This window comes from Neobacillus niacini, from assembly GCF_000759675.1.
Taxonomy (GTDB): domain Bacteria; phylum Bacillota; class Bacilli; order Bacillales; family Cytobacillaceae; genus Neobacillus; species Neobacillus niacini_A.
The window spans coordinates 224,481-282,151 of record NZ_BAWM01000020.1 but is presented as its reverse complement, the minus strand read 5'-3'; the positions used below and the strand labels follow the sequence as shown (position 1 = coordinate 282,151).

At 35.6% G+C, this 57,671-nt stretch carries 47 protein-coding genes and 1 riboswitch (2 of these 48 cut by a window edge); of the genes, 34 read left to right on the top strand and 13 right to left on the bottom strand.

Annotation, left to right across the window (positions count from 1 at the left end; translation table 11 throughout):
- A protein-coding gene (locus TR08_RS11300) for a 5-bromo-4-chloroindolyl phosphate hydrolysis family protein (protein WP_370576293.1) crosses the window boundary here: on the top strand, positions 1 to 376 show its 3' portion. It extends 131 nt beyond the left edge of the window; 376 of the gene's 507 nt are visible here — the last part of the coding sequence; its start codon lies beyond the left edge, outside the window; its stop codon occupies positions 374 to 376.
- Positions 377 to 521: 145 nt separating this feature from the next.
- A complete protein-coding gene (locus TR08_RS11295; RefSeq protein ID WP_045518294.1) occupies positions 522 to 1,703 on the top strand; it encodes a toxic anion resistance protein in 1,182 nt (393 codons plus the stop codon).
- Positions 1,704 to 1,754: 51 nt separating this feature from the next.
- On the opposite strand, the gene TR08_RS11290 is transcribed toward TR08_RS11295, so the two are convergent.
- Entirely contained in the window at positions 1,755 to 2,594 is an 840-nt protein-coding gene (locus TR08_RS11290; protein ID WP_238579119.1) for a M15 family metallopeptidase, read from the bottom strand.
- Between the two features lie 265 nt (positions 2,595 to 2,859).
- Positions 2,860 to 2,946: riboswitch (cyclic di-GMP riboswitch) on the top strand.
- 591 nt (positions 2,947 to 3,537) lie between these two features.
- The gene (locus TR08_RS11285) at positions 3,538 to 4,590 is read right to left on the bottom strand and encodes a multicopper oxidase domain-containing protein (protein WP_045518292.1); all 1,053 of its coding nucleotides are present in this window, start codon (positions 4,588 to 4,590) and stop codon (positions 3,538 to 3,540) included.
- A 211-nt stretch (positions 4,591 to 4,801) separates the two neighbouring features.
- Between TR08_RS11285 and TR08_RS11280 the strand changes: the two genes are divergently transcribed.
- A complete protein-coding gene (locus TR08_RS11280) occupies positions 4,802 to 5,479 on the top strand; it encodes a copper homeostasis protein CutC (protein WP_045518291.1) in 678 nt (225 codons plus the stop codon).
- Positions 5,480 to 5,518: 39 nt separating this feature from the next.
- Entirely contained in the window at positions 5,519 to 5,662 is a 144-nt protein-coding gene (locus TR08_RS32490) for a hypothetical protein (RefSeq protein WP_193747721.1), read from the top strand.
- A gap of 117 nt (positions 5,663 to 5,779) precedes the next feature.
- On the opposite strand, the gene TR08_RS11275 is transcribed toward TR08_RS32490, so the two are convergent.
- The 6 genes from TR08_RS11275 to TR08_RS32485 all read right to left on the bottom strand — a co-directional run bounded on the left by TR08_RS11275 (position 5,780) and on the right by TR08_RS32485 (position 10,593).
- Complete coding sequence (locus TR08_RS11275; protein WP_045518290.1) at positions 5,780 to 7,621, bottom strand: bifunctional diguanylate cyclase/phosphohydrolase; 1,842 nt, start codon at positions 7,619 to 7,621, stop codon at positions 5,780 to 5,782.
- A gap of 176 nt (positions 7,622 to 7,797) precedes the next feature.
- Positions 7,798 to 8,394 (bottom strand): DUF5317 domain-containing protein, encoded by a 597-nt coding sequence (locus tag TR08_RS11270; RefSeq protein ID WP_045518289.1) that lies wholly within the window; start codon positions 8,392 to 8,394, stop codon positions 7,798 to 7,800.
- Positions 8,395 to 8,629: 235 nt separating this feature from the next.
- Positions 8,630 to 9,259: a PD-(D/E)XK nuclease family protein gene (locus tag TR08_RS11265; RefSeq protein WP_238579118.1), complete on the bottom strand. Its 630-nt coding sequence runs from the start codon at positions 9,257 to 9,259 to the stop codon at positions 8,630 to 8,632.
- A 150-nt stretch (positions 9,260 to 9,409) separates the two neighbouring features.
- A complete protein-coding gene (locus TR08_RS11260; RefSeq protein WP_045518288.1) occupies positions 9,410 to 9,673 on the bottom strand; it encodes a DUF4176 domain-containing protein in 264 nt (87 codons plus the stop codon).
- Between the two features lie 2 nt (positions 9,674 to 9,675).
- The gene (locus TR08_RS11255) at positions 9,676 to 10,362 is read right to left on the bottom strand and encodes a hypothetical protein (RefSeq protein WP_045518287.1); all 687 of its coding nucleotides are present in this window, start codon (positions 10,360 to 10,362) and stop codon (positions 9,676 to 9,678) included.
- 75 nt (positions 10,363 to 10,437) lie between these two features.
- The gene (locus TR08_RS32485) at positions 10,438 to 10,593 is read right to left on the bottom strand and encodes a hypothetical protein (protein ID WP_193747720.1); all 156 of its coding nucleotides are present in this window, start codon (positions 10,591 to 10,593) and stop codon (positions 10,438 to 10,440) included.
- Between the two features lie 493 nt (positions 10,594 to 11,086).
- On the opposite strand from TR08_RS32485, the gene essC reads away from it, so the two are divergent.
- The 12 genes from essC to TR08_RS11190 all read left to right on the top strand — a co-directional run bounded on the left by essC (position 11,087) and on the right by TR08_RS11190 (position 27,634).
- Positions 11,087 to 15,709: a type VII secretion protein EssC gene (gene essC / locus TR08_RS11245; protein WP_045518285.1), complete on the top strand. Its 4,623-nt coding sequence runs from the start codon at positions 11,087 to 11,089 to the stop codon at positions 15,707 to 15,709.
- Entirely contained in the window at positions 15,702 to 15,953 is a 252-nt protein-coding gene (locus tag TR08_RS11240) for a hypothetical protein (protein ID WP_045518284.1), read from the top strand. Before essC ends, TR08_RS11240 begins: the two co-directional genes overlap by 8 nt.
- 14 nt (positions 15,954 to 15,967) lie before the next feature.
- Entirely contained in the window at positions 15,968 to 16,705 is a 738-nt protein-coding gene (locus tag TR08_RS11235; RefSeq protein WP_045518283.1) for a hypothetical protein, read from the top strand.
- Between the two features lie 4 nt (positions 16,706 to 16,709).
- Entirely contained in the window at positions 16,710 to 18,140 is a 1,431-nt protein-coding gene (locus TR08_RS11230; protein ID WP_045518282.1) for an Mbeg1-like protein, read from the top strand.
- Between the two features lie 17 nt (positions 18,141 to 18,157).
- The gene (locus TR08_RS11225; protein ID WP_045518281.1) at positions 18,158 to 18,349 is read left to right on the top strand and encodes a hypothetical protein; all 192 of its coding nucleotides are present in this window, start codon (positions 18,158 to 18,160) and stop codon (positions 18,347 to 18,349) included.
- Positions 18,350 to 18,397: 48 nt separating this feature from the next.
- Positions 18,398 to 18,700, top strand: a complete 303-nt coding sequence (locus TR08_RS11220) for a WXG100 family type VII secretion target (RefSeq protein WP_045518280.1) — start codon at positions 18,398 to 18,400, stop codon at positions 18,698 to 18,700.
- 33 nt (positions 18,701 to 18,733) lie between these two features.
- Complete coding sequence (locus tag TR08_RS11215) at positions 18,734 to 19,036, top strand: pore-forming ESAT-6 family protein (protein WP_052427421.1); 303 nt, start codon at positions 18,734 to 18,736, stop codon at positions 19,034 to 19,036.
- Positions 19,037 to 19,118: 82 nt separating this feature from the next.
- Positions 19,119 to 20,237, top strand: a complete 1,119-nt coding sequence (locus TR08_RS11210) for an FHA domain-containing protein (RefSeq protein ID WP_045518279.1) — start codon at positions 19,119 to 19,121, stop codon at positions 20,235 to 20,237.
- Positions 20,238 to 20,253: 16 nt separating this feature from the next.
- Positions 20,254 to 21,012 (top strand): PP2C family protein-serine/threonine phosphatase, encoded by a 759-nt coding sequence (locus TR08_RS11205; RefSeq protein ID WP_045518278.1) that lies wholly within the window; start codon positions 20,254 to 20,256, stop codon positions 21,010 to 21,012.
- An 18-nt stretch (positions 21,013 to 21,030) separates the two neighbouring features.
- On the top strand, positions 21,031 to 22,983 hold the full coding sequence (locus TR08_RS11200; protein WP_045518277.1) for a protein kinase domain-containing protein: 1,953 nt from the start codon (positions 21,031 to 21,033) through the stop codon (positions 22,981 to 22,983).
- A 1-nt stretch (position 22,984) separates the two neighbouring features.
- On the top strand, positions 22,985 to 23,443 hold the full coding sequence (locus TR08_RS11195) for a hypothetical protein (protein WP_045518276.1): 459 nt from the start codon (positions 22,985 to 22,987) through the stop codon (positions 23,441 to 23,443).
- Between the two features lie 12 nt (positions 23,444 to 23,455).
- A complete protein-coding gene (locus TR08_RS11190) occupies positions 23,456 to 27,634 on the top strand; it encodes an Ig-like domain-containing protein (protein WP_045518275.1) in 4,179 nt (1,392 codons plus the stop codon).
- Between the two features lie 44 nt (positions 27,635 to 27,678).
- Here the strand turns inward: TR08_RS11190 and TR08_RS11185 are convergent, their stop codons facing one another.
- Together TR08_RS11185 and TR08_RS11180 are read right to left on the bottom strand one after the other, a co-directional pair.
- Entirely contained in the window at positions 27,679 to 29,361 is a 1,683-nt protein-coding gene (locus TR08_RS11185) for a hypothetical protein (protein ID WP_045518274.1), read from the bottom strand.
- Between the two features lie 83 nt (positions 29,362 to 29,444).
- A complete protein-coding gene (locus TR08_RS11180) occupies positions 29,445 to 29,747 on the bottom strand; it encodes a DUF4359 domain-containing protein (RefSeq protein WP_045518273.1) in 303 nt (100 codons plus the stop codon).
- 173 nt (positions 29,748 to 29,920) lie between these two features.
- Between TR08_RS11180 and TR08_RS11175 the strand changes: the two genes are divergently transcribed.
- Positions 29,921 to 30,940: a CPBP family intramembrane glutamic endopeptidase gene (locus TR08_RS11175; RefSeq protein WP_193747719.1), complete on the top strand. Its 1,020-nt coding sequence runs from the start codon at positions 29,921 to 29,923 to the stop codon at positions 30,938 to 30,940.
- Positions 30,941 to 31,117: 177 nt separating this feature from the next.
- Here TR08_RS11175 and TR08_RS11170 read toward each other — a convergent pair whose 3' ends face one another.
- Positions 31,118 to 31,588, bottom strand: coding sequence for a hypothetical protein (locus tag TR08_RS11170; protein ID WP_045518271.1), 471 nt, complete (start codon positions 31,586 to 31,588; stop codon positions 31,118 to 31,120).
- Between the two features lie 341 nt (positions 31,589 to 31,929).
- On the opposite strand from TR08_RS11170, the gene wecB reads away from it, so the two are divergent.
- The 10 genes from wecB (at position 31,930) to TR08_RS11120 (ending at position 42,877) form a co-directional block, all read left to right on the top strand.
- On the top strand, positions 31,930 to 33,078 hold the full coding sequence (gene wecB / locus TR08_RS11165; RefSeq protein ID WP_045518269.1) for a non-hydrolyzing UDP-N-acetylglucosamine 2-epimerase: 1,149 nt from the start codon (positions 31,930 to 31,932) through the stop codon (positions 33,076 to 33,078).
- Positions 33,079 to 33,267: 189 nt separating this feature from the next.
- Positions 33,268 to 33,696, top strand: coding sequence for a hypothetical protein (locus tag TR08_RS11160; RefSeq protein ID WP_045518267.1), 429 nt, complete (start codon positions 33,268 to 33,270; stop codon positions 33,694 to 33,696).
- A gap of 549 nt (positions 33,697 to 34,245) precedes the next feature.
- Positions 34,246 to 35,115, top strand: a complete 870-nt coding sequence (galU, locus tag TR08_RS11155; protein ID WP_045518601.1) for a UTP--glucose-1-phosphate uridylyltransferase GalU — start codon at positions 34,246 to 34,248, stop codon at positions 35,113 to 35,115.
- Positions 35,116 to 35,718: 603 nt separating this feature from the next.
- Positions 35,719 to 36,378 carry a sugar transferase gene (locus tag TR08_RS11150; protein ID WP_045518599.1) on the top strand — a complete coding sequence of 220 codons (660 nt, stop codon included), beginning with the start codon at positions 35,719 to 35,721 and terminating at the stop codon, positions 36,376 to 36,378.
- A 26-nt stretch (positions 36,379 to 36,404) separates the two neighbouring features.
- Positions 36,405 to 37,832 carry an O-antigen ligase family protein gene (locus TR08_RS11145; protein ID WP_045518266.1) on the top strand — a complete coding sequence of 476 codons (1,428 nt, stop codon included), beginning with the start codon at positions 36,405 to 36,407 and terminating at the stop codon, positions 37,830 to 37,832.
- The gene (locus TR08_RS11140; protein ID WP_052427420.1) at positions 37,822 to 38,712 is read left to right on the top strand and encodes a glycosyltransferase family 2 protein; all 891 of its coding nucleotides are present in this window, start codon (positions 37,822 to 37,824) and stop codon (positions 38,710 to 38,712) included. The genes TR08_RS11145 and TR08_RS11140 overlap by 11 nt, the downstream gene beginning before the upstream one ends.
- Before the next feature lie 36 nt (positions 38,713 to 38,748).
- On the top strand, positions 38,749 to 39,834 hold the full coding sequence (locus TR08_RS11135; RefSeq protein ID WP_045518264.1) for a glycosyltransferase family 4 protein: 1,086 nt from the start codon (positions 38,749 to 38,751) through the stop codon (positions 39,832 to 39,834).
- 16 nt (positions 39,835 to 39,850) lie between these two features.
- Entirely contained in the window at positions 39,851 to 40,504 is a 654-nt protein-coding gene (locus TR08_RS11130) for an acyltransferase (protein WP_202964966.1), read from the top strand.
- 31 nt (positions 40,505 to 40,535) lie between these two features.
- A complete protein-coding gene (locus tag TR08_RS11125) occupies positions 40,536 to 41,735 on the top strand; it encodes a glycosyltransferase family 4 protein (protein ID WP_045518263.1) in 1,200 nt (399 codons plus the stop codon).
- 14 nt (positions 41,736 to 41,749) lie between these two features.
- Positions 41,750 to 42,877, top strand: a complete 1,128-nt coding sequence (locus TR08_RS11120; protein ID WP_045518262.1) for a DUF1972 domain-containing protein — start codon at positions 41,750 to 41,752, stop codon at positions 42,875 to 42,877.
- Positions 42,878 to 43,453: 576 nt separating this feature from the next.
- Here the strand turns inward: TR08_RS11120 and tagU are convergent.
- Complete coding sequence (tagU, locus tag TR08_RS11115; RefSeq protein WP_045518260.1) at positions 43,454 to 44,386, bottom strand: polyisoprenyl-teichoic acid--peptidoglycan teichoic acid transferase TagU; 933 nt, start codon at positions 44,384 to 44,386, stop codon at positions 43,454 to 43,456.
- 651 nt (positions 44,387 to 45,037) lie between these two features.
- On the opposite strand from tagU, the gene TR08_RS30270 reads away from it, so the two are divergent.
- The 6 genes from TR08_RS30270 to TR08_RS11075 all read left to right on the top strand — a co-directional run bounded on the left by TR08_RS30270 (position 45,038) and on the right by TR08_RS11075 (position 55,546).
- Positions 45,038 to 47,611, top strand: a complete 2,574-nt coding sequence (locus TR08_RS30270; RefSeq protein ID WP_052427419.1) for an SH3 domain-containing protein — start codon at positions 45,038 to 45,040, stop codon at positions 47,609 to 47,611.
- A gap of 198 nt (positions 47,612 to 47,809) precedes the next feature.
- A complete protein-coding gene (locus TR08_RS30265; protein ID WP_052427418.1) occupies positions 47,810 to 50,386 on the top strand; it encodes an N-acetylmuramoyl-L-alanine amidase in 2,577 nt (858 codons plus the stop codon).
- Between the two features lie 294 nt (positions 50,387 to 50,680).
- A complete protein-coding gene (locus TR08_RS11095) occupies positions 50,681 to 51,646 on the top strand; it encodes a glycosyltransferase family 2 protein (protein WP_045518259.1) in 966 nt (321 codons plus the stop codon).
- Between the two features lie 330 nt (positions 51,647 to 51,976).
- Positions 51,977 to 52,903 (top strand): glycosyltransferase, encoded by a 927-nt coding sequence (locus TR08_RS30260; RefSeq protein ID WP_052427417.1) that lies wholly within the window; start codon positions 51,977 to 51,979, stop codon positions 52,901 to 52,903.
- 40 nt (positions 52,904 to 52,943) lie between these two features.
- The gene (locus TR08_RS11080) at positions 52,944 to 54,305 is read left to right on the top strand and encodes a sugar phosphate nucleotidyltransferase (protein ID WP_045518257.1); all 1,362 of its coding nucleotides are present in this window, start codon (positions 52,944 to 52,946) and stop codon (positions 54,303 to 54,305) included.
- 53 nt (positions 54,306 to 54,358) lie between these two features.
- Complete coding sequence (locus TR08_RS11075; protein ID WP_045518255.1) at positions 54,359 to 55,546, top strand: glycosyltransferase family 4 protein; 1,188 nt, start codon at positions 54,359 to 54,361, stop codon at positions 55,544 to 55,546.
- A 59-nt stretch (positions 55,547 to 55,605) separates the two neighbouring features.
- Here TR08_RS11075 and TR08_RS11070 read toward each other — a convergent pair whose 3' ends face one another.
- Positions 55,606 to 57,048: an oligosaccharide flippase family protein gene (locus tag TR08_RS11070; RefSeq protein WP_045518254.1), complete on the bottom strand. Its 1,443-nt coding sequence runs from the start codon at positions 57,046 to 57,048 to the stop codon at positions 55,606 to 55,608.
- 283 nt (positions 57,049 to 57,331) lie between these two features.
- Here TR08_RS11070 and TR08_RS11065 point away from each other — a divergent pair, with 283 nt between their 5' ends.
- Positions 57,332 to 57,671, top strand: partial view of a DUF6056 family protein gene (locus TR08_RS11065; RefSeq protein WP_202964965.1) — the start only. It continues 1,055 nt past the right edge of the window; only the first 340 of its 1,395 coding nucleotides appear in the window; the start codon lies at positions 57,332 to 57,334; the stop codon falls past the right edge of the window.

Genomic DNA, 57,671 nt, shown 5'->3' with positions numbered 1-57,671 from the left:
GGTGATCGTTTACAAGATTACATCCGGGGTCATGACAACCCGCTTTTTGAAAAAACATCAGCTTACAAGAAAAGAATATCGTTATATAAAAAAGAATTTAGATGAAGCGAAACAAAAAATAAACAAACTAAATAAATCGTTATTTTCCATTCGCGATCTTCCTACAATAAAGCAGAGACTTGATGTTCTCCGCATTACAAGGAAAATTCAAAGCATGACACAAACAGAACCGAAGCGCTTTTATAAAGCAGAAAAATTTTATTTTTCCCATCTAGATTCCGTTGTGGAGTTAACCGAGAAATATCGTTTTTTATCGCAGCAGCCTAAGAAAAGTCACGAGATTGATGTCTCTTTATACGAGACTCGTCAAACCTAACGGACTTAACAAAGGCTCTTGAAAAAGATCTCTATGATGTCGTTTCAGACGACTTAGATTCCTTGAATTTTGAAATTGATGTTGCAAAACATTCCATCAAAAAACTTAATGATCCTAAAACTATAGACGAAAGCAGGAGGCTAAAATGAGCGAAAATAACTCACCACAGTTAAATAAAACTGGAAATTTATTAGATGATATCCTAGCCAATCCGTTTGGTGACAACGAGATTGCACCGCAAGCACAGCCGGCACCACAGCTTCAAGAAGCGAAGCCAACAAAGCTGATTGATGTCATCCCAGATGAAAACCGGGCAAAAGCCTATCAGCTTGCAGAACAAATTGACCCAAGAAATCACCAGGCGATGATTACGTACGGTACGCAAGCACAAGGGAAGCTCTTAAGCTTTTCCCATACCATGCTTGAGCATGTCCAGAAAAAGGATATCGGCGAGGTTGGAGAAATAATCAGTGATTTAATGAAGCGACTTGACGAGGTCAATCCGGATGAATTAAAGGATGGGAAGCCATCCTTTTTCGGGCGTATGTTTGGAAAAATATCGAACTCCCTTCAAGAAGTGCTGTCCAAATATCAAAAAACAGGTGCACAAATTGACAGGATTAGTGTGAAACTAGACCGCAGCAAGAACGTGCTGTTATCGGATATTAAATTATTGGAACAGCTTTATGAAACAAATAAAGAATATTTCCATGCTTTAAATGTTTACATTGCCGCAGGAGAAATTAAACTGGAAGAGCTGCACCAAAAAACAATCCCAGAAATGAAAAGGGCAGCAGAGGTAACAAATGACCAAATGAAGTTCCAAGAAGTTAACGATATGATTCAGTTCGCAGACCGATTGGACAAACGGTTATACGATTTGAAATTGAGCCGTGAGATTACCATTCAGAGCGCTCCGCAAATTCGTCTGATTCAAAACACGAACCAAGCGCTTGTCGAAAAAATACAATCGTCCATCATGACGGCAATTCCGCTTTGGAAAAACCAAGTTGCCATAGCACTAACTCTTATTCGTCAGCGCCACGCAGTAGAAGCTCAGAAAAAGGTATCTCAGACCACAAATGAGCTGTTATTGAAAAACGCAGAAATGCTAAAAACGAATACCATTGAGACAGCTAAAGAAAATGAGCGAGGACTCGTTGATATCGAAACCCTTAAGAAGACACAGGAAAACTTAATCACCACTCTGGAAGAAACAATGCGTATTCAAGAAGAAGGGCGCCACAAACGTCGTTTGGCTGAACAAGAACTAGCAAACATGGAAAATGATCTAAGAATAAAACTATTAGAAATCAAAGGTAAATAAAAAAGAGTCAAGTTCCGATAACGGAGCTTGACTCTTTTTGCTATAGAAAAGTTAGTTAGAAACAGGTTCTTCATTATGGTACTCTTCAAGGCTAATTCCTTTGTTCATAATTTCAAGCGCAATTTCTTTCCCGACATAGCGAAGGTGCCAAGGTTCGTATTGATATCCTGTAATGCTTTCTTTTCCCTGTGGATATCTAATAATAAACCCGTATTCTTCTGCATGCTGCTCAAGCCAAATCGCTTCTGGTGTACCTCCAAAACAATTTTCAGCCGCACATTTTCCATCTCCGCCTGTAACATCAATAGAAAGTCCTGTTTCATGTTCACTCGTGCCAGGCAAGGCACTATACGTTCTTGCCTTTTCATATCCATCACGGTTTACATAATAGTTAAACAATGTCGTTTGCGTCGCATGTGATCGATAAGCTGATACCCCTAAAAGGGAAATACCTTGTGCTTTAGCTCCAACAAATAATTGATTAATCGCTGTTGCAGCTTCTTGTCTCATTTTGCGTTTTTCATCCGATGTTCCAGAAATAAAAGGAATATCAGTGTAAACAAGATCATTTGGATTATAACTGTCTGGCAGTTTATTTTGTTTATTAACAAGCACAGGAATGCTCTCTGGATTAAAAACAACCTGGATACTATCATTATTATTTTTTGCTGATGGGGTATCTGCTGGAGGCGTTGAAGCCTCTTGCTCTTGTGGTTTCGAGTTTTCATCAGGTGATTTTACCCCTGGTTGTCCTGTATGTTCGACATTATTCTGCTTTTGATCAGTTGGCTTTGAGTCATTTTTATTGGTATCTGGTAGAACCTCAGAATGTTCCAGCTTGCCTTTGGCATACAGAATTTTTTCTGAACAGCCTGATAATAGTATAGTCATCATGACTATACTCCCGATTATTAAAGAATTTTTTTTCAAAATAAAACACCCTTACTTTTAAAAATAACAAATTTTATAAAATCTATTCTAACAAAATTAGACTTCAATATAGTACATTATGTTACATCTTTCGATATCCAACAATGTATTTTTGACAAAATAGGCTGTGCAGCCTACAGTAAAAAAAGGATAAGGAAACAAAGCAGGACCTAAGACTCTTTTTTATTATATAGTTGTATCATATAGTTCTATTAAACACATAAATCGTACGAAATGGCAAAACTATTGAAAAATGGTGACGCAAAACTAAAGGGGCTAATGTTTTTTAGAACGATGCCAGCCAGTTACCGAACACGATCCTCTGCGATTTATGTAATTAAATTGAGGAGGTTTTTTTGTGTTATTTAAAAATATGTTATTAAGGGGTCAGTACTACTATCATTTATTCCAGTACCGTCATATCGAAATGATGCAGAATGATTGCCTATGCGATGAACTTAAGTGCGAACTAAAGGTGAAGTCGTTGTACCATAATAGTAAAGCAATAGAATTAGGAGCTAGAATATAGAACAAAGTCTGGGGTTACCCAGACTTTTTATTTTGGGGATTAGTTGTGGATATATTTTTAGAAAATGTGAGTAAATAATCAACAGATGTGAATAACTATGTTAATTTTGTGGATAATCATGTGAGGTTTGTGGATAATCAGAAAAAAGAATTTTTATCATCGCTGATTAATGTGGATAACTACTAGCTTTGGAAGTTTAAAATGAAAAAGCATCGGAATTTTTTTTTCGATGCTTTTTATCCAAAGATTAGTATAATATTTTTGAGAAAGGTCTAGCTGCAGCGCCTAGGGGCTCGGGGTCGTTTTATACCTTGTCGCCCCTGGGAAAAAATAACCTGCTTTTTCCTTTGGCAATGCGCTTCCGCTTTTCTTAGTTTAATGAGACATGGTTTTGCCGCCATCGTCGAGTCCGTCTTTTGTTACTTTTAAGATCCCAACGGCACCCTTGGTTGCATGGTTAAACTGATGTGTCACAATGGGATAACTGCCTTCTTTTGTGACGGTGAATTCAACAACAGCTCCGCCGCTTGCTGGAAGCATAACGGTTTGTAAACCTTTCATGAGGTTAAAAGGGTTACCATCGATATAAACGTTGTCAAAGATGGTACCAACCACGTGGAAACTGCTGACTTCATTCGGACCCACATTGTTAATGTAAATCCTGACCTTTTCTCCGACCGTAGCGAGAAGCGGAGTGTCGATTAGGGCACCAACTGTTCCGTTTGTATTTAAATCGCCTTCTTTTAAGGCTTTAGCGGAAAAGACCACATTACTAGGAACACCATTTGTAAAATCCTCTAGGTCGTTGTATTTATACCATTCATTTTGAACGATGACAAATTCACGGTCGACTTCAGAGTCAGTCGGGTAGCCGTTTTTAGGCTTAACAATAATAGTGCCGTGCATTCCGTTAGCGATATGCGCTAAAACGGGCTTTGTTCCACAGTGGTACATGAAAACCCCAGGATTGTTAGCCGGATAGGTAAACCTTCCAGATTCATTTGGCATAATATCTACAAAATCCTTTGATGGGGAGGCGTGTACAGCATGAAAGTCCATGCTGTGAGGAATGGATGGATCCATGTTTGTCAAAGTAAAGTTAATAGTGTCGCCTTCATTTACAACAATTACAGGTCCTGGAGCTTCACCGTTAAATGTCCATGCTTTGTACATATTGCCCTTCGTAATTTCAATATCGGTAATTTGTGCTGTCATTTCAATATTGACTTCGTGTTCACCGACACGTTCTATGTTGAGTGGAATTGGTTTTTGATTGAGATTTTTATGAGGTTCAATTGCTAGTGAGGATGTATTAGCTTTTGCAACTTTTGCAGACTGTTTATCCACGGACATATTGGCAGAATTACAAGCACTTAAAACCAGAACAGAAGTGACAATCACACTTGCAAAATTCAAGAACTTTCCCATTAGATCCTACCCCTTTGATATAAATTGATTACACTTTCATTGTAAATTTTGTAAAAAACACCCTAGTGATTTGCATCACTGATTGTTTCGAATTGTTTGAACACTTTGTGAAATGTTGAGCAATTAATAACATTCATAAGTTATTAAAGTAAAATAAGTAACTAATAGAACCCCTTTGGTATAATTCGTTTATAAGTAGGAGGAATGAATGATGTTAATTGAATTTATTGCCGTTACGGTAGAGGACGCAAAATTAATTGAAAAATCAGGTGCAGACCGAATTGAATTGGTATCGGGTTTAACGGAGGGAGGCATTACGCCGAGCTATGGGTTAATTGAAAAGGTGGTCAAAAGTGTGACAATTCCAGTAAACGTTATGGTTAGACCACATGGGCAATCGTTTTGTTATTCTGAAGATGACATTGAGATTATGAAAAATGATATACGGGTTATTCGAACCTTAGGGGCTAATGGAGTTGTATTAGGTATGCTTGATAAACAAGGGAATGTTGATTTCCGCCAGCTTGAAGAATTATTAACGGATATTGGTTCAATGGAGGTAACTTTTCACCGCGCAATCGACAGTTCGAATAATTTAATCGAAGCAGCCGGAAAATTGGATCGATATAAAGAGATTAAAACCATTTTAACCTCTGGAGGTCATGGTGACTGGCAAACTCGCTTGGAAACCCTAAGGAAAATGAAAGAAATATGTAAGGAAACGGAGATTCTTATTGGCAGCGGGCTGACAAAAGATAATATCCGAGAGGTCGATGAGCAGGTGGGGACGAATTGCTATCACTTCGGCACAGCGATAAGAGAAAATCATAACATTTTAAAATGTGTCTCCCTAGAAAAAGCCTTACAAATCGTTCATACCTTGAAATAATTGGGCATATTAAAAATAACCTAACAAACGGAGGAAACCATGGAAAAAGAGAAAGAGCAAACAAGCGAAGGACTCAATCAAATCTTCGAAATCATCAACGCCAAAGGTGACACAGGAGAACTAAAACAAATCATCGAAAAGGATGAAGCTGGAGATCATTTCAATTTCGAAGAAGAAAAGTAGTTTGCAAATGGTGCCTGTCACCACCCGTGGACACTGTCCACCTCAGGCGGACAGTAACGACATAAAAAGACCTCAACTTTTTTTGTTTGAGGTTTCTTTTTATTTTTACATATTTATTTAGCTATTCACAACTAAAGGCTCATCTTCAAGTATTTCTCCGGTATCATCAAGCTGTTTAATCATGGCAATAAACGGTTCGACGAACTGGGGGTCAAATTGTTTTCCAGAGCAGGTCCTTAATTCTATAATCGCTTCCTTGAATGTTTTTGTTTTTTGATACGGACGTTCGGTGGTCATTGCATCAAAGGAATCAATGATACAGAGTATTCGTGCTAGTTTAGGAATTGATTTTCCTTTTAATCCATATGGGTAGCCGTTGCCGTCAAAGCGTTCATGATGTAGTTCAACTAAAGGAATCAAGTCTTCTAATTTTTTATTGGTTGAAATGATTTCCTTGCCCCAGGTTACGTGCTTTTTCATTATTTCCCATTCATGTGGCTCAAGCTTTCCCTTTTTATTTAAGATGTCCCGAGGAATTTCAATTTTACCGATGTCATGGATTAATGCACCTAGAATCAGTGTCTTCCGTTCATATTCACTTAATGCAAGTAGCCTTGAAAAATCAACGGCATATTGATAAACACGCTTACTATGCCGGTACGTATAAACATCCTTTGAAAGAAAGATCCGTAATTGCTGTTCTGCTTCATCCAATTCTTTTTCTAAAGAGAGTGACCGCTGGGCTGAGTACTCGGAATGCTGATTATAAATTTGAACAAGGTTTTTCCCTTGATCTTTAGCAGCATACATCGCTTGATCAGCTTTGTTTAGAAGTTCAGAGATGTTATAGGTTTCTTTTTCACATTCTGCAATTCCAGCTGAAAAAGATAAGCAGCCATAAGGGAGACTTTCCACACCTTTATAGTAGGTGTCATTTGTTTTCTTCCGCAATTCATTCATGAATGAATTGGCTTTTTGCCGATTTGTATTAGGCATTAGGATGGAAAATTCTTCACCGCCGTAGCGGGCAACTGTGTAATTTTCAGCTTCTGACGCTGTTTTTACAAGTGATCCAAATTCTTGAAGCAGATGATCACCTTGGATATGTCCATATAAATCGTTATATTTTTTAAAATCATCGATATCTAGAAGAACTACACATAACGGTTGATCACTTTCCTTCGCGGATGTAAGTTCTTTTTCTAAGATTTCTTTAAAATATCCATGATTATTAAGACCGGTTAAAAAGTCTTTGTTTGCTTTCTCAGAAACCTTTTTAAATAAATGAAAGTGCTGCTTAAATGCTAAAGAAAGTAAAAAGGCAATACAGGTAAAAAGCAAAAGTCCAAATAAACTTTTCGAACTCATTAAAATTGCCAGTACTAATGAAAGCATGAGCGTACTCAAATAAGGGGCAAGTGCTTCTTTAATAAGTTCTCTAAAAACACTTTCAAAGCTTTCAGCAGCGGCCAATATGAAGAATAATCCGACAAAAATGACATTCATGGCAAAGTACGTACTTAAGGAAATTAAATAAGGAACGAAGTTATTGATATGGATGCTGCCAATCGTACCACCCATCAAAGTGAATACATAATAAGTACTAGTAATCATTAATACATAACTGGAAAAATTAAAAATATGTTTCCACCAGATAATTTTTCGTTGTGTAAACGCAAATAAAATCGAATTAATTAGCAATACCGCCAAAGTTAAATCCAGTCCTAATAAAAATAGACAAGCAAGGAATATAGAAGAATCCATAGAAAGGGAGTTGCCCTTTGGGGGAAGGAGTATAGGATAATGATTTAAGAGTAAAATGGCTCCAGCGAGTGCAAAAGTAATGATCCATTCAAAATTTGAATTGATTTGAAAATCATTAAATGCGATAAAGGTTAAGACGCCTAATACTGATATAAGAAAAAGATATTTATTGGTGGTTGTCTTTAAAAACTGCATTATTTCATCACTCTCATAATTAGATTGGGAGAAAGTGATGTATCACTTCCCCCATTATTTACTTCTAAATGATTATACTAGTCTAAAACCAGATGTTAAAGCAACAATAACAGATCCAATAATGATTGCATTGTATAGAATACCAGTTAATTTAAGCCCTTGTTTTTGGTCTTTTTTCATCTTTCCTCACCTCCCTTCAAAGAAAGGGAAGATACATCTTCCTTTTTTGCTAGTGGATGATGGACCATTAAGTATTGAATGAAAAAGAAGATTCCGATATTCATAATGATATCGCCAATACTAATGATCTGTGTTCGCGGGTATGGATCAGAAATTGGGATCACATCGCCTAAAAAGCCAAGATGTGTTGATGATGTTAACGCTGAATGCTTGGCATACAAGGTTTCTTTTAGAGCTTCGATGTACCCAGGGTCTAACACTGCTGCAGCCTCTACCGAAACAGGCATTCTCCCCCCATTGAGTACCATCACTAAAAAATTAAGAAAGACACCAATGAAAATGAGGACAAAGCCGGGATTCCTGCGATTTAGAAATAAAAATAGCAACCCGATGATGTAGACAACGATGTAAATAGATCCGCTCAGGTTTCCTAAGAATTCACTATCGTTTTGAAGCATAAATACAGCTAGTTGGATGATCAATAACAGTGGGAATACCCAACCCCACTTAAGATTTAACTGAGAGAAAGCCCTTAAGTTACCTTTCCTGAGTATTCCTACAATAAACGAAATAAGTATGCCATCAAATACCATAAGTTGTACCTGCCTATGCTAGAATATTAATCTAATAAAAATGAAGATTTTGTAAAGGGTAAATATTTCCACAATAACAATAATATTGTTGCAATTTGTCGAAATCAAGTAAAATATGTGGAAAAATTGTGTACATTAAAGATGGTGCCTGTCACCGCCCGTGGACACTGTCCACCTCAGGCGGACAGTGTTAACAAAAAAAGTCCTCAAACTATGAAAAGTTTGAGGACTTTTTTTAGTACATTTCACATAGTTCTCTATAGTTGCATCGGTTGCATTTTTTGAGAGTGTTGGTTTTGGGGAATTGATTGAAGTCCATGGGCTGGTTGGCGATGATATCATCTAAGTAGCGCTGCATTTGGACGACGCTCATTCCAAATAGTTCTTGGACTTTTTTGAGATCAGTCTCGGTTAATTGATAGGTTTTGTGTGTGCCGGTTAACAGATATTCATTTCGGATGACAATCTCTTCAATGGATTTCACCTTTAACACCCTCTGTAAATAAAGTTCGTACAGTGCTAACTGGTGTCTGTCCTCGAAGGATTCTTTCCAGGTTTTCCAATCCACGATAATCCATTTTCCCTCTTTGATGTCACGATACAAAAAGTCCATAACGATAAATATCTTGACCCCATCGATAAACATAAACCGAAAACGCTCGGCCTCAACAAAATGCATTTCTTTCTTTTCTCTTATATCCGTAAAGGTTTTGCTCGTTAAAAAGTTCCCCATAGAAACACTTAATCGTTTCTGAATTTCGTCGACCTTATCCTGAGGCAATTCCCCGTTATAATAGATTTCATGGAGCATTTGAAAATGATTTGGTCTCTCTCTCCACATATCGGCACGGATCTTTGAATCCATAAAGGCGGAGTTCAGCGTGCTTCGCAGACGTTGAATTAAAAAGTCTACTAAAATCATTATACTACATAGAACTCATCTGGAAATTGCCATATACTTCAAAAGTAAAAAACGCCAGTCACAACCAGAAAAGGCAGGACTAGCGCACTGGAATTATTTAATAGCCAACTGTAAATGTTCTTTCCTAAACTCAAATTCTTCTTCGTCTTGAAAACCAACGAAATATACTTTATCAATTTGTTCATGATTAAAAAGGTACATATATTCTTCACTAATATTGCCTTCAGGATATAGGCAGGCGATATAATCCCATACTTGATCTGTATCAATCTGCTGTTGGTTACGACCGTAGATCATGACCCGTTTCGTACCGCCTTGCAGCTGTACAACAGAGCCAATCGGTAAATATTTTTCCATCGTCAATTCCCCCTTTTCTTTGAACGAAGTATTAGGATGAAGACGGAAATTCCACCAAAACCTAAAATGACAGAGGCCATAAGAAATTCATAGGGAGCTTCAACCGTTTCAGGGCTTACAAAAATGGCGGATTTAACCAAGACCATTACTAAAAAGGTAAGGAAGACAACAACAGCTCCTCCAGTAATGGCCCAAAGATATACTTTGAGACTTCTCACTTCTCGAAAAAGCAGTTTAGGTGATGACAAAATATAGACGAAAAAGGATAGTATAGCAACTATAATTAAATACTCAGATATGGAAGCACTCAAGAAATTAACCTGCTCTAAAATTGTTCCTGCTTCAACATCTGATATATACATGGTGTTAGCTAGGAAAAATAGCTGAACACTGATAAGAACAAGAAAAAAAGCAGTAAAATAACCTAATCGCTTTTTTAATTGATCACTTGAACGAAGAATAAATCCGTAAATAAACATTCCACTGCCAATGACTCCAAGTCCAACGGAGATGGAATTCAGCCAACTAGGAACAACAGAGTTAAACTGGAAGCTTGCAAGGGCAATAAATGCGCTAACCGCAAAGAAAAAGATATTTAGTGTAAGGGCATTTTTTCGATCAGTACTATTGTGTGCTGGTAAAGATTTAGTTGGAACGGTTGACATAGGATTTATTTCCCTCCCATTCATAAAGAACACCTGGAAATTGTGATTCAGGGTATTGTCCTAAGACGACAATATCTTCTTTTTGGCTATAAATGCTTTTCACGAGAACCCTGTACGATCTTGACTAAGTTCAAAATGACAGATGGAATACTTAGGTTCAGCTGCCGAAATATCGTTACTTAATGCTTCTAGTTGGCTGGAAATTTTTGAAAGGTCGTTCGCCATAGTCGCAACGGCATGGTCCATGTGTACCATTTCTGTGCCCTTCCAGTTGTGATCAAGGGAGTTTTTTAATGAGATTATACTGTTTTTGTTGTTGCGAAGGGTAGAGGCGAGTTCACTAAATTGTTTTGCCTGTGATAGGGCCTGATGTAGATTAAATTCCATACCATCACATTTTTACTATGTTTTTATGGTGCAATAAAATTATAATAATATAATTATAAGTGTAATAAAATACCAATCTATCAACCTGGACGGGAGGATATGGGTCTTTTTTACTAGAATCAATTCACATTTCCTAAAAAAGGAAAAATTGACAATAAACGATTGACTATCGATTTCGATATTGTAAGATTAAGTAATAAATAACATATATTTAGTAGAAACCCAAACTCATTACCCATTATACCCAACATTGATGGAGGAAAAAATATTTTTTCTAATTTTTAGAAAAAAATTAGACAATCACTTATAATATTATTTTCAAATAAGGAAAGTTCTTATTTTTGCAAGGAGAGAAATTTCAGTGATACTTACCCTGTTTGACCGAAAGAAAGCATCTACTCTCGTATTACCAAGTCGGATTACCGGAAGATATATTCTTACCACTGTAGACGAGAAAGGTAACTCACTCGATTTGATGGCTGTTGAAGCAGAAAATGGGCAATGGTATTTGAAGTCAAATAAATATGCCTACATACCTCAATCTAATCATGAAAAGATAAATAAGTTACCAATTGAACCTTTTAAAACCTATACCATTCAACGCAAAAACGAGCCAGATACCCTTTTATATGTAGAACCTCCTTCGATTGAACAAAATGAGTTCACTAAACACTATGCCGCAGCCCAAACGATTAAGATTGGGAGATCAAAAGAAAATCAAATCTGTTTTACCAATAAATTAGTTTCAAGCTTTCATTGTGTCATCGAGTTTGACTCTAGTGGTACAGCGGTCATAAAGGATTTAAATAGCGCCAACGGAACCTATGTGAATGGGGAAAGAATAGCTGAAAAAACTCTCTCCATTGGCGACGTTATCTACATAATGGGCTTAAAAATCATATTTAATGAAAGATTACTAGCGTTAAATAATCCTCACCGGTTGGTTTATCTGGAACGAACAGCCTTCAACCGGTTTACTGTAGAAAAACCAATCATTCTAGAAGAGGAAGAGCTGGATGAGTTCAACGTTGATGAATCAACAGGGGATTTATTTTTTCGTTCACCTCGATTTAAAAGAGATCGTAAAAAAGCAGAAATCAAAATTGACCCGCCGCCGCAGCCGGCTAATTTAGAAGATACTCCTTTAATGTTAATGCTCGGACCGTCCTTAACGATGGGGATGGCGTCCTTGTTTATGGGGATATTTACCTTGCAAAATGTTATGCGTTCGGACGGGGATATTATGATGGCTATGCCAACACTTGTTATGTCCTTCAGTATGCTAGTTGGGACAATCCTTTGGCCGATACTAACGAAAAGATATGAGAAGAAGAGGAGAACTCAACAAGAAAAACTTCGACAGGAAAGATATAGTCAGTATTTAGAAGAAATGGCTGAAGTTTTTAAGCAAGAATGCCAGCACCAAAGTGAAATCTTACATGAAAACCATGTACCGCTCGAAGATTGTGTTGCGAGAATTCAATCACAGCAACGGAATCTCTGGGAAAGAACAATCGGCCAAAATGATTTTTTAACCGTTCGCCTCGGATTGGGTAACCTGCCGTTAAATGCAGAATTAAAATACCCGGAAAGACGGTTCGCCGTTGAGAAAGATCCTTTACAAGATAAACTCTATCAATTGGTGGAAACTCCACAAATCTTACATAACGTGCCTGTCACCCTATCCTTTATAGAAGAACCTATCAGCGGGGTGATTGGAAACAAAGCGAGGGTCACAGATTTTGTTAAAGGCTTGATATTTCAGATAGTAAGTTTACACAGTTATGACGAATTAAAGCTGGTATTTATTTACGATGAAGATGAGCAGGAACAGTGGAGTTTTGTTAAGTGGTTACCGCATGTCTGGGATGAAATGAAGCATGTTCGTTTCCTCGCGACAAATGCAAATGAAATTAAAGAGCTGTCTGCCTATTTTGAAAAGGAAATCAATCAGCGAAAAGAGCTTGCAGATGAAGAATTAAAAGACTTAACCCAGCGATATATTATTTTTTCAATGAATAAAGAGCTAGCAGCAAAAGCAGAAATGTTCAATCTTATTTTAAAAGAAAAAAGGGACATTGGCTTTAGCCTGATTACACTTTATGATGAACTGAAAAATTTACCGAAGGAATGTACTGCCGTTATCGAATTGGATGAGAAAATCTCAAAAATCTATGACAAAGATGATATTTCGGGTCAGTATACGGCTTTTCAAATGGATGGTCGTTTACCGGTAGACCCTGAGATTCTTGCAATGAAGCTTTCCAACACAATTCTTGATACATCGCAAAAAGCATTTATACTTCCAGAGATGCTCACCTTCCTAGAAATGTTCGGAGTGAGTAAAATTGAGCATTTGAATGCACCTACCCGCTGGAAGGAAAATGACCCTACGAAAACAATTGAAACACCAGTGGGGATTGACCAAACGGGAGAGCTGTTTAAAATCGATTTACATGAAAAATACCATGGGCCGCATGGGTTGATTGCCGGGATGACGGGATCTGGTAAAAGCGAATTTATTATGACCTTTATTCTTTCATTGGCGGTCAATTATCACCCAGATGAAGTGGCGTTTATCTTGATTGACTATAAGGGCGGGGGGATGGCAAATGCCTTTCAAAACTTGCCTCACCTTGCCGGAACGATTACCAATCTAGATGGTGCTGCGGTTAAGCGGTCACTTGTAAGCATCCAAAGTGAATTGAAACGGCGCCAGGCAATTTTTAGTGAAACAAGCAGAAATGTCAACGAAAGCAATATTGATATTTATAAATACCAGAAGCTTTACCGCGATGGTCTTGTAACACAGCCATTGCAGCATTTATTCATTATTTCCGATGAATTTGCCGAGTTGAAAACCCAGCAGCCGGAGTTTATGGAGCAGCTGGTAAGTGCTGCACGGATTGGTCGAAGTCTCGGCGTACACTTGATTTTAGCAACTCAAAAGCCTTCTGGGGTTGTCGATGATCAAATTTGGAGTAACAGTAAATTTAGAATTAGTTTGAAGGTACAGGAAAAAGCCGACAGTATGGAGGTTATTAAAAGACCAGACGCAGCCGAATTATCGACAACCGGACGCTTCTATTTACAGGTAGGCTTTAATGAAGTGTTTGAGCTCGGGCAATCTGCTTGGGCAGGGGCACCTTATTATCCAACTGAAAAGCTTGAAAAACGGTACGACGATAGTATCGCTGTCATTGACCATGTCGGCCGGGTTATAAAAAATGCAAGGATTGACCGGCACAAAGGCTTGGTGAAAAAACCGGCAAAACAATTAGATGAAATCACAAGGTATCTCGCTAATCTGGCTGCCCAAGAAAAGATTAAAGTGAAGCAGCTGTGGATGCAACCTATTCCGGCAGTCATTTACCTAGATGGTTTAAGAGAAAAATACTCGACACTTAAAAAAGACAGTTTTGAGCTGAATCCTATTATTGGTGAATACGACGATCCAGCCAATCAACAACAAAATGTTCTAAGATTACCGTTGACCCAGGAAGGGAACACGGTGATTTATGGTGTGGCGGGAAGCGGCAAAACGACATTCATCTCGACGCTGATCTATTCCTTAATGGAAGAGCATTCACCAGCGGAGTTGAATTTTTACTTATTAGATTTTAGTTCCGAGACCTTGAGCTGGTTTAAAGAGGCGCCTCATGTGGGAGATGTAGTTCTTTCCCATGAAGGTGAAAAGCTAATCAATTTATTTAAAATGCTGACAAGTGAAATTGAGCGAAGGAAGAAATTATTGGCAAACTATGGCGGTGATTTCATTAAGTACAACCGCTCTATGGAGCAAGGACTGGCTTCATTGGTGGTGGTAATTCATAACTACGCTGCTTTTTCCGAGATGTATGAGGAACAAGAGGAAACAATCTCTTTCTTAACGAGAGAAGGGATCAAGTATGGGATTTACTTTATTGTCACCGCAGTAAATACAGGGGCGATTCGCTATCGTCTCCTGCAGAATTTCAAGCAGCTGTATGTGCTGCAGTTAAATGACAACTCGGACTATTCAGGTGTATTAGGGAATGTGGACGGCGTTTACCCTTCTAAGTTTAAAGGCAGAGGTATTTTCAAACAGGATAGTGTCTATGAATTCCAAATAGCCCTAATTACGGATCAAGCAACTGACCGGTACCGCTTTATTACAGATTATTGTACCGAGCAGCGCAACAATTGGAATGGCAGCTTAGCAAAAAGAATTCCTACTCTGCCGGAAAAAGTGGATGTCGATTATTTTAGCCATGAGTTGAAAAATGGACAGAATGGCAGGATTCCAGTGGGTATTGAGAAGAGTTCCTTGAACCATACGTATGTTGATTTCAAAGATTCTTTCATCCAGCTAGCACTCTCAAACAATAGCGGCGAAGCACTTACACGCTTCATGCAAGGGATTGCGGAGGCTCTCGCAATGGCTGCAGGCAGTGAAGTGCTTGCGATTGATCCGAATAACAGCTTTGCTGCTGACCCGAACCGTGCATATCAGTATGTTACAGGTGCACAGCAAATGGAAGATAGTATCGTTTATTTATTTAATACGCTTGTTTACCGTAATAACACAACAAAGGATGCGATCGCGGAAGGAACAGAACCTCCTGTTTTTTCACCACTCTTTTGTATCATCGATTCTTTTACCGAATTAAATCTGTCACTTTCCTCCGATGGAAAGGACAAGCTTGCAGTGTTTTTAGACAAAGGAGATTCCTTAAAGGTTCATTTACTCATCGCCGACCAGGTAGATCGAATCAATACCTTTGCCTATGAAGGCTGGTTTAAAAAGCAAGTATCGCTTCAGGATGGTTATTGGGTGGGCAGCGGGATTACAGAACAATACTTATTGAAAATCAATAAGATTAGCAATGACATGTATCAAGAGATTCCAAATGAGTTTGGCTATGTATTATTGAAGGGTAAACCTAAATTAGTGAAGTTGTTAACATCGACTGTGAACAAGGAGGAGGCATTCGTCTATGGATAAGATTTTGGTGGAAGTTTTTATCCCTGCTGCAAATCAGACCTATGATGTCTTTTTACCGCTTAAAACAAAGGTTCATGAAGTCGTCTTTTTACTAGCAAATACGATGACTGAATTATCACAGGGCTATTTTACTGGAAGTGATCACACCATTCTTTGTGATCGAAATACGGGAACAATCTTAAATATTAATTCTTCAGCCGAAGAGCTTGGCCTGTTAAATGGTACAAAATTGATGCTGATTTAAAAAGGAAGGTATTTATGAATATCGGAAAAAGGATTGTGACAATGCTCCTTCCCATCATGGTCGTTATAGGAGGAACTGGTTGTATGGGTTCAGAAAATAAAATAAAAAACCATCTTGAAGAAAAGTATGGTGAAAAATTTGAAGTTGAAGGCAAAAAGGAAGGCAGCCTTTTGTTTACGGATTATGGGAAGGATAAATTCTTCCTGTATCCAGAAGGAAAACCGGAATTAATCTTCTCTGCAGGGGAAGTGAAATCCAAGAAAGCTCAATTCTATGACGGCTACATCAATGCTTTATGGGGTGCGGAGCTGACCCAGAATTTAAATGATGAATTGAAGGGAGTACTCCCAGAAGACAGTGAGTTTAAAATATTTGTAACTGCACCAGTGGATGATGTAAGTATGAGAAATACATCTATATATGATTACATCGAAAATGTAAGTAAAGACGTAATTGTCCATCTTGTGATTGGAGTTAAATCTGAAAACGAACCGAATATAAGCGAGTATAGTGAAGGCTTGTTCAAGGCTTTTGAGATAATGAGGAATTTACAAACAAAATATTACTCACTTTCTGCCGGGTTTGTTGGAAAGAACGAGGATATTTCAGATTATATTCGAACGGCTGATGTCAATAATGTGCCTTGGTCGAATCTTAAAGGTGAGGTTTATGGCGAATTATTCGTGGATGATCGTTTGGAACTTCAAGGACCTGAAGAATTAATAAATCATTATGAGCCATTCAAGGAGTAATGTGATGTCACTATCTAATCTAACGGATGAAGAGAGATATTTACTGCTTAAATTTTCCTATATAGATTTACCACCGAAGGTTAAAGTAAACCCGAATAATCCATTGGGTTTTGAGGATGCAGTAAATAGAATGATAAGCTTACCGGAGTATAAAGATAACCCAGAATTAATAGCGATTCACGAATACGTATCAGGGTCGAATGGAGAAAATTTGGGGAATTTGCAATTAGTCGGTTACCAAAACAACAATCCATCCTTTGATACATTGTTCACTGAACAGTCCAATTCCGGCTTTGTCGGCTATGCCATCCAAGACACATCAGGAAATGCAGCTGCCTTATATAGAGGAAGTGAATCGTTAGCGAATCCGTTTCATATTTTAACCGACTGGACGTCTAATGTTGAAGCGGGAGTCGGTCAGGAAATTGTACAGCAGCAGGAAGCAGCTTCCTTTTATGAGAAATTTATCAATGATTCATCTGGAGAAAAATTCGTTCTAGGACATTCAAAGGGTGGAAACCTAGCTGACTATGTATTTGTAAACAACTTGAATGAGGAAAGATTACAGGCATTCACCGTGAATGGTGCGCCATTGAACTGGTGGGTGCTTTCAAATGCACAGCAGGAAGCGTTAAGAAGTGACAGCAATCGCTTTATCGTCCATGAAGGTGATTTTGTTTCACAGCTTGGCTATGTGGATTATGTCGACAGCACCATCAAGACTGTGCAGAAAGACGGAATAGGGGAATGGCTGAATCCAGCCTGGTCCCACGGCTTAAACACGGTAGCTTTTAATAAAAATGGGGATTTTAACGGGGCTTCAGAAGGAGCATCGACTGGGCGAAGGATCGGAAACTATATTGTTTCAGGCATTATGCTGCCCTTATCGTATGAGGCGCTTACGGATAAAGCAATCGCCTCTATCAAGTTTGCTACCTATAATATTCTGATTTATTCCGGTATCAAGGTGGCGGGTGCCATTCATGAGATAGAAAATAAAATGCTGCAGCTTAAGATTGCCGCGATTCAGTATATTTTCAAGGTTCAAAAGGTATCTCAAGCATTAAAGCAAACACTAACCAACTACTTTGATCAGCTTATTGAGAGAACAACGAAATTTTTAGCTCATTTCGGGGGCAGGGTTTCCGCCAGCGGCTTTTCACCAGAGCCATACCTAAAGGTAGATTTGTCGAGACTAGATTACTATTCTTCGAGATTACAAGCAATCAAACGGAAAACACAGCATCTTAATAGCATGATTGATAGTTTGTACGGTGAAGCAGGACTTTTAGGTCTTGATAATGTTTTTAAGGCGGATATCCTGACGGCCTTTCATTCTCGAATCAATGAAAATATTGCCTATCTCAACAAAACAGGTGAATTACTGGAACAAACAGAAAGGTCGTTGGCTGGAAAGGCACGTTCTTTCTATTAACGATTAGGGGGAAGAGCATGGACCCGCAAGTGAAGCAAAAAATTAACCATATCATTGGTGAACTCAATAGTATTGTGAGAGAGCTCGATGATTTATCCAATGGGATTGCCCGGGAGTTCAAGGGGATTGGCGCTGATAAATGTGCTCAAAGCTTACAATCTACCGCCCAAAAGTACAGGTCAGTAGGACATGAATTGAGAAAAATATGACTCTATCAAGAGTTCATATATAAATTCTTTTGAGGAGGTGAAAAAAGAATGGCTAGATCAATCCAGGTCGATCCTGCAAAGCTTGAGGCAGCAGCCAATAAGATTGATTCACAATCTGCTGATTATGAGAGAGTGTATAAAAATCTTTTTAGTGAAATCGACGCAATGGGTGCTGCATGGCAGGGAGCAGATAACCTTGCTTATGTGAACCAAATAAAAGGCTTCATGGATGACTTCAATAAAATGAAGGCAAAAATGGATGAATTATCACAGTTTTTAAAAACATCTGCTAAAACCTATCGTGAAACACAGAACGAGGTTGTCAGCGGAGCTAAACGTTTAACAAATTAATACATTACACAAGCATATAGGGAGGTGTTTGACATGGCAGTGGATGGAATTAAAATTTCGCTTGGTGAGGTTAGTAAAACTGCGAACCAAGTACGCACATTAAACCAACAGTTAGCTACAAAATTAGAAGATATTAAACGAGAAATGAACTCGTTATCACAAACGTGGAATAGTGACGCTTCAAATACAATTCGCGCTAATTTTAATGCGTTTGCTCCTAGATTTGAAGAATATCGTCAAGTTATAGACAGCTATGCCAAGTTCTTAGATGTTACGGTTACCAACTATGAATCCGCAGAATCGGCAATTAACTCAAACGCTAGCGCGTTTAAATAAAATCTTTGCCTAGGGGGAGCAGCTGGCGTCGGTGCTGCCTCCCCTTCGGATATAGATTGGAAAATAGATGGAGTGGCACATGATGATTAAACAAATCAACTTGTTTTTAGAGAACTATGGAATTTCAAATTTTTTATTTTATAAAGTAACAAACGATCGTGAAGTTGCAATTGATCAAATAGACACTTTAAAAAATAGTCATATTCCGGGTTTATTGCCTTGTCTCGCCCTTGAACGTGATGGTGAGGTTTATATACGGTATGATTTGGTTTCTAGCAAGAATTTGAGCATGTTGCTTGAACAGCCCATTTCAAAGGAAAAATTATATAAGTGTCTTATGCATAGTATAGAAACGTTTATCTATGCCCAGAAGCAAGGCTTGAAGGTAGAAAACTTTGTTTTGGATTTAAACCATATTTACGTTGATCATTTTTCAGGGAGACCATTATTTATTTACCTTCCTATCGAGGATTATCAATTTGAAAGAATTTCTTTTAAGGAGTTTTTCTTACAGCTAATGAGTATTGCCCTCTTTGATGAAGCCGGTGATATCCATTTTTTCATTAAGACACATAATTACTTGGCTCGTTTAAAGGAGTTAGACCTCCAAGGATTTAGCGAAAAATTACAAATTATTGCAGAAGAAACAACCCAACCATCAGCAGATTTAAATGGAACAAAGCAATATGAAAAATTTTATCGTCCAGGAGCTAGCGAACCTGAAGAAATAGAAGAAATAGAAGAAATAGAAGAAATAGTTATTAATATTACACCCAGCAAGAGAACAACGATTTCAATTGAAATGGAAAACAATGAGAGCGAAGGTACAACCGTACTGGGATCTTATGGAGTTATAGATGAGGAAGATGAAGGAACAACCGCTTTAGGTGTAGCGAATGCAAATGAATCGCGTCCATTTATTCTGGCTCTTGTTAATCATGAGAAGATTATCATCACAAAAGATGTCTTTAAGATTGGCCGTGATCCGAAACAGACAGATTATACGACAGAAAATAAAGTAGTCGGACGAGTTCATGCTCAGTTGGTCACAGAAAGCGGAGAGTATTTTTTAGAAGATAATCATTCAACCAATGGCAGTTATGTGAATCATATCAAGCTGGGTAAAGGTGAAAGAGTAAAAATTAAGCATGATGATCAAATAAAACTAGCGAATGAAGAGTTTTTATTTAAACTTTTCTAACCCGGGTGGTGAGTCGATGACATTTCAAATAGCATACCATACTGACGCAGGAATCAAGAAGAAAACAAATCAAGATGCCTTATTGATGAAAACTGCCAAAACGGCAAAGGGAAAGATTGGACTTTTTATCGTTTGTGATGGTATGGGCGGGTTGTCCTATGGGGAAATGGCCAGTGCCACGGTGATCAAAGGAATGTCTGATTGGTTTGATAATGTGCTTCCGGAGATCTATTTTTCCGAGGAAATGCTTTCCTCCAATTTGGCTGATTGTGTAAAAATGCTTAACGAAAAAATTGTTGAATATGGGGAAGCTTCAAAATTAAAATTGGGAACAACGATAACAGCGCTATTAATAGTAAATTCAAAGTATTATTTAGTACAGGTCGGTGACAGCAGAGCGTATCGAATTGGTGAACAGCTAACACTTTTAACCGAGGATCAAACCTTAGTGGCACGCGAACTTGCGCGTGGGAATATTACCGAGGAGCAAGCTCGCAAAGATCCGCGCAGAAATATCCTCCTTCAATGTGTTGGTGCTACACCAGAGTTGAGCGTGGTGATTTCTGAAGGGGAAGTTAAAAATGGCGAAGTTTACTTGCTCTGTACGGATGGTTTTTACCATGAAATCACGGAAGATGAAATTTTCGAGAAGCTTAGGCCAGACACCTTTACCAATGAAAATGAGATGAAGAAAACAGTGGTTCAACTTGTTGAGTTAGTGAAGGAACGAAAAGAAGTCGATAATATTTCGTTATTAGTTACAAAAGTTACATAAGGCAGCGGGTGAATCCTCTTGATTAAAATTGGAACGATCATTGATGAAAGATATGAAATTCTAAAGGAAATCGGCCGAGGCGGCATGAGTATCGTCTATCTGGCGATGGATAACAGGCTTAATAAATCTCTAGTCGTAAAAGATATCCGGAAAAGAAGTAATAGTAATAATGAACTCTTGGTAAACAGCTTAGTGGTGGAAGCCAACATGCTCAAGAAGCTCGATCATGGAGCCCTTCCACGGATCTATGATGTTATTGACCGACAAGGCGATATCTATGTGGTGATGGATTATATCGAAGGAGAGTCCTTGAAGGAAAAAATAAAACGTGAGAAAGTCATCTCAGTCGATGCGGTGATTGATTGGGCCAAGCAATTAAGCAATGTATTGGGATATTTACATAGCAGGAAACCGAACCCGATTATCTATCGAGATATGAAGCCAGATAATATTATGCTTACACCAGAGGGGAAAATTAAGCTGATTGACTTCGGGATTGCCAGGGAGTTTAAGACAGAAAATACCACCGATACGACCAACTTAGGAACGAAAGGATATGCAGCCCCCGAGCAGATGTCTGGAAAGCAAACGGACGCACGAACCGATATTTATAGTTTAGGTGTGACCCTCTATCACCTTGTGACAGGGAAAAGCTTAAGTGAGCCTCCATTTGAAATCAAACCCATACGTCAGTGGAATTCATCTTTGCCTGAAGGACTTGAACATATTATTACTAAATGTACTCAATCAGTGCCCGATGACCGCTATCAAAGTTGTGAAGAGTTAGCTCATGATTTGCTGAATATCAACAAATTGACACAAGGGTATAAGAATAAAGTATATAAAAAGCTGGGTCTATTCATGATCCCCACAACGTTGTTCATTGCTTTTTCTACCACATCTGTTATTGGTTATCAAGGGATGAAGACGGATAAACTTCAGGATTATATGAGTTACCTAAATGAGGCTTACAGCACCTCGCTAGAGGATGAAGCAGAGGCCATCAACATACTTGAAAAAGCGATTTTGGTTGATAAAAAACGCCCAAAGGCCTATATGGATTTGCTAGATTTATATATTCGAATCGGTAAAACAGAAAAAGGTCTGTCGAATATTGAACGATATATCACGGATGAGTATGGGAATATTCACAAAAACAATGAGATCCTATTTAAGATGGGGATCACCTATTTTGATGTTCAAAAGGACTATTTCCAAGCACAAGCTTATTTTAAAAAGGTAGACCCAGAAGTAAAGCCGGAGGTTAAATACTATATTTCCCTTGCAGCGACCATGGGGAATTTAAATATTGATCTTGATCAGTTCTTAAAGGATTTGAACCAGTTTGAACTTTATAACGATAAAACCCGTAATGACAGTAAAAAAATCGACAACTATCATTCATTAGCGAATATCTACCTTTCGTATAAAGCGCAAATCCCTGAGGCAAATAGTAAATCCATTCAATTAATCCAAAAGGCAAGTGATGTCTTAAGTCAATTGGATGACGATTACTTAGATGAAAAATATTTGAATGATTTTGAATTGAAATTAGGACAGGCCTATTACAGTAAAGGTATTAATTCAAAAGATCAAGAAAATGCCAAAAAGGATTATGAAAAAGCTATAGACCATTATACGAATCTCGTAGACTTTGGTGAGGAAGTCCATCATGAAGAGTACATGGTGAAAATCGGAACCATTTATCAAGAAATGGGTGAGTATTCCAAGGCGGTTGAACAGTTTCAGCTAGTGGTAAAACAATACCCGCAGAGTTTGAATGCTTATACAAAATTAGCGAATTTATTACTTGATATGGAGCAAGGAAAAGAAGAGGCAAGCAGGAATTACGAGAATGCCACAGAAGTGTATGAACAGGCAGCGCAAATAAATAAGGCAGCTAATGATGAATCTTTTACAAAATTAACAAGAAGGTTCATTAATTTAAGCCTTTTACAACAGGGGGGATAAGGTGGATTATCAGGTGATGCTTTATGGAGGTCTGGCTGGTGCCATTGTCTCTTTTATTATTACCGTCATTGTCTATATCAAACTCAATATCTCCGAGGCGATTGAAGATTTAACTGGTTTCCGATTTAGTAGATTTATCAAGAGGCTATTGAACACCAGGTCAAAAAAAATGCAAACTGAAAAGCCAATAACGAACGAAATTAAGCTTCGGCGCGATGTAGGCTTAGAAGTAGCAGTAACCAGCTCAGTTGCTCCTACTGAACTATTAAAAGCGGATGCAGGTGACACGGAGCTGCTCGTAGCTGAAGCCGAAGAAACAATGCTCTTAGCACCAGCGGCAGACGAAACGGTCCTACTCACAGAAGACCTAGAAGAAACCACCGTATTATCAGAGATTCAAAATAACGGTTTTAAAAAAGAAGTGGATATTGTCATTGTTCATTCCACTAGAATAATCTAAGGAGTTAGGATCATGAATCAAAGCAACAAAAGTAAGAAATTCTTTGTTTGGATTCCAGTTATGGTTTTGCTGTTTTCCTTTGTGATTGTTTTTAGCAGTAAAGCGTTTACCAGTGATGTTGACCGGTATATTACCTTTAACGGCCAAACTTGGAATATGGATGACTACGCAAATAAACCAGGATGGATAACGAACAATAAAGAGTCCATTTCCTTTACGGTTGATCTAAGCGAAGATTACCAAAAGTATCTTGAACAAGCTGAACCAGCAGAAAATGAGGAAGCACCACCTATTGAAAGACCATTTGTGATTGAGGCAGCCATCGGTGATGAGGTTCTTGCTGCGCCAAGCATTTCTGAAATAAAGGATATAGACGCAAATTTCGATGGTCAATATCAAGTCGTTCTTCCATTGCCAGCCAATAAGGATGGAGATGTGGAAATTAAGGTGAAGTTTAAGGAAGGTTCATGGATTGAGCCTGAACATTCCAATACTTTTCAAATTAAAAAGGACTCTACATTACCTGAAGTAAGCTTAACAAAAGGAGATGGGAGAGAGTTCTTTTGGTATGAATACTTTCGGGAAGGGGTAACGGCTCATTTATCGACAACAGATGAAAACCTTGTTCCTGAAGGGATGACCATCTCTGTTAAAAGAAACGAAGAGCCATACCAACTGCCATCTGCTCCTATTTGGACGAAAGTGGGTAATACTTACACCACAGAAATCGAGTTCAAATATGATGGAGATTATGAGATTAGCTATACCGCTGAAGATGTTGCAGGAAATGTAAGCAAGGAAAAGAAAGCAAACTTTACGATTGTAACAGGTGCACCTGAATTAAAAATCCATAAAGGAAATACAACCTTACAAAACAATGGTTACTATCACAGCGGAGATATTGAGATAAAAGCACTAAGCCGTACAAAAATTAGTGATGCCAAAATTAAAGTGATGAAAGCAGGGAGTAATGGTGGTGAGAGTACAGAGTATCCTGTTGGAGAATTTACTCTTTCCAAACGAAGTGCTGCGTTAACCCATGAATTTTTAGAAGAAGGTACTTACACGGTATACGTAACGGTTACAGAGCTTTATGGAAACAAACAAGTTCACGAACTTGAGCCCTTTACGTTCACCATCGACAACACCGATCCAGTGCTAGAAATTAGCGGCGTTCAAGATGGGTACTTCACTAATGCGATTAAGCCAACGGTAAAGATATCAGATGCGAACCTAGATCCTTCTAGCACCTGGGTCACTCTTAATGGAGTGCCGTTTGAAAATGGTACCATTTTAGAAGAAGAAATGGACTATATCTTATTTGCAAAAGTGACCGATAAAGCTGGGCATGTTAAGGTAAAAACAGTTAGATTTACAATTGATAAGACAGCACCAGAACTAGAAATATCGGGAGTTACCAATGGTTTTAGTAACACGGTCCTCGCCCCGGAAATTACCTATAATGATCAAAACGTAGATAGTAATAAAACGTCTGTCACCCTAAATGGACAGCCATATAATAGTGGAACACCCATTGCTGAAGAAGGGAAAGAGCATATCCTTCGCGCGGTCATTACCGATAAAGCAGGACATGTCACAGAGAAAACTTTTACCTTCACGATTGATACCACCTATCCAACATTAGGGCTTAAAGGGGTAGAAGACGGAGCATTCTACAATAGTCAAAGTGTAACCCCTACCGTGGAATACGCCGATTTGAATATTGATTCTGATGCAATGAAATCCTTCGTCACACTAGACGGCAAACCTTTTGAAAATGGAACAGTGCTGAAAGCGGAAAAAGAGTATGTTTTAACGGCTCAAGTTACCGACTTAGCAGGTAATAAGGTAACGGAAACAAGGACTTTTACAATTGACCGCACCCTTCCAAAGATTACATTTGGTGGATTTGACGACAAAGATCATCAATATTCACAGGATGGAAAACTCATCATTACTATCGATGAGATTAAGAAGAACTTCCATACGGATGATGTAAAAATTGAGGTTAAAAAATCCGGTTCAGATTATGAAGTGAATGGAATCTGGAAGCAGGATGAAGAGAGTTCTACCTATGAGATCAATTTTGACAAAAATGATGTTGAGAACGAAGGAAATTATGAGATTACCGTCAATGCGAAAGATAAAGCAAATAATACGGCTGAGCAAAAGACAATTAGCTTTACTATTGACCATACGAAGCCATTTTTACATGTAGATTACGAGAAGAATAGTACGGGCTTCTATCAAAATACGAAAATGATTACTTTCACTGCATCAGACAATAATTTAGATTTGGAACAAACTGAAATTCTTGTTAATTCCATTCCTTATGCGGTGGAGTGGACTAAGGATGCTTCAAATAATGCTAAAGCTTCAATTGTGTTTGAAAAAGATGGAGAATATACAATCTGGTTTCAGACTACCGATTTAGCGAAAAATAATTTCGTTTATCAGGAACCCGTCCAGTTTATCCTCGATAATACTGACCCTGTGGTAAATATTTCTGGGGTAGATCATCAGCAATTTTACCCAAATGCAAAGGATGTAATGGTCACGGTTGATGAACAAAACTATTCCACCAATGACGTTACCCTCTCAGTCAATAATGGCGCCTTTGATATGGGAACTTGGGTGAATGCAGCAAAGCTATCAAGCTTAAGCTACCGTTTCAGTAAAGATGGACAATACAACGTTCAGATTGCTGCGAAAGATAAAGCAGGTAATGGTCCGATTACTCAGGCTAAAACTTTTACGATTGACCAGACGAAGCCGTCTATCGAGATTAACGGTGTCGACCAAAATGCATACTACAATACAGATAAACCAGTTAGTGTTGCGATTAATGATAAGAACCTGAATATAAATAAAATTAGCGTGACCAAAGACGGAAGCAGCTATTATCCAGGTGAATTTAGTGTGAAAGGTGAAAATGCTTCGCTTTCTCATCATTTTAGCAAGGAAGGAAAGTATGACATTTTAGTAGAAGCGACCGATAAAGCTGGCAACTCGTACTCTATTAGAAAAAGCTTTACGATTGATAAAACGAAACCAGTGATTACCCCGAAATTTAAAGGAGAAAACCGTGTAATCCAAAATGGTGAATATATTAATCAAGTATTTACTCCACAATTCGTTCTAGATCAAGGAGAAGATGAATTTGTCTCCATTACTTTAAATGGCGGAGAAAATCTAAAAGGAAATATCCCGTTATCTTCGAAGGAAATGTTGTATCATTATAATGTTTATGCCAAAGATAAAGCAGGGAATGAAACAACTCTTGAAATTAGTTATACGGTGGATACAACCAAACCAAAACTAACGATTTCCGGTGTGGTAGATGGTTTCTTTAATAAGGATATTGAGCCAACTGTTACATATTCAGATATCCATTTAGATCCTAGTAAATCGAGCGTAACTCTAAACGGTAAGCCATTTACAAATGGACAAAAGCTCGAGAAGGAAACGGATTATGTTCTAAAAGCCACGATAACGGATTTGGCGAAAAATATCAGTACGAGAACCATCGTGTTTTCGATTGATAAAACAGCACCAGTGATCAAATTTAAAGAAGCCATAACCGGTAAGTATTTTAATGAGAATATCATCCCTGACTTACTTATTAATGATATGAGTGATTATGACATCATCTCGCTTACCTTGGATGGAAATCAGTATACAATGGGTGCACCCATCAAGGAAGAGGGAAAACATGTCCTTTATTTTGAAGTAAAAGACCAAGCAGGAAACATTCAACAGCTAAGTGTTGAGTTCATTATTGATAAAACAGCTCCGAAGGTTATTTATAACGGAGTAAAGAAAAACGAAATCCATTATGAAACAGTATCACTAGGAATTCATCTTGAAAATCCAAAGGATCGCATTAAATCGATAACGATCAATGGTGAGCTTCTAAATGGTGAACCTGTTACACAGAATGGGGTTGAAGTCATTAAAGCCACTCTAGCCGAAAAGAAGAAGTATGAGGTTAAGGTGACAGCTTATGATGAAGCCGGAAATGAAATAAGCTCGGAGTTTCCTTTTGAGATTGCGGAAAAGGGAGCACTTGTAAAATTTTATGAAAATCAACCTCTGTTTGCTAGTTCTATTGCGGGACTCCTATTACTAGTTATTGCAGGAGGTACAGTGATGGTGAAAAGAAGAAAAAACCTACAGGTTGATGAAGACTAATATTCAAAAAAGGTTTCAAACGATATTTCGTTTGAAACCTTTTTTCATTGTTTTACAAATTGCTGATTAAGGTAAGCATACGTTTCTGACTGACCTTGGTCCCCAAGCAGCTTCAGAGTATTATCCACTAATTTCGCATCAGACATCCCTTTTATGGCTAAGTCTGCACGCAGAGCCACACTGCCATTTTCGGAAATCGTTCTGTATACCCACACAAACGATTCATATGTTTGACTAAGTGCCATAATCACAACTTCCGGATTCCCATTATCATCGAAATCATATTCTGTGTGATAGAGGGAAAACCCTTCTTTTAATACACCCTTTTCATCAAATGGTGAAACTTCTGAATCCATCACTAAATCAAAGGGGGTTTCATTAGTTTGACTACCCGTTAATACGAGGCTTTTACCTCCCGTTGGATTTGCTTGCCCAAAGGTCATTTTCTGTTGTTCACCATTTACATTGAAAACAAACGGATTTTCACCAACCCATTTTTTAAATGGAGCTAATGTGGTATCATCTTTTTTTGTTTCAGCTGACACTGTTGCAGGAGGTTTACTTGCTTTTGAAACAGCGGTATTCTCCTTTTTGTCTGCTAGCAGATCATAACCAAAATAAAGCCCACTTCCAACGGCAATGGTGGTGAGCAGCACAATGCTTAAATGAAAACCCTTCTTTTTAAAAAACTTAAGTACTGGACTTGCTGTTTCATTTTGGACTTCTTTTAGCAATTTTCTAAAGCTAATCGTTGAAATCATTTGTAGTTCTTCTCTAGCGGTTTTATTCTTCCAAATCGATCTTGGATGGGATTTCAAATAAGCCTTCAGTGCTCGATGGTAGTGATGATCCAGCTGAAGGTTTTTCGCTGTCCACTTAATAAATGATACCATTAGCTTCTCATCCGCATTTTTACCCAAATAAGCAAATAGTTGTGGATAATGATAACTGCCTTCCTCATCATCAAATGCTGCTAGTATATGCTGAAAATAGTTTTCAGAAATATTGCTCCTTAATACATTTTTTAATACCCCTCGAAGCTCTTCTCGGCTAGCGGGTGATAACTGCTGAAGGACCAACCCCACAGAAACGGCAGGTTTATTAAATAGTTCATGAAGAACCTTCAGAATCTTGTACTTGCTGATGATTCGTTTATCCTTTAGTTCTTTTTCGTTAAGTTTTTCAGTTGAAAGGAGCGCGAATGTATCTATATCCTTAAGGGTAACATTCTGTAATTCAATCTCATCTAATAATGCAATTTCCGTGTAGACCATCATCATGTCTTTTAATTTTGAAAAATCAACATCAGGGTTTGTCAGCTTAAATGCTTTTACCGCACTTACTGCTTTAAATAAATCAGAGGAATCGCCAACAGCAGATGCAGTCTTATGGATTGCAAGTATCTGAAAACAACGATTCTTATGTAAAGAAGGTGAAGTTTCAAGTAGTTTATTAATTTCGGCTAAAATGTCTTCGACATGAGTGAGGTTGAATTTTTTATCAAGATATAACTTTAAAAGATTTGTGTAGTCTTGATTCTGAATAATAAACTCTATTACATGGTTATAGGTAATATCGTGGTCCTCCATCATATTCCATAATTCATGATAGACTGATTGATTCTGATAATGTTCGAGTGTGTTCAGAATTAAGGCAAGTTCCTCATCCTTAAGTTGATTCTGGTTAGATTCCAGTACAGCTTTAAAAAATTCAATATTTCCACTCAATGCTTATGTCTCCCTTATCAGGTTCTACTATTAAATACTGGTTTATAGAAAAAGTGAAATTAAAAAGACCCCATCTGGTCTTATTATTTTTCATTTTTAGAAATTGGAATAAATTTATTGAAGACCCCGATGCAGGTGACCTGACCCAAGCCTATCTCAGAAAAATCGGTTTTATAGACTGAAAGTATGAAGTAATCTGATTCCGTTGTTCCCATATCGAAAACCTTTTCCCCTGCTAATGATAGAATCCCTTTTTCAAGTATATTCGAAGATTGATCCATCGCTTCATGTGTAATCCATTCTATGTATTCAGAACGTCCAGGGTTTGTTTCGGATAATACAAATACAATGGCTATCAATAGGATAATAGAAATGATCTTTTTCACTTTTCAGCCCCTTTTCTAATAATTGTTAATTTTCATCTAAATTAAGTATAAAGCGGAGAGGATATTATTGTAAATACAATTGGAGAGATTATCCTTGATGCTTATTCTCTAGTAATATGATAAATTAGTACTAATTAACTTAAAGGAGATAAGACCTTGTCTAGAGAATGGAAATGGATCATTGCGTGCTTACTTTTCCTGCTGTTATTAAATGGATTTGGAATTTTGGCTGTACAGCTTTTTGGAAGGTAAGAGAGTGCAGCAATTTTAAAGGGCAGGGAATGATAAAGATGACAACTAACTTAACTGCGCCAATTTCGAAGCAGCTTTTGTTTGGACTTCTCACAATTACGATAGGGGTTGAACTGATCCTCTATTTAAGTGGATTCAGCCAATTAGCTGGTACTATATATGATGCGATTATGGTGTCTTCCTTTTTTATCGGATTGAAGCTTCACCAAAGATTAAGTAATGGAATTCAAAAAACAAAGGTACAGCTTATCCGCCAATTTATAGGCGCGTTTTTGGTCTTTATTCTCGGCAGTACCATTATTAATATCTATTCGTCCAACGCATTCCAGAACTTTAGCGATGATTATGAGCAATATGTTGAGGCGTATACAGAAGTGGTATCGGATGATAAGGAGCTAGTGGAACCAAGCGAACCTATTGAACCTGTTGAAAAGATGTGGGAAGTAATAGATGAAATTGATAGTGTGGGATACGATATTTTTACGGATATCCTTGCCGGTCTCGAAGAAGTTTGGCGATTGGCTTATATCATTCTAATTCTCTTTGTTTTTAAAAAAGCCTTTCCAAGGCGCTGGGAAAAAGGGCAACGTGATATTTTCGTCTTGATTGCGCTCTTTGTCACCTCCGTGCTATTCGGTATTGATCATACATTAAACTCGGTTCAATCATGGCAATATGAAATTGGAGCGATTGTAACCTTTGCCAATATGGGTTTATTATTTGGATTAATCCTATTATGGACGAGAAATCTCTGGGTCACGGTTCTGGTGCATTCGGTATATGATATCCTGGCTACGCTTTCTTGGTATTACTTTGAGTTTATCGTTGAAATGGCTGCCTTGATTCTTATTCCTATCTACCTTGTCTTAATGGCAATCGAAAAGAAACAACAGATGAAAAAGTCAATTGAAATTGTGGCTTCAGAAGAAATAGCCAATTAAATTGAGGAGGTTACCTAATGTGGTAACCTCTTTTAATGTAGATACGTCTTGTCCTTAAACCAATATTCCACTGTTCCATCCTCGGTTTGTACAAATTCAATTTTTGCGCGTTCTAACCCCTTATTAAACTATCGCGCTGCAATGCCTGTTTCACTTTCAGTTCAATCATAGCTTCGTTTAATTGAATGGTTTTAGTTCTGCCGTGAAAGTGTTGATCATACTCGACCGTTGTTCCATTAGGTTAATGAAATCATGATTGTGTTCACTAAAACCTGCTGGAACAGCATAGTCTAGTGCCTTCCTCATCAATTCTTCCTGTTTCAAGCTCAATTCCTCAATCTCTGTTATCTTTAGCCGAGCTTGTTGTTCAAGACAATCATTAAGTAGTTTTTCACTCTCGGTACTTAATGCCTGTGTATGGGTTAAATAATTTATTATACTTTCCTGGCTTTGGTCAAATTGCTTGCAATATACTGCGATTGCCAATAATGAACAAATGGTCACAAGGAGAAAAATGCTGAACAAAGGATAATTCCGCTTATTGTTTTTTATAGGGAGCTCAGCCTTTTTTTTATCATGAAGGAGTAATCCGTTCACCCGCAGCTCTTCTAAATTTTGACGAATTTTTTTCTGGGCAGGAGTGAGCATTAACAGACCTCCAATGATAGTAAAATGAGAAGCTATTACAATAGTACTATAAATAACTGTAAAAAAACCATTTATTATCCAACCTATTTATTATTTGGTATACTTTTGTTGGACTTCGAATAACACTATTCATTAGAAGAAGAAATGTACAGAATTAATTTATATGCAACCTTACTCCATATGGGGTAAGGTTGTTTTATTAATATATATATGAACATAATTTTGGTAATCTTTATTATGGAAAAAATATACTATCAGTGCTTTTAGTCCTATATTTTGTTATTATTTTGATAACTGTAACATATCGTAGTTTTACCCAAGGCAATGATTTGGAGGTTTTTATGGAGAACCAGTTAAAAGTAATGACTGTATTTGGGACTAGACCTGAAGCGATCAAAATGGCTCCTCTTGTAAAAGAATTAGCGAAACATAATGATAAAATTGAATCCATTGTGACCGTTACAGCACAACATAGAGAAATGCTTGATCAGGTGTTGAAAATATTTGAAATCCAACCTGATTACGACTTAAATATCATGAAAGATCGTCAATCATTAATTGATGTAACTACACGAAGCTTAGAAGGATTAAATAAAGTATTTCAGGAGGTAAAGCCAGATATTGTTTTAGTTCATGGTGATACCACTACTACATTCGTAGCAAGTTTGGCTGCATTTTATAACTCGATTCCAATTGGGCATGTCGAGGCGGGACTCAGGACTAGGAATAAATATTCTCCTTATCCTGAGGAGATGAACAGGCAGCTTACAGGAGTATTAGCAGATTTGCATTTTTCTCCAACAACCCAATCGAAAGAAAATCTATTAGTTGAAAATAAACAGGCAGATTCCATTTTTGTTACTGGAAACACTGCCATTGATGCCTTAAAAACAACCGTAAAAACGCATTATTCCCATCCTATATTGGATAAACTTGGTGATGACCGACTAGTTTTAATGACTGCACACCGCAGGGAAAATACCGGAAAGCCAATGGAAAATATGTTTAATGCAATTAGAAGATTAGTAGAAAAGCACGAAGACATACAGGTCGTTTATCCAGTACATATGAATCCTGTTGTTCGAGAAATTGCGAATAGAGTACTAGGAGAAAATAATCGTATTCATTTGATTGAACCTTTAGATGTCATCGATTTTCATAATTTTGCCTCAAGGGCGTATTTGATTCTAACTGATTCTGGTGGTGTTCAAGAGGAAGCACCGTCATTAGGAGTACCGGTACTCGTTTTAAGGGATACGACCGAGCGTCCTGAAGGTGTTAAGACTGGTACATTAAAGCTTGCTGGAACAGATGAAGAAACAATCTACCAGCTTGCAAATGAACTGCTGTCGAATGTAAAGGCACATAATCTGATGGCGACAGCTTCGAACCCTTATGGTGATGGACTGTCTTCTGAAAGAATTGTGAAAGCGATACTTTATCACTTTAACTTAACAAATGAAAAACCAATTGACTTTGGAGACTCTTAAATGTCTTTTTATGGAGAAGGCTGACTAGGAAAGCAGTCAGCTTTTATTGTACATACGTAATTTCTATTTCATTATCTATTCAATAATTGAACTCTATTTGGAAATAAATAGTCAAATCGGACAGAAGTTGGTATAATAAAAACTTGTTTAGAGACTAGAATTATTAATAATTTTAGAAGGAGTTTTATAATGAAGGATGCAATAGAATTAATCACTGAAATAGTTAATATTTTTCATGATATTATTATGGAACTGACCGAAGCATTTGGTCTAGAAATGTCAGATAAAGATTTACATTTTTGGGTAATAGGTATAATTGGAATCTTTACATTTGGGATAACTCATATAATATTTAAAGCAATTTCAAAATGGAGTCTAACAGCTATTTCTTTTCTATACACCTTCACAGTTCTAATTGTCTTTGTTTTTGCGATTGAAATTCAGCAAAAGATAACTGGAAGAGGTAATATGGAGTTTGCAGATGCCATAGTTGGATTATATGGATTTATTATCTTTTTTCTTGCATTTTTAGTATTAAAGTTATTCATTAATTTTATTAGTGAAAAAATTAATAAACGAAAAGATAACAACAGGAGTAGGAATACTCGTTCTAAATAAAGGTAATCTGCTTAGAAGTCAAAAATCTTATCACCCTTTTAATTTGATCTTTCTTGCAGAATAATTGCAACTTCTATTTTCACTAATATTATGACGAGGAAACAGATCATATCAATAACTTATGCGGTACTTCCCTGGGTTAAAAAAGCAGAAATCCAATTATTATCGGTAATACCGTTAATAGGCGCATCTAATGGAATACGTCTATTTTTTGTGTCTATTTTCTTTATTTATGGTAATCTTCTTGGCGATTATGAATGACTTGGTATTAAATTGTTGAGTTTAAAACGTCAAAAAGACCGATTACATAATTTATATATCAGTAAAGAAATTATATACTTATAATACCCTTCTATGGAAACAATAAATAATATACCATATGTAAAAAGAAGCTTTTTGTGGTTATCAAACCCTAGCTTTCTTATTATTTTTCTTAGATTAATTATTATGAGCTTTATTATTGGTATGTTAATTTAAAGATATCCTTAAAAAATAATTAATTAACAACCTTTTGTATTGTTTCAAAAGGAGGAAAGGTTTGAAATGAAATTGAAGAATGTAAAAAAGGCCATTATACCAGCAGCAGGACTTGGAACAAGGTTCCTACCAGCTACAAAAGCAATGCCGAAAGAAATGTTACCCATAGTTGATAAACCAACCATTCAATATATTGTTGAAGAGGCAATTGAATCAGGAATTGAAGACATTATTATTGTTACAGGAAAAGGTAAACGGGCGATTGAGGATCATTTTGATAATGCATATGAACTTGAACAAACGTTATTGAACAAAGAAAAATTTGAGTTATTAGAAAAGGTTCAAGAAGCATCAAAGATGGTTGATATACACTATATTAGACAAAAAGAACCAAAAGGACTTGGACATGCTGTCTGGTGTGCACGTAATTTTATCGGAAATGAACCGTTTGCGGTTTTATTAGGTGACGATATCGTACAAGCAGAAACCCCTTGTTTGAAACAACTAATAAATGAGTTTGACAGAACCCATTCTTCGGTAATTGGGGTAAAACGGGTTCCTGAAGATGAAACACATAGGTATGGAATTATAGAACCTTATGAGCAGTTTGGTCGCTCATTTCAAGTGCGGAATTTTATTGAGAAACCGGAAAAAGGCACAGCACCATCTGAACTTGCGATTATTGGAAGGTATATTTTCACACCAGAAATTTTCTTGTTTCTAGATAAACAAGAAATTGGGGCTGGTGGCGAGGTTCAGCTAACAGACTCCATTCAAAAATTAAACGAAATCCAGCGCGTCTTTGCCTATGAATTTGAAGGGAAGAGATACGACGTAGGGGAAAAGCTAGGATTTATTGAAACAACCATTGAATTTGCTCTTCAAAAGGAAGAGTTACGGGATGATTTACTAAAATTTATGGCACAGAAGCTAGAAAATTAATTATTTTAAAACATAAGGAATTATCATTTTGAATAGTAGACAGAAGATTATTTGCCGAATGGATATGGAAATTTAATTAAATATTTCTAGAAAGCCTTCCTGATTTAGGAAGGCTTTCTTTTTAGGAATAAAGTATTATTATATTGTATAATTAATTGTTCAATCATCTTTAGAAAAGGATTTTTATGACGATATATAATTATTCCAGTTCTGACAGATATTTTACAAATATATTTGTTAAATTTATTGCAAAGTATGTTACAATAACAGATGGGTTTGTAATATTTACTGTTAAAAACTACTAAAATTCGATATATATCGACAGAATGTGAGTTTTAGGCAATGAAATATTGCCCTAAGAAGTGTTGCCGATAATTGATAATCCTACCACTCACTATTGGTCTTGTTGCTATTGCGTTTTGAATTTAAAATATTATAATAGTAACTTGAAAAGCGACTATCAATAGAAAACCATTTTGATAGTGTAATAAATTTAATATTTAATAGATAATGTGAAACTAAATGTACTAGTAAAAAATATAAATAGAAAAAACAAAATTTATTGTAAAGAAGGGTGCAGGATCTTTGAAATCTACCATTGTAATGGAACAACAACAAATAAGAAATGATGTAAAAACTGCATATGTTCGAGAAGCAAGGGGATACTTAGTCTGCAAAAGATTATTTGATATTATTGGTGCAAGCTGTGGCCTAATACTTTTATCACCATTATTTTTATTAATTGCAGTTTTAATTAAATTAGAAGATAAACAAGGGAGCGTATTTTTTAAACAAATTAGAGTCGGGAAAGACGGAAAGCAATTTTATATGTATAAATTTAGATCTATGGTATCTAATGCTGAAGAGTTGCTTGATTCACTTATTAAATTAAATGAGACAACCGGTGCTATGTTTAAAATGAAAAATGACCCACGTATTACAAAGTTAGGGAAATTTATTAGAAAAACTAGCATTGATGAATTACCGCAGCTTTGGAATGTATTAAAAGGAGATATGAGCTTGGTTGGTCCTCGTCCGCCTCTACCAAGAGAAGTTAAGGAATATAGCGCTTACGAGTATCAACGCCTTCTTGTAGTGCCAGGCTGTACGGGACTATGGCAAGTAAGTGGTAGAAGTAATTTAGGATTTGAAGAAATGGTTGAATTAGACTTAATTTATATCAACAAACGATCTTTCCTATTTGATTTATTTGTTTTATTTAGAACAGTTAAAGTGCTCTTTTGGGATAAAGGAGCTTATTAAGCTTATTACAGCAAGGGGTTTTTTAGATGCATCTCAAGAATAAATGGTTTATGGGAATAATTATAAATTTAATATTGCTTTTTATATTAATCGTGGTTCCTGAAAATGAGATTTTTAATATTAGAAATCTCATTTTAGTGAACCTTCTTTTTGTTGGAATTTACTTATTAATTAAAATTTCTAAAGTTCCTAATTCTTTAACAATTTTTTTAATTATCCTACTACCACTTAATTCTTTTTTAAATATTGTTTTATTTCACTTTTTTGATATCCGCGGGGTTAGTTTAAATATTTTTAAAGCATGGAAAGACATGCTATTACTTATTGCACTTCTTTACTGGGGGATTTATCAAATTAAAAACCCCTCAGTGTTTAAAATTAAAGATAAAAAGGTTTTATTCTTTGTTTCAATGTTTGCATTACTCGAATTAATATATATTCTTCTACCTATCGGACCAGCTAATTTTCTTCAAAAAGTTTACTCTTTTAGGACTGACACATTTTACCTTTTCTTCTTCTTTCTTGGAATGTTGATTCCAAAATTAGATTTCAATAAGATACTAAAGGTGATTCTATATACTGGACTTGTTTTTTCTGTAATTGGTATTTTTGAACGTTTCATTAATCCAGTACCTTTACTGATTTGGCTAGGAATGCCAGACTATACCCTTTATATGACTGGCAGTTTACCATATACTCAAGGGGGGATGCCATATACCTATTGGGCAGCTGGAGGAATTAGAAGAGTGGGATCACTTTTATTAAATCCGCTTGATTTTGCTGCTTATAGTTTATTTGCTCTCCCAACCATTTTTATAATAAAGAGTAATAAAAAAAGAATAGCGGCTTCAATAATATTGGGTCTTGGAGTAATATTCACATTAAGCAGGATGCCAATATTAATTCTTTTTTTACAAGTTCTTGGTTTTATTATTATTTATAATATTAAACACATAAAAAAAGTATTAATTTGGGGAACTGGGGTTGCCTTCTTTTTATTTATTCTTATATTCACTACTATGGAGAATTTGAGGAACTATATAATAGACACGATTACATTTAAAGAACCATCTGCTCAAGGACATTTACATGACTGGCTTCTTGCTCTAGAGAATCTTAATAAACATTCTTTAGGCATGGGGTTAGCTACTTCAGGTAGTGCTGGGGCACGTTTTGGTACTTTTGGCGGGGGAGAAAACCAATATTTAATACTTGGTGTCCAAATGGGATGGATAGGAATTGTTATCTTTATTGGTATGCTTATTTCCATTCTTTTTTATTTGGTCAAGCATTATAAAGAAAATAAGATAGTTAATATTTGGTTGATATCAACGATTTTATTATTAATGCTTTCAGGAATAACCCAGCAGTCCTTTTTAAATATTACCATAACGTGTATTACCTTCTTATCTATAGGATATATTCTAAGGGAGCGAACAAGTGATGAATACTAGCCATCCTAAGGTGGGAATAGTCGTATTAAATTGGAATGCTTATGAATTGACCGTGGAATGTCTGGAATCTTTATATAATCTTGATTACCCTTCATACGAATTTTATTTAGTTGACAATGCATCAACAGATGGGTCATATGAAAGGTTAGCTGAAAAGTTTAAGAATTGCGAAGTGATTTTAAACCCTTCTAACCTAGGTTATGCGGGTGGTGTAAATGCTGGGATAAAAAAAGCACTCGAGAATAAATGCTCATATATATGGCTGGTAAATAATGATGCCAAAATTCTTAATCCATTAGCTTTATCAGCATTAGTAACAGCATGTGAAAAAGATAAGACTATCGGTGCTGCAGGTTCTTTAATTAAATACCCTACAGGAGAGATACAGTTCTCTGGAGGGAAAATTCAATTACCTTTGGTAAAAGGTATTCACTTTGAAGAACAACTAACTGAAATAGTTGAAACAGAATATGTCACTGGGTGCTCATTACTTATACCGAAACATGTTGTGCAAAAAGTCGGTTTAATTAGTGAAGATTACTTTTTATACTACGAGGATGCAGATTATTGTAAGAGGATTAAGGATGCAGGATATAAATGTGTTGTAGTTCCAGGGTCTCTGCTCGAACATGAGCTCGGAGGTACTTCAAAGAAAAGCCCTTCCTTAAACTACGTTTATTATAATTTGAGAAATCGTTTTTTATTTTCTTATCGATGGTTAAATAATTTTCAATTTATCGTTTTCCTATTATTTACAACTATAGAAACACTATTAAGGTCTGTAAGATATATTATGCTTGGAAGAAAGGACTCGTTAAAATATTTACTTCAAGCATATTCAGATGGTTTCAAGAAAAAACCAGGAAAGTTTATAATTTAAACCCTAAATATAATTTAGGTCTCTAGGGGTTGTAAAATGAGAATATTTGTTGACACAGACTGTTTGTACACAGCGAAAACCGGTGTAAGGACATATGTAATCGAGTTAGTACGTGCTTTGAAGAATGGTGGACATGAGGTTATTGAGCTAAGAAGGAATCCGAATTCTTTCTTTGTGAAAAATCAGTTGAAATATAAGTTATTACTCCACATTGGCAGAATATTGTGGACACAATTTATAATCCCTTTAAAACTTTTTAATGTAAGAAAAAAAGGAGATTTTCTTATTTCTCCTGAGTATTTCACGCCATATGTCAGTCCTGTACCAAACTTACTTACAATACATGATGCGGTTTTTGTTACTAGGCAGGATGATTACAGTTCGTTATTTAAATGGACATTAAAAATAATAGCTTGGCCCTCCGCAAGAAGGGCTTCGAAAATTCTTACTGTTTCTGAGGACGCAAAAGAACAAATTTCAGACAAATTAAACATAGAAAAAGGTAAAATTGAGGTTACATATTTAGGTGTTAAGCCTTTTGGGTTAAAGGTAAGTAAGGTAGAAAAATTTGAAAATGAGGAATTTTTCCTATATGTTGGCGTTTTAGAAAAGAGGAAGAATATACCTAAATCAATCGAGGCATTTTCTGAAATTAAGAAAAAAAATCCCAATGTTAAATTCTTTATTGTGGGCCAACCTGCGCCATTTCCACATTTAGATGATACAACAACGATAAAGAGTTTAATTAAAGATTTAAATATGCAGGATTCTGTAGTTCTTTTAGGATATGTAACGGATGAAGAACTCTCTGCTTTATACCATAATGCTCTAGCATTAGTATTTATCTCTACTTATGAAGGCTTTGGTCTACCAATCATAGAAGGATACTCTGCAGGAATCCCAGTTTTAACTTCACAAGGTGGTGCAACTGAAGAAGTGGCTGGTGGTTGTAGTTTGCTTTGCAATCCGAATGATGTAAGAGATATATCGGAAAAAATGCAAAAACTAATAGAAGATCCTGAACTAAGAAGAAGTTTAGTCGATAAAGGGAAAGAAAGGGCTAAACTGTTTACGTGGGAAAAAATGAGTCAGAAAATAATAAAGGTAATTCAGGAATTATAAAGGGGTAAAACCGAAATTGAAAATAAAAAAGATCATACAAATTATTAAGAGAATGGACACACTAACCACCTTTATGAAACTAATTAGAGGTTTTATTTTATCTTTTTTTGTACATTCAACAACACGAATTATGTTAATTGGGAAAAATGTAGATATAAGAAATCCTCGTTATATAAAAATTGGAAAAAATTTTAAAATAGAAGATAACTCTGAATTACAAGGGAAATCCTTAAAAGGAATTGAAATTGGAAACAGTGTAACAATAGGAAGGGGAGCTATGATCCGCCCCTCCGGTTATTACTTAGGTGAATTCGGAGAAGGTTTAAAAATAGGTGACGGTTCAAGTATTGGAGCAATGAACTATATCGGCTGTGCTGGTTTTATTGACATTGGAAAGAATGTTATGATCGGACCTTCTGTAAATTTAATCGCAGAGAACCATAACTTTGCAGATCCAAATATTCCAATGAAGGAACAGGGTGTAAATAGAAAAGGGATTAAGATTGAAGATGATTGCTGGATAGGTACTCAATCTACGGTACTAGATGGAGTAACAATAGGAAAAGGCAGTATTATAGCAGCAGGAGCCGTTGTTACAAAGGATATCCCGGCATACTCAATTGTTGGTGGAGTACCGGCAAGAATAATAAAAAACCGTATGGATAGTTAAAAGCTGTCCCTTTCTTAGAAAGGATAATATCATGCAACATAATTTAAATAGTAATAACAACAATCTTTTATACATTCATGCTGGCGCAGAATTATATGGTGCCGATAGGATTCTTTTAGAACTGGTAAATGGTATGAATGAACATAATTGGAAACCGCTAGTCATCCTTCCTAACGAAGGACCGCTTGTAGCTGAGTTTGAGAAATTAGGAATTGAAGTTCAAGTTTTACCCTTCCCTGTCTTGCGTAGGAAATATTTTACGGTACCAGGTATTTACTCCTATTTTTCTCAATTAATTGTTTACATCAAAAAGATAAAACAAATCATAAAAGCTAAAAATATTAATTTGATACATTCCAACACATTGGCTGTCCTGCCTGGATTATTTGCAGCAAAGCAGGCAAAAATTCCACATGTTTGGCATGTACATGAAATTATTATTAAACCTGCTTTTCTAAATAAACTATTAGGTAATTTGGCATCCCTATATAGTGATAAGATTGTAACAGTTTCAGAAGCAGTAAAAAAACATTTTGCAAATGGACAACCAAAATTATCAGCAAAAACTGATGTTATTTATAACGGTATTGACACAAATAAATTTTCACCAAGTGAGCAACAAAACATCGGTCAAACAAAGTTAGGTTTAGATAGCAATATTAAAATATTTGGAATGATTGGCAGGATTAATAGATGGAAAGGCCAATTATTTCTTTTAGAAGCTACAGAAGAAGTTCTCAATCAAGTTGAAGACAGCCACTGTTTATTTGTTGGTGGAGTGTTTGAAAATGAAACATTCTATAAAGAAAAACTGTTAGAGGAAATCAAACTAAAAGGTCTAGAAAAAAGAGTCACCGTACTTGATTTTCAACCTGATCCTGAAAATGTACATCGATATTTTGATGTATTTATTCTCCCATCCATAGAACCTGATCCCCTGCCAACCGTTGTGTTAGAGGCGATGGCCACCGGTGTCCCTGTAATTGCAAATGGACACGGTGGTGCTGTCGAGATGGTGAAAAATGAAGAAACAGGTTTTCTTATTAAGGTAAATGATAAAGAAGATTTAGCGAATAAAATTACATATCTTTTAAGGAACCCCATGGAAGTTAAGAGGATGGGGGACAATGGGAGAAAAAGGGCTGTGCAGTATTTTTCCAAAAGGAGATTCTTTGAAGAATTTTCTCAACTATATAGAACGATAATAAAAAGAGAAGATAACATTATTTAGTTTAGGAGAGTCAAATGGAACAGAAAAAAACTATTGCCTTTTGCGGCACAAGAGGACTTCCTGCAAATTATGGAGGTTTTGAAACTGCGGTCGACGAAATATCTAAACGGTTTGTAGACCAGGGATATGAGTGTGAAGTATTTACAAGGCTTTCAGGGACAAAAGAACAACTCGATTCATATGAAGGTAGGAAATTAGTATATGTTAAAGGCAGCGAGATAAGGAAGCTGGATACATTTGTTTCTTCCATCCAAACAGCGAGTATTATCTTAAAGAATAGAAAAAAGTATGATTATATTTTTTGGTTTAATAACGCAAATTTTCCAGGGATTTTCTTAACATTATTTTCTTTTCTCCCAATGTCAATTAATACAGATGGACTTGAATGGAGAAGGGAAAAGTGGTCACTCCCTTTCAAAGCATATTATTTTATCTCTTCCTTTTTAATTAGTTTATTGTGTAGAAATCTCATTTCTGACTCAGTGTCAATTCAAAATTATTACCGAAAAACGTTTTTTAAAAAAACAAGCTTTATTCCTTATGGTGCTCCAACTATTAATAAATTGAGTGATGTAAAAACGGAGGACATTCTGAAAAAGCATAATCTATATTCCAAAAAATATTTTCTTCAAATTACTCGTTTCGAACCCGACAATTTACCGTTAGCAATACTTAATGGCTTTCATCAATCTGGTCTGGCAGAACAAGGTTTTGAATTTGTTTTAGTAGGGTATAAGGATGAGACACCTTATGCTTTGCAAATTAAAGAGATGGGCAATTCTAAAGGAATTCAAGTATTAAATGCTATTTATGATAAAGATACCTTAACTGCTCTTCGAGAAAATTGTTTCTGTTATGTACATGGTAATTCCGTGGGTGGTACCAATCCTGCACTTTTAGAAGCAATGGCTAGCTGTAAAAGAGTTATGGCCATTGAAGGTCCATTTAGCCGTGAGGTTTTAGGGGATACTGGCACATATTTTAGAGTAGAAAGTTTAAAAGAGGATTTTAATAAGATAATTGATCAACCTGATATGGGTCAAATGATGAAAGAAAGAGTTTACGAACATTATAATTGGGACGAAGTTGCAAAAAGTTATATGAATTTATCTAACGAAAATCTGGCTGCTTATAATAAATAGTTCCTGATTTACTTTGTTACAGGAATAGGTTTGTACTTATTTAAAGAAATAATGATAAATTATTGGTATTAATAAGAAATTTTAGTTGCCGATAATAACAGTCAAGACGGTTCTTTAGAGATGTTATAAGATCAGTATGGGATAAAATTTTTTGGGAATTATTGGGTATGAGGAAAATCTGGGATCTCTCGGGATCATAGAAGCTAAATTATATTTTAAAATAATGACCAGCCTTCTACATCAAGAATAATTTATTGTGTTTTTAAAGAATTTCACTATCTATACATAAAACATAAAGGCTACAAAGATGGATTTATTGGCTTTGCATTAGCTTTTTTATGGCGGGTTATCGCATGAGTATTGCTCTTAAACAATATATACTGAGGAAATATTCTTCCGAAATAGATAGGGAAGCAATCTAAAAAAAGTATAATCAAATTTCTGAAAGCATTTCAAAGAGATATAATTAGACAGCCAATGTTCTAATAAATGCATTGGCAGCAGTTAATTTATAATTTCGTGTATAACTAAATATAATATTTAAGGGCTGTAAAGATTACTTTACAGCCCTTAAAATTATATTTCTAATTGGTCCTTTAGGGCTTGCTGTATCTTTGCCTTCTCTTCTTCAGATATTACCTGATATGAAACCCCACTTATCATAGTACCTTGAGCATTTACTTGAATCTGCTCAATTGATTTGCTAGCATTTCTATATTTGCTCTGTATCGTTACCATTTCATTAAAGGTTAAGTTTGTTTTTACATTGTTACCTAAAGCTGCGAATATGTCACCGTAGTTAGTCAAAGAACTTAAGCTTGCTCCCTCATTAATAACAGCTTGAATAATCTGGCGTTGGCGCTGCTGTCTGCCAAAGTCACCTCTTGGGTCTTCATAGCGCATCCTTGAATACTTCAATGCCTTTTCCCCATTTAATAGTAATTCTCCTTTAGAGAAGTGTGTACCTTCATAGGTGAAGTCTAAATCATTTTGTACTGTTACGCCACCTACTGAATCAACAATATCTTTAAAACCTTCCATGTTAATTTGAACATAGTAATCAATCGGAATATCTAAAAGGTTTTCAATGGTAGCTAGGGACATTTCCACTCCTCCAAATGCATAGGCGTGGTTTATTTTATCAACTGTTCCTTTACCAACAATTTCTGTCCTGGTATCTCGAGGAATACTTAACATTTTAACAGAGTTTGTATTCGGGTTAACAGCAAGTACGATCATTGTATCGGACCGTCCTTTATCTCCGGGTCTTTGATCGACACCCAACAATGCCACTGAAAATGGCTCAGCTTTTGTGAGTGAAATATCTTCTGTTCTCTTTTCTGACTTCTCCCTTTCAAGTGGTGAGTGCATAGTATCCACTGCCGTTGTTAGGGAGTTATAAACTGAGTATGCATAAGCACCTACCCCAAGTATCAATAAAGCAAAGGTAAACATTAAGACTCGTAACCATTTGCGTTTTTTCTTTTTCTTATTTGCTCTTGAAGCCATATTAGAAATTTCCTCCTTAAGAATAACTATAATAAAGTAATAAATGCCGATCGATATATAGACGTGTTTCGACAAAAAATGTTACAGCACTTTTTATTTTTCCTCAATGTCCATAACTATACTATAATATCATGTCCTATTAAATATGATAAGAAGCATTTTATTTCCCCAAAAAGAAAAATATAGGTTACTATTTCAAAAATATTGGTCTTAACAAAATTCTTTGTTATTAACCTCTATTTTACCATTATCGGCAAATTTTGACATTAAAATGTAGAAATCTACATTTTTTTGTCATTAGATCTTCAGTCCATCAAGGGAGTTATTTATTTTTTGTGAAAAATTGTGAGCTTTATTGTAATAAATGATATTTATTATTGTGTTCATGAAAGTAAAAGGTTTGTATAAAATTTTTAGAAAATACAAATTATTGTCAACTATGTTAACTGGTGAAAACTACTAATTACAAATATTGTTATTTTATTACAAAAGAATGTCTAACCATGTTATTATACTTCGTATAGTGCTAGAGTCATTGATTTTAGCATGTTTTTTTTTACGCTAGTCTAATAGTCTTAATATATGAAGATTGTCGTTTTAAGTCATAATAAGAGTTTTTGTATACTATAAACTAATATGGGAGTATGATACATGCGGGGGAAAATAGTTTTAATAGGTATGCTTTTTGTCGGTTCTACCATTCTTTCAGATCGAAGTATTGCATACGCAGCAGATGGAGTTAATTCCTATACTATAGATAGTTCGGCAATAGGGGATATTGGAGAAAATTCTGGTTATTATATTATTTACTATAATGGTGGAAAACATACAATAGTAGTTAATGAAAAAGTAAAATTGATATTAACTGGATGGACAGACGATTCAAAGTCATCTGTAAATGGTAAAATTGAAATCCAAAATGATTCTTCAATTCAAATAGATGACATCAAGATTGATGCTAACAATGAACTAAATGTATTTTCTGTATCGGAAAAAGAAAGTATACAAATTAAATTAGCTGAGTCTGACTCATACCTAGTTGAAAAAGTAGATCCTAAAGAGACTATGGAGCAAATTACTGAAGAAAAAAGTGGGACTGAGATAGATTCTTCTGGAGAAGTCATTTCTTCTAAAGACAATTTGATTGGTAGCGAGGAAAACTCTAACGGAGATCCTTTAGAGTCTGTGCAAATAGATACCCCTTCTGTTAAATACACAACTCATGTCCAAGATTATGGATGGTTAGAGGGTGTATCGAATGGAGAAATGTCCGGTACAGAAGGTCAAGCAAAACGAATGGAAGCCATAAAGATTTCATTAGATAATGCTCCCTATCCGGGAGATATTACCTACAAGACCCATGTTCAGGATTATGGGTGGTTAAATAACGTATCAAATGGAGCAGTTTCAGGAACATCTGGTGAACTTAAACGTTTAGAGGCTATCCAAATAAATTTAACTGGTGAAATGGAACAACATTATGATATTTATTATCGAGTACACGCAGAAGAATATGGCTGGCTAGATTGGGCTAAAAATGGGAATTCTGCTGGTACACAAGGGCTTGCAAAACGGTTGGAAGCAATAGAGATTGTTTTAGTGGAAAAAGGTGGAGCTGCACCAGGTTCTACAAATAACCCATTAATTATTGATCCATCTGTTGACTATTCTACCCATGTTCAAGATTACGGTTGGTTGGCAGGCGTATCTAATGGTCAAATGTCAGGAACAGAAGGCCAAGCAAAACGAATGGAAGCCATAAAGATCGCATTGAAAAATTCTCCTTATTCTGGGGGTGTTTCTTACAAGACACACGTTCAAGATTATGGCTGGGTAAATAATGTCTCGGATGGGGCATTATCTGGAACATCTGGTGAAAGTAAACGTTTAGAAGCTATCCAAATAAATTTGACTGGTGAAATGGGGCAATATTACGATATTTATTACCGTGTCCACGCAGAAGAATTTGGTTGGCTAGACTGGGCTAAAAATGGGGAATCTGCAGGTACAGAAGGACTTTCAAAGCGATTGGAAGCAATAGAGATTGTTCTAGTGACAAAAGGTGGAGCCGCACCGGGACCGCTAACAAAACCATTTATTCAGGCTGATTTAACAAATTACTATAACATCACGTTAAATGATGCATTAAATATGCAAATGAAGGTCACTCCACAAACTGATAAATATAGAAATGCTCCGGCTTATGTAAGCTATCAATTCATTACTGTATTTAATGGTGGTTCGATTACTGGAAGCAGTGTAAACCTTAGAACTTCACCAAGTACAAGTGGTACTCTCCAGGTTAACGTTGGAAAAGGAACATTATTTAAAGTATTGGATAATAATGTTTCAGGGGAAAATGTTTCAGGTAGTACAAAATGGTATAAAATTGAATACAAAGGAAATATTTTATACGTGCATAGTTCTCTTGCCACCGCTAATTTGAGAGTGGGTCAAGCAAATGTCGATTACCTTAATATCAGGGCAGAAAAGAATGCAGGCAGTCAAATTTACGCTACAGTCATGAAAGATACCCTATTAACGATTTTAGAAGAAGATACTAGTGGTTGGTATCGCGTAAGCATTGGTGATTGGCGTAATGCAACCTCCTCAGATGTCCTATCTTATTTGGACCCGACTAAATTTATTAATGATGAGAAGCAAAAATTTCAATTCATGGACCTGACTAAAACAAGTGGAGTTTCAAAAGAAGCTTTGAATCAATTCCTTGTAGGTAAAGGTATATTAGTTGGACAGGGACAAGCATTCATCGATGCAGGAAATAAATATGGAATAAATGAAGTATATTTAATGGCTCACACATTATTGGAAACAGGACAGGGTACTTCCACCCTTGCAAAAGGAATAACTTATAATGGTAGAACTGTTTATAACATGTATGGTGTAGGAGCTTTTGATCAATGTCCGGATGAATGCGGAGCTAAAACTGCTTATGAAAAAGGTTGGTTTACTCCATACGATGCAATCGTAGGTGGTGCTGCCTATATTGATGATGGTTATACAAACGGCAATAACGGCTATAAAGTGGTCCAAAATACAATCTATGAAATGCGTTGGAACCCAGAAGTAATGGCAACTAAGCGTTTTGCTGGACATCAATATGCAACTGATATTGGCTGGGCATTTAAACAAGTTAACACTATGTATGAAGTATACAAAATACAACCGTATACTGTTTACTTAGAAATACCGAAATATAAATAAAATAATAGATTTTGAAATGGGCTGCCCTCAAAAGTAAAAGACTTTTGAGGGCAGTTTTCGTTATACATAAATCTCATTTTGTATAAAACTAATAGTTTTTATTATTATTATTAACATTTTTCAACAATTTTTTTAGATTACTAGCCAAAAATATACAAAAAAATTATATAATATTTGAGAAGGAGGGGAAATCTTGTTGTGTTTATAAAAAAGTTCATAGTTTTTATTATTTTTTGTCTAGTAATGTCATCACTTTATTCTCCTAATCTAGCATTCGCGCAGGAGAATAGTTCTGATGTCATTCATGCTGAATATGTCGAATTAATTGAAAGGGCGGACATATTCGATAAAGATCAAAAAATAGTCGGAGAAATAAATCCTGCTACTCAATTAAGTGTCGAAACAATTCAGGATGGCAAAGTATACTTTCAGTGGGATGGAAATTTGGTCTATATTCAAGAGAAATCGACAAAAATTGTCGCTCCTGAAAACATTACATTTACTGTAGTTGGAACTGAAACAGGAGTTACCTCGGAGAAATTTTTTACTCACAATCCAACAGAAGTGTATGCGGATAGTACTTTTACAACTCCTATCCTAAAAATTGCTCCAGAAGTACATTACTCGATAACGAAAATGGATAATGAATATTATTCTATTACAGTAGGAAATCGAGAAGGTATTATTAAATCTGGAGATGTGGAACTTCTAAGTACTAGTATAGAACAAGCGAATTTACCATTAGAAAAAAATAGTATATTACAAGAGTCTACATCTGCACGGGTGACAACATCTGCACAAGTGTCCGCTCCACCTCCCTCCATTTATTATACGACTCACGTCCAAAATATTGGTTGGTTACAGGAAGTATCTGATGGGGCATTAAGTGGAACGGTTGGAAATGCATTACACGTAGAGGCAGTCCGGATTTGGTTGAAAAATGCTCCAGTTTCAGGTGGTATTTCATACAAGACACATGTCCAAGAATTAGGTTGGATGGATAATGTGTCTGATGGTCAAATTAGTGGGACAACTGGGCAAATAAAACAAGCCGAAGCTATTCAAATGAAATTAACAGGAGAAATGGCTAACCAGTACGATGTTTATTATCGAGTTCACTCCGAAACTTTTGGTTGGCTAGGTTGGGCAAAAAATGGTGAATCAGCAGGTACAGAGGGCCTATCCAAACAATTGGAGGCAATTGAAGTTAGATTAGTTTCAAAAGGTAGTCAACCTCCTGGATCAACAGATACACCCTTTCTTACAACGGAACCATCTATAGTTTATTCAACATATGTTGAGAATCACGGTTGGTTAAATTCTGTAACAAACGGGGAAATGAGCGGAACCGAAGGTCAAGGACTACGCTTAGAAGCCATAAAGATCGCATTAGGAAATACTTCCTTAACAGGAGGGATTTCATATAAGACACATGTTCAAAACGATGGTTGGTTACCTAGTGTTTCTAATGGAGAAGTGAGCGGAACAACAGGGGAAAATAAACAAGTTGAAGCGATTCAGTTGAACTTAACTGGTCAAATAGCAGAATATTATGATGTATATTATCGAGTTCACTCCGCAACAATTGGTTGGCTAGGTTGGGCAAAAAATGGTGAATCAGCAGGTACAGAGAGCCTATCCAAACAATTGGAAGCAATTGAGGTTAGATTAGTTTCAAAAGGTAGTCAACCCCCTGGATCAACAGATACACCCTTTCTTACAACGAAACCATCTGTAGTTTATTCAACACATGTTGAAAATTATGGTTGGATGAATTCCGTAGCAAATGGGGAAATGAGCGGAACCCAAGGTCAATCCTTACATGTGGAAGCAATACAAATTTCTTTAAAAAATGCACCATTTACAGGTGGAATTTCATACCAGACACATGTTCAAGACTATGGTTGGTTAGATGTTGTTTCTGATGGAGAAACTAGTGGGACAACCGGGAAAAATAAACAAGCTGAAGCTATACAAATGAACTTAACTGGAAAAATGGCCGAACATTATGATGTTTATTATCGTGTTCATATTCAAGATTTTGGTTGGTTAGGATGGGCAAAAGATGGAATGAAGGCAGGCTCAGAAGGACATTCCAAACGAATTGAGGCTATTGAAATCAAGTTAGTTCCGAAAGGTCAAGGTGCACCAGTTAGTGCAAGTGCGGCATTTAAGAAACCAGTGACCGTATTTTTAGACCCAGGACATGGTGGAAAGGATCCGGGGGCAGTATCTGGAATTTACCATGAAGCTGATTTGAATTTAGCTGTTGCCAAAAAAGTTGAATCATTATTATCAAATCGTGGCTATCAAGTTTATATGTCACGCACTAACGATACCTATTTAGGATTGATAGATCGTCCTCAAATGGCCAATAATTTAGCTGCAGATATTCTCGTAAGTATTCATACTAACTCTACAGGAGCAGGAACAACAACTGCTACTGGTATTGAGTCTTATTTCTATGAATATGATCCATTGTACCCTTCGAAAATCAATGAAGAGATGCATAATAATCCAGAAAGAATCTTAAAGAGTGTGACACTTACAAGCTTTATTCAAGAAAATATGATTAGCTATACAGGTGCGTATGATCGTGGAACTCATGGTGAAACATTAGCAGTTTTACGTGAAGCAGCTATGCCAGCAACTTTACTAGAAATGGGCTTTATTAACAACGCTAGCGACCGTCAAAAGCTATTTACAGATTCTTATCAAAATCAACTAGCAAAAGCAATTGCTGACGGAATTCATGAGTACTTTACAATTTATTAATTTATTTTATGCTTTTTTGGATACAAATAGGGAAGAATAGCTAAAATAAATTAAATTATAGGACTAGAAATCATTAGTAGATTTCTAGTTCTTTTTATATATTTGATTTTAAAATTTTTTTCATTTAATGTGTCAATTAGTGATAACATTGCAATAGCTTGAATAATTGCTTCACCTATGAAATAATAACGCTGTAAAAATTTCTTGGAATCCTTAAACTATGAAATTCATTAATATAATTATCTTTATTACCAATGAATTTTATTATTACAATTTTATTACAGGAGACAACAAATGAAAAAAATTTCAATATTGATGGCAGTATACAATCCAAACATCCCTTTTTTTATTGAGCAATTAAAAAGTCTTGATAATCAGGACTACGGAAATTTGGAATTGTTAATAATTGATGATTGTTCTAACGGAATTAATTCAGAAACAATAACTAATCTCATTGAGGAAAATGTTACTAACTTTCCTTACGTATTTAAAAGAAATCCTAAAAACATGGGTAGTAACAAAACATTTGAAGAATTGACAAAATTGGCTAATGGAGATTATTTAGCATATTGTGATCAGGACGATATATGGGAAAAGGATAAATTATCCGTTCTATTAGAGCAAATAAATGTGGAAAATGCAGTTATTTCATATTCTGATTTGTCAATTATTGATGAGCAGGGGAACAAAATTGCAGACAGCTTTAAAAGTCTATCCAAACGGTTACAACATAAACATGGTGAAAATTTATTTCCGTTTTTTCTTAGAATGAATAGTATAACGGGGTGTACAATGCTTGTTGATGGGAAGATTGCAAAGGAGGCTTTGCCGTTTCCTACAAGCAATGTATATGTACATGATCATTGGCTTGCTTTGTTTGCGTCATGCAAAGGGAAAATATCATACATTAATAGACCTTTAGTTCAGTATCGAATTCATTCTAATAACCAAATAGGGGCCAAAGTTCTTGAGGGGATTGCAAGCAAAACAGATTATTTGGAAAAAAGGGTATTAATGGAAGCAAAAAAAGTTGACCATCTTATAACTCGAGACTTTCCAAAAGATCTTCAAATAGATATTAATAATTATCATGAATTTATTTCCATAAGAAAAGATTATCTATCTAACCTAAGCTTATCGACTTTATTTGGAATGTTAAAACAAGTACGGAAAGATCCAGTTTTGATCATTTTTGAAATTATATTAGGGGCTTCTGGAGGGAATTTATCAAAATTTCTTTTAAATTTTGCAAAACAATAATAATCATTTCTCAATCTTAAAACCCTTTTTAGAAAAAAGGGTTTTTTGGTTCATAGAGGAGGAAGTATACCGTGCATCGGATGATGGTACTTTTTTATTTTACAGATTCGTTAAGAAGGTAGAAAAATGTTGGTTTTTGTCTATTAGAAATGATAGTATTTACAAGGAAACATATATTATGAGCAAATTTTTGAATGATAGAAAAAGATACATAAATTATCTAGAATAACTAGTGAGTTTCCGACTGTATTGGCTAAACATGACTAGGTTACAATAACAAATAAGTCCATGAGCAATATAAAAGTTATTTTATCAATAGGGGAGAGTATGTTGAAAAAAGTAGCAGTCATTATTTTAAATTGGAATAGAGCAGAACAAACCATAGCTTTAATCAACAACTTATTAGAAGTTGAAAAAAATATAAATATTTGTTATATCATCGTAGACAATAACTCAAATGATTCAGAACGTAACATACTGATAGATTACTCCAAGAACAATGATTTTATTGTGTTAGACGAAAGTTTATCTCATTATAATACAAATCATACGAAATATATGATTGCCGTAAATGAAAATTATGGCTACGCTAAAGGGAACAATTTTGGACTAAAGTTAGCAAAAAAATTAGGATATGAATATTCATTAGTATCAAATAATGACATCTTTATTGAAAAACCATTAATTGAATCGCTTATTCATCAATTGGAAAATGACAATAGTTTAGCACTCATTGGTCCAAAGATCGTAGGATTAGAAGGTGAACTGCAAGGTCCGTATAATAAACCTACATTGTTTGATCAATTTTGGGTTCCATTCTTTTTGCCTTTATTTATTATTATCAACAAATTATCGTCTAATAAAATTTCTAAACAGTTAGCTGTAAAAAATGAACGGTCTCCATATCGTGTAATGGGCTGCTTTATGCTAATCAAAACGGATGTAATGGATGAAGTTGGGTATTTTGATGAAAATACCTTTTTGTATGCAGAAGAGCTGATTTTATCTGAAAAATTCTTAGATAGAGGCTATAAAACAGGCTATTATCCGGAAGCCTCGATTAAGCATGTTCACGGTTTTAGTACAGAAGACCTTGGGAATCGAAAAAAGTTCAATTTAAACTTAGATTCCGATTTATATTATTTTAAAAAATATCGGAAATATAGTGCAATGAAGCTGTTTTTAGTAAAAATGGGTCGAAAAGCAAATTTTTATCTTTGGGAGCCATTGATTAGAAAATTAAAAAAATCAGTCTAATGGTAAAATCAAAAATAAGTTATAAAGGATGGTTATCGCTTTGAAATTTATACTATTATCCGGCGGATCCGGTAAACGATTATGGCCATTATCCAATGACGCACGTTCAAAGCAATTTTTAAAAGTATTACCATCAAAAGATGGTTCATTGGAATCTATGGTACAAAGAGTTAAAAGACAAATTACAAAACATGTCAGTGAAGAAGATATTTATATTGCTACAAGCAAATCGCAAGTCGAGATTTTGAAATCGCAATTAGGAAATAACATTCATATTATTGTAGAACCGACTCGAAGAGATACATTTCCTGCGATTGCACTAGCGGCTTCCTATTTGTATTCTGTTCAGAATGTACCATTAGATGAAACCGTTGTAACATTACCGGTTGACCCTTTTGTCGATGATGAGTTTTTCTCAATTGTAAGAGACCTAGAAACTGTATTAAAATTATCAAATGCAGATTTGGCTCTTATCGGTATTAGACCAACCTATCCTTCTGAAAAGTATGGATATATTATTCCAGCCGAATCTAAAGAAGATTATCTAGTTGTGGATTATTTTATGGAAAAACCAAATGAAGAAAAAGCAAAACAACTTTTAAAAGAAAATGCCTTATGGAACAGTGGTGTTTTTGGCTTCCAACTAAATACGATTATAAATAAAATTAAACAAAAAGGGTTACCAACAGATTACGAACAATTATTACACTCCTATTTTGATTTAGAAAAGATCAGTTTTGACTATGCAGTGGTGGAAGAAACAAATAATATTGTTTGTATACCTTATGATGGAAATTGGAAAGACCTAGGGACTTGGAATACATTAATGGAAGAAATCACATTACCTATGATAGGAAAAGGGATTGTTGCAGAAGGTGCTTCTAATACACAGGTTATTAACGAATTAGATATTCCTGTTACAGTATTAGGAGTTAAGGATGCTGTTGTTGCGTTAAGCCCAGACGGTGTTTTGGTAACGACAAAAGAGAAAAGTCCAAAAATCAAACAATATGTTGAAGACCAACAGCCAATGTATGAGGAAAGAAGATGGGGCTCTTCCACTGTTTTAGATTACACAAAAACAGAAGAAGGACTAGAAGTATATACGAGGAAGATTATCATCAATAGTGAATGTAATTTATCGTATCAAAGACATCATAAAAGTAAGAAAACATGGACGGTTATCAGCGGGCTAGGAGAATTTTTATTAAATGGGAGTCTCACAAAGGTCACTTCTGGAGATGTACTACATATCAGTGAAGATGATCTCCATTCCATAAAAGCTATTACACAGATACACATTATTGAAGTGCAATCAGGAATTGGACCAATTGATGAAGAAATCGAAAGAATAGCGGTGGATTGGCAGCAAATTTCAGAAAAGCATATTTCACAAACATAATTAGGAGTTAATTCCAAAAGTCCTCTAGTAGGAAACGATCAGGAGGTTATTCTTTGAAAGTTCTTTATATTACACCTTTTGTACCATATGAAGGAATCCCCCATGCAGGGGGTTATTTCCTTTATAAATACTTAGATGAGTTACATAAACGAGGAATCTCCATTCATATGTTAGCACCAAATAGTAAAGAAAACGAAGAGGCATTATCAAAGGTTCCTGAATGGATAAATTTACGCCTGGCAGCCATTCCGAACAAAACCATTGCATATAAGGTTTTAAAATTATTTAAACTCATTAATGATCCCTTAAACCAGCTAGATTATACAATAGTGAATGAGTTGCAAGCAGAGGAATACTTAAATCAATTCGATTTAATCGATCTACAATATTCTCCAACCTTACCATTAATAAAAATTATTAAACAGCTGTCAAATGTACCGGTCATTTGTTTAGAACATGATGTATATTCACAGTATGTTAAAAGGACTGTACAGGAAAAAGGATTATCGCAAAGAAAAATTATGGCCAAACTAGGTTCCTTGAGAGTAGAAAAAAAGGAAAGAGAATATTTAAATTTATGTGATCAAGTCTATACATTTAGTGAGAAAGATAAAGAAATATTAGTCAAAATGGGAGTAACAAGTCCGATTGATACCTTTTCACCTGCATTAGAATTACCACAGGAAGCAGCAACAGTAAAAGAAAATACCGATTGCTTATTTGTAGGTGCAATGGACCGTCCCGAAAATTATGAAGGTGTTCGGTGGTTTATCTCTGAAATTTGGAGTAAAATTCTTCTTGAAATTCCGAATGCAAAATTTATCGTTGCTGGTTCGAAACCTCCTGAATGGTTAAAAACAATGAATAGTGACGATATAGTCATTACAGGATTTGTGGAGGATTTGGATGTCTATTATAAAAAGGCAGCAGTATTTATTGCTCCGCTCCTTTCAGGTGCAGGTGTTAAATTTAAAATCGTACAAGCCCTTGCTTACGGATTACCCGTTGTAACAACTGAAATTGGTGCGGAAGGCATCAATGAAAATAATGAGGAGTTCTTTGCAAAGGTGACGGCAGAGCCAGATGACATTGCAGCCGAAGTCATTCAGTTAATGAAAAATGCTAGTTATCGAGAAAGCATTGGTAAAAAAGCTAGAAATTTAGCCTTAGATAAATATGACTTTCAGGCAAAAACCATTAATAAAGCCCTTAATAAATACAATTATTTAACGAGCAAATAATAAAAAAACTTCTTACCAAAAAAAGGTAAGGAGTTTTTTTATGAAAGGAGGGAATTAGACTAACCCCTTTCACCGATCCGTAATTTGTTCTTTACAGTTTCATATAATCTCAAAATTATAGGCTCTTTTATGATTACTAGGCCTATAATGTAAGTAATCATTCCTGCTGATAATTGAATGAAGGTTATTAATAAAGGACTGAATGGCAGATATTTGCCTACTAATATAACGGAAAGATAGACAAAGGCGCTTAAAATGAAATATTTAATAAACATTTGGAAAAATTTCTTTAAATTAAAGTAATTTTTTGCAAAATAAATTTGAATTATTGCACCGACACCTTCAGCAACTAGTAATGCTATTGAAGTTGCGGTACTAGCTAAAGGTTTGATTAGTACGTAGTTTATAATGAGACTTAGAATAGCCCCACTTGTAACGGCAATAGAGTATTTATTTTGCTGATTGGTACCTATTAAAATCTGGATACCAAATACATTTGCAAGCCCGACAAAAAATATGACAGGACTCATTATTATTAATAAATTTGTAACTGGCTCAAAATCATTACCTAAAAACCATGTTACAAAGTTTGGAGCGATGCCAATCATTCCAAGTGTCATAGGTAACGTAATTAATAAAATTAATTGTAATGCAAAGTTTACGTATTTTTCCATTTCAGCTTTGTTACCGCGCGTAAATTCTGCGGCCATTCTTGGAAGCATAACAGAACCGAGTGATGAAATAACCCCTAACGCAATTGTTATGATCTTATATGCCTGATTGTAATAACCAACTTCAACTTCCCCTGATTCATTTCCTAATATAATTTTGTTCGCCAATACGTATATCTGAATCATAATCTGTGGGAAAAATAGTATCATAATAGGCTTGAAATGACTAGAAATATTTTCAAAGGATATTTTAGCAAATGAAACTTCTCTTAGTAATGGAATCCACATAATGAGCTGCCCGATAAAAAGAGTGCCCGCACTAATTAACACATATAAATCAAGGTCGTCATAATCCTTAACAAAGCTAAAAATTAGAATTATGCCTATGATTTTTATTAATATATTGCGGATAGATATAGCTTTAATTTGCTCTTTACCAAAAAAATACCAAGATATGTCTATAATATTAGCTAACAAAGTAATGATATTAATAAGATAAAGGACTTTATACTCTGAACTTCCATTTACAAAAAAGAAATAAAAAATGATAACAATAAGCGAAGAGAGAATTTTAAAGAAGAAAATAGACCAAAACTCTTCTGATGTTTCTTTTTGATTTTGCTTTGACGCAATTTGCCTGCTACCATATAAGGAAAAGCTTAAAGTGATAAAGACAATAAAGAGTTGAACAATGGAAGTAACATATGCTTCAATTCCAATTCCCTCAGGTTTAAGTACTCTCGATATATATGGTGTGGTAATAAATGGTGTAATGATCAGCAATAACTGATACATGACTGTAAATAAGTAATTTGAAATTAGTTTCTTCATCTATAAATTCATACCCTTTTCATAATTTGCTTAATTGAGTTTTGCAATATTAAGTCCTCCGATAAATATATTCCTCAAATAAATCCCTTATTTAATATAATCGACTTTAATTCAAATTACAATAAACGTATAAAAAGAGGAAATGGGGACATTGAAAAAGAGTCGTAATAATAGGAAGAAAATGATTATATATACTTTCATATTTAAAGAGGCAGCCAACTTCTTTAATGGACAAATTAACAGACCTAATTAGAAGAAAGTAGATAATAGTGGTAGTAACTCTTTGAGAGTATTTGAACAAGGTTATTATGGGGAAATTTACAAAGGAGAAATCATAGGAATGGAGTTTTCAAAAAACAAATTGCTAAACCTAATAAAATGGCGCTATTTCCCTTTTGTTATATTAACCATTGGAATGTTTCTCATTCATACTTGTTTTAAATTAGGCTGGGGAGACGACACGTTATTTCAAACTCTGAAAGATGATAATTCAGTATTAATTGATCGTTATCATGGTTGGTCTTCAAGAATTATAATAGAAGCACTACTCATAATAATGGTGCACCTAGAACCAATATGGCGTGTCCTTGATACAGCAATTATAGTTTTAATTGCTTTAAGTA

Bases quoted from the DNA above. Each gene is read 5' to 3' on its own strand.
- TR08_RS11295 (WP_045518294.1), top strand. From the start codon at position 522: ATGAGCGAAAATAACTCACCACAGTTAAATAAAACTGGAAATTTATTA.
- TR08_RS11290 (WP_238579119.1), bottom strand. From the start codon at position 2,594: ATGACTATACTATTATCAGGCTGTTCAGAAAAAATTCTGTATGCCAAA.
- TR08_RS11285 (WP_045518292.1), bottom strand. From the start codon at position 4,590: ATGGGAAAGTTCTTGAATTTTGCAAGTGTGATTGTCACTTCTGTTCTG.
- TR08_RS11280 (WP_045518291.1), top strand. From the start codon at position 4,802: ATGTTAATTGAATTTATTGCCGTTACGGTAGAGGACGCAAAATTAATT.
- TR08_RS32490 (WP_193747721.1), top strand. From the start codon at position 5,519: ATGGAAAAAGAGAAAGAGCAAACAAGCGAAGGACTCAATCAAATCTTC.
- TR08_RS11275 (WP_045518290.1), bottom strand. From the start codon at position 7,621: ATGCAGTTTTTAAAGACAACCACCAATAAATATCTTTTTCTTATATCA.
- TR08_RS11270 (WP_045518289.1), bottom strand. From the start codon at position 8,394: ATGGTATTTGATGGCATACTTATTTCGTTTATTGTAGGAATACTCAGG.
- TR08_RS11265 (WP_238579118.1), bottom strand. From the start codon at position 9,259: ATGGATTCAAAGATCCGTGCCGATATGTGGAGAGAGAGACCAAATCAT.
- TR08_RS11260 (WP_045518288.1), bottom strand. From the start codon at position 9,673: ATGGAAAAATATTTACCGATTGGCTCTGTTGTACAGCTGCAAGGCGGT.
- TR08_RS11255 (WP_045518287.1), bottom strand. From the start codon at position 10,362: ATGAATGGGAGGGAAATAAATCCTATGTCAACCGTTCCAACTAAATCT.
- TR08_RS32485 (WP_193747720.1), bottom strand. From the start codon at position 10,593: ATGGTACACATGGACCATGCCGTTGCGACTATGGCGAACGACCTTTCA.
- TR08_RS11240 (WP_045518284.1), top strand. From the start codon at position 15,702: ATGGATAAGATTTTGGTGGAAGTTTTTATCCCTGCTGCAAATCAGACC.
- TR08_RS11235 (WP_045518283.1), top strand. From the start codon at position 15,968: ATGAATATCGGAAAAAGGATTGTGACAATGCTCCTTCCCATCATGGTC.
- TR08_RS11230 (WP_045518282.1), top strand. From the start codon at position 16,710: ATGTCACTATCTAATCTAACGGATGAAGAGAGATATTTACTGCTTAAA.
- TR08_RS11225 (WP_045518281.1), top strand. From the start codon at position 18,158: ATGGACCCGCAAGTGAAGCAAAAAATTAACCATATCATTGGTGAACTC.
- TR08_RS11220 (WP_045518280.1), top strand. From the start codon at position 18,398: ATGGCTAGATCAATCCAGGTCGATCCTGCAAAGCTTGAGGCAGCAGCC.
- TR08_RS11215 (WP_052427421.1), top strand. From the start codon at position 18,734: ATGGCAGTGGATGGAATTAAAATTTCGCTTGGTGAGGTTAGTAAAACT.
- TR08_RS11210 (WP_045518279.1), top strand. From the start codon at position 19,119: ATGATTAAACAAATCAACTTGTTTTTAGAGAACTATGGAATTTCAAAT.
- TR08_RS11205 (WP_045518278.1), top strand. From the start codon at position 20,254: ATGACATTTCAAATAGCATACCATACTGACGCAGGAATCAAGAAGAAA.
- TR08_RS11190 (WP_045518275.1), top strand. From the start codon at position 23,456: ATGAATCAAAGCAACAAAAGTAAGAAATTCTTTGTTTGGATTCCAGTT.
- TR08_RS11175 (WP_193747719.1), top strand. From the start codon at position 29,921: ATGGATCATTGCGTGCTTACTTTTCCTGCTGTTATTAAATGGATTTGG.
- TR08_RS11170 (WP_045518271.1), bottom strand. From the start codon at position 31,588: ATGCTCACTCCTGCCCAGAAAAAAATTCGTCAAAATTTAGAAGAGCTG.
- wecB (WP_045518269.1), top strand. From the start codon at position 31,930: ATGGAGAACCAGTTAAAAGTAATGACTGTATTTGGGACTAGACCTGAA.
- TR08_RS11160 (WP_045518267.1), top strand. From the start codon at position 33,268: ATGAAGGATGCAATAGAATTAATCACTGAAATAGTTAATATTTTTCAT.
- TR08_RS11150 (WP_045518599.1), top strand. From the start codon at position 35,719: ATGGAACAACAACAAATAAGAAATGATGTAAAAACTGCATATGTTCGA.
- TR08_RS11145 (WP_045518266.1), top strand. From the start codon at position 36,405: ATGCATCTCAAGAATAAATGGTTTATGGGAATAATTATAAATTTAATA.
- TR08_RS11140 (WP_052427420.1), top strand. From the start codon at position 37,822: ATGAATACTAGCCATCCTAAGGTGGGAATAGTCGTATTAAATTGGAAT.
- TR08_RS11135 (WP_045518264.1), top strand. From the start codon at position 38,749: ATGAGAATATTTGTTGACACAGACTGTTTGTACACAGCGAAAACCGGT.
- TR08_RS11125 (WP_045518263.1), top strand. From the start codon at position 40,536: ATGCAACATAATTTAAATAGTAATAACAACAATCTTTTATACATTCAT.
- TR08_RS11120 (WP_045518262.1), top strand. From the start codon at position 41,750: ATGGAACAGAAAAAAACTATTGCCTTTTGCGGCACAAGAGGACTTCCT.
- tagU (WP_045518260.1), bottom strand. From the start codon at position 44,386: ATGGCTTCAAGAGCAAATAAGAAAAAGAAAAAACGCAAATGGTTACGA.
- TR08_RS30270 (WP_052427419.1), top strand. From the start codon at position 45,038: ATGCGGGGGAAAATAGTTTTAATAGGTATGCTTTTTGTCGGTTCTACC.
- TR08_RS11095 (WP_045518259.1), top strand. From the start codon at position 50,681: ATGAAAAAAATTTCAATATTGATGGCAGTATACAATCCAAACATCCCT.
- TR08_RS11070 (WP_045518254.1), bottom strand. From the start codon at position 57,048: ATGAAGAAACTAATTTCAAATTACTTATTTACAGTCATGTATCAGTTA.